At 63.5% G+C, this 54,236-nt stretch carries 66 protein-coding genes and 1 tRNA gene (1 of these 67 running past the window's edge); 21 read left to right on the forward strand and 46 right to left on the reverse strand.

The features are described from left to right. Positions 1–30 precede the first annotated feature (30 nt). From ET21_RS0103675 to ET21_RS28010, 34 genes are all read right to left on the reverse strand, one after another. Entirely contained in the window at positions 31–1,197 is a 1,167-nt protein-coding gene (locus tag ET21_RS0103675; protein WP_030538628.1) for a hypothetical protein, read from the reverse strand. Beyond that, positions 1,197–1,595 carry a hypothetical protein gene (locus ET21_RS0103680; protein ID WP_030538629.1) on the reverse strand — a complete coding sequence of 133 codons (399 nt, stop codon included), beginning with the start codon at positions 1,593–1,595 and terminating at the stop codon, positions 1,197–1,199. Before ET21_RS0103680 ends, ET21_RS0103675 begins: the two co-directional genes overlap by 1 nt. Further along, positions 1,592–2,146, reverse strand: coding sequence for a hypothetical protein (locus ET21_RS0103685; RefSeq protein WP_030538630.1), 555 nt, complete (start codon positions 2,144–2,146; stop codon positions 1,592–1,594). The genes ET21_RS0103680 and ET21_RS0103685 overlap by 4 nt, the downstream gene beginning before the upstream one ends. After that, on the reverse strand, positions 2,146–2,751 hold the full coding sequence (locus ET21_RS0103690; RefSeq protein ID WP_030538631.1) for a hypothetical protein: 606 nt from the start codon (positions 2,749–2,751) through the stop codon (positions 2,146–2,148). Before ET21_RS0103690 ends, ET21_RS0103685 begins: the two co-directional genes overlap by 1 nt. Before the next feature lie 11 nt (positions 2,752–2,762). Next, the gene (locus ET21_RS0103695) at positions 2,763–3,278 is read right to left on the reverse strand and encodes a hypothetical protein (RefSeq protein ID WP_156029008.1); all 516 of its coding nucleotides are present in this window, start codon (positions 3,276–3,278) and stop codon (positions 2,763–2,765) included. Then, the gene (locus ET21_RS0103705; protein ID WP_030538633.1) at positions 3,275–5,911 is read right to left on the reverse strand and encodes a hypothetical protein; all 2,637 of its coding nucleotides are present in this window, start codon (positions 5,909–5,911) and stop codon (positions 3,275–3,277) included. The genes ET21_RS0103695 and ET21_RS0103705 overlap by 4 nt, the downstream gene beginning before the upstream one ends. Positions 5,912–5,993: 82 nt before the next feature. Then, the gene (locus tag ET21_RS28290; protein ID WP_051767982.1) at positions 5,994–6,740 is read right to left on the reverse strand and encodes a Rha family transcriptional regulator; all 747 of its coding nucleotides are present in this window, start codon (positions 6,738–6,740) and stop codon (positions 5,994–5,996) included. Further along, a complete protein-coding gene (locus ET21_RS0103715) occupies positions 6,737–7,231 on the reverse strand; it encodes a hypothetical protein (protein ID WP_156029009.1) in 495 nt (164 codons plus the stop codon). Before ET21_RS0103715 ends, ET21_RS28290 begins: the two co-directional genes overlap by 4 nt. A gap of 262 nt (positions 7,232–7,493) precedes the next feature. Beyond that, positions 7,494–7,844 carry a hypothetical protein gene (locus ET21_RS0103720; protein ID WP_030538636.1) on the reverse strand — a complete coding sequence of 117 codons (351 nt, stop codon included), beginning with the start codon at positions 7,842–7,844 and terminating at the stop codon, positions 7,494–7,496. Positions 7,845–7,990: 146 nt separating this feature from the next. Then, positions 7,991–8,407 (reverse strand): GTA-gp10 family protein, encoded by a 417-nt coding sequence (locus tag ET21_RS0103725; protein WP_030538637.1) that lies wholly within the window; start codon positions 8,405–8,407, stop codon positions 7,991–7,993. Then, entirely contained in the window at positions 8,404–8,835 is a 432-nt protein-coding gene (locus tag ET21_RS0103730) for a phage tail tube protein (RefSeq protein ID WP_030538638.1), read from the reverse strand. Before ET21_RS0103730 ends, ET21_RS0103725 begins: the two co-directional genes overlap by 4 nt. Before the next feature lie 39 nt (positions 8,836–8,874). After that, the gene (locus tag ET21_RS0103735; RefSeq protein ID WP_030538639.1) at positions 8,875–9,264 is read right to left on the reverse strand and encodes a DUF3168 domain-containing protein; all 390 of its coding nucleotides are present in this window, start codon (positions 9,262–9,264) and stop codon (positions 8,875–8,877) included. Further along, positions 9,264–9,725, reverse strand: a complete 462-nt coding sequence (locus ET21_RS0103740; protein WP_030538640.1) for an HK97 gp10 family phage protein — start codon at positions 9,723–9,725, stop codon at positions 9,264–9,266. Before ET21_RS0103740 ends, ET21_RS0103735 begins: the two co-directional genes overlap by 1 nt. Continuing rightward, positions 9,725–10,096 (reverse strand): phage head closure protein, encoded by a 372-nt coding sequence (locus ET21_RS26400; RefSeq protein WP_051767984.1) that lies wholly within the window; start codon positions 10,094–10,096, stop codon positions 9,725–9,727. Before ET21_RS26400 ends, ET21_RS0103740 begins: the two co-directional genes overlap by 1 nt. Continuing rightward, positions 10,096–10,665 (reverse strand): head-tail connector protein, encoded by a 570-nt coding sequence (locus ET21_RS0103750; protein ID WP_030538642.1) that lies wholly within the window; start codon positions 10,663–10,665, stop codon positions 10,096–10,098. Before ET21_RS0103750 ends, ET21_RS26400 begins: the two co-directional genes overlap by 1 nt. Positions 10,666–10,680: 15 nt before the next feature. After that, positions 10,681–10,995, reverse strand: coding sequence for a hypothetical protein (locus ET21_RS0103755; RefSeq protein WP_030538643.1), 315 nt, complete (start codon positions 10,993–10,995; stop codon positions 10,681–10,683). Between the two features lie 62 nt (positions 10,996–11,057). Next, positions 11,058–12,287, reverse strand: coding sequence for a phage major capsid protein (locus ET21_RS0103760; protein ID WP_030538644.1), 1,230 nt, complete (start codon positions 12,285–12,287; stop codon positions 11,058–11,060). Between the two features lie 66 nt (positions 12,288–12,353). Further along, entirely contained in the window at positions 12,354–13,121 is a 768-nt protein-coding gene (locus tag ET21_RS0103765; RefSeq protein WP_030538645.1) for a head maturation protease, ClpP-related, read from the reverse strand. Further along, positions 13,102–14,385: a phage portal protein gene (locus tag ET21_RS0103770; RefSeq protein WP_051767986.1), complete on the reverse strand. Its 1,284-nt coding sequence runs from the start codon at positions 14,383–14,385 to the stop codon at positions 13,102–13,104. Before ET21_RS0103770 ends, ET21_RS0103765 begins: the two co-directional genes overlap by 20 nt. Continuing rightward, entirely contained in the window at positions 14,382–16,121 is a 1,740-nt protein-coding gene (locus tag ET21_RS25565; RefSeq protein WP_030538647.1) for a terminase large subunit, read from the reverse strand. The genes ET21_RS0103770 and ET21_RS25565 overlap by 4 nt, the downstream gene beginning before the upstream one ends. Before the next feature lies 1 nt (position 16,122). After that, on the reverse strand, positions 16,123–16,770 hold the full coding sequence (locus ET21_RS0103780; protein ID WP_022681165.1) for a P27 family phage terminase small subunit: 648 nt from the start codon (positions 16,768–16,770) through the stop codon (positions 16,123–16,125). Positions 16,771–16,946: 176 nt separating this feature from the next. Continuing rightward, entirely contained in the window at positions 16,947–17,135 is a 189-nt protein-coding gene (locus ET21_RS28295; protein WP_051767988.1) for a hypothetical protein, read from the reverse strand. 401 nt (positions 17,136–17,536) lie between these two features. Further along, positions 17,537–18,004 carry a hypothetical protein gene (locus ET21_RS0103790; RefSeq protein ID WP_030538650.1) on the reverse strand — a complete coding sequence of 156 codons (468 nt, stop codon included), beginning with the start codon at positions 18,002–18,004 and terminating at the stop codon, positions 17,537–17,539. A 256-nt stretch (positions 18,005–18,260) separates the two neighbouring features. Then, the gene (gene dnaG / locus ET21_RS26410) at positions 18,261–21,497 is read right to left on the reverse strand and encodes a DNA primase (protein WP_051767989.1); all 3,237 of its coding nucleotides are present in this window, start codon (positions 21,495–21,497) and stop codon (positions 18,261–18,263) included. A 77-nt stretch (positions 21,498–21,574) separates the two neighbouring features. Next, complete coding sequence (locus tag ET21_RS0103800) at positions 21,575–22,051, reverse strand: hypothetical protein (RefSeq protein WP_030538652.1); 477 nt, start codon at positions 22,049–22,051, stop codon at positions 21,575–21,577. After that, a complete protein-coding gene (locus tag ET21_RS26415) occupies positions 22,051–22,704 on the reverse strand; it encodes a hypothetical protein (protein ID WP_051767991.1) in 654 nt (217 codons plus the stop codon). Before ET21_RS26415 ends, ET21_RS0103800 begins: the two co-directional genes overlap by 1 nt. Then, positions 22,701–22,940 carry a hypothetical protein gene (locus ET21_RS0103810; protein ID WP_030538654.1) on the reverse strand — a complete coding sequence of 80 codons (240 nt, stop codon included), beginning with the start codon at positions 22,938–22,940 and terminating at the stop codon, positions 22,701–22,703. The genes ET21_RS26415 and ET21_RS0103810 overlap by 4 nt, the downstream gene beginning before the upstream one ends. Before the next feature lie 3 nt (positions 22,941–22,943). Next, positions 22,944–24,074: a DNA polymerase III subunit beta gene (gene dnaN, locus ET21_RS0103815; protein WP_030538655.1), complete on the reverse strand. Its 1,131-nt coding sequence runs from the start codon at positions 24,072–24,074 to the stop codon at positions 22,944–22,946. Next, positions 24,071–25,834 (reverse strand): ParB/RepB/Spo0J family partition protein, encoded by a 1,764-nt coding sequence (locus ET21_RS26420; RefSeq protein WP_030538656.1) that lies wholly within the window; start codon positions 25,832–25,834, stop codon positions 24,071–24,073. The genes dnaN and ET21_RS26420 overlap by 4 nt, the downstream gene beginning before the upstream one ends. A gap of 36 nt (positions 25,835–25,870) precedes the next feature. Beyond that, positions 25,871–26,131: a hypothetical protein gene (locus tag ET21_RS0103825; protein WP_030538657.1), complete on the reverse strand. Its 261-nt coding sequence runs from the start codon at positions 26,129–26,131 to the stop codon at positions 25,871–25,873. Continuing rightward, the gene (locus tag ET21_RS0103830) at positions 26,128–26,499 is read right to left on the reverse strand and encodes a hypothetical protein (protein ID WP_030538658.1); all 372 of its coding nucleotides are present in this window, start codon (positions 26,497–26,499) and stop codon (positions 26,128–26,130) included. The genes ET21_RS0103825 and ET21_RS0103830 overlap by 4 nt, the downstream gene beginning before the upstream one ends. After that, a complete protein-coding gene (locus tag ET21_RS0103835) occupies positions 26,496–27,032 on the reverse strand; it encodes a hypothetical protein (RefSeq protein WP_030538659.1) in 537 nt (178 codons plus the stop codon). The genes ET21_RS0103830 and ET21_RS0103835 overlap by 4 nt, the downstream gene beginning before the upstream one ends. Before the next feature lie 2 nt (positions 27,033–27,034). Continuing rightward, positions 27,035–27,529 carry a phage regulatory CII family protein gene (locus tag ET21_RS0103840; RefSeq protein ID WP_022681177.1) on the reverse strand — a complete coding sequence of 165 codons (495 nt, stop codon included), beginning with the start codon at positions 27,527–27,529 and terminating at the stop codon, positions 27,035–27,037. A gap of 3 nt (positions 27,530–27,532) precedes the next feature. Further along, on the reverse strand, positions 27,533–27,811 hold the full coding sequence (locus tag ET21_RS28010; protein WP_030538660.1) for a transcriptional regulator: 279 nt from the start codon (positions 27,809–27,811) through the stop codon (positions 27,533–27,535). On the opposite strand from ET21_RS28010, the gene ET21_RS0103850 reads away from it, so the two are divergent. Further along, a complete protein-coding gene (locus ET21_RS0103850) occupies positions 27,800–28,510 on the forward strand; it encodes a LexA family transcriptional regulator (protein WP_162180684.1) in 711 nt (236 codons plus the stop codon). The genes ET21_RS28010 and ET21_RS0103850 overlap by 12 nt on opposite strands. Here ET21_RS0103850 and ET21_RS0103855 read toward each other — a convergent pair. Continuing rightward, entirely contained in the window at positions 28,507–28,731 is a 225-nt protein-coding gene (locus tag ET21_RS0103855) for a hypothetical protein (protein ID WP_030538662.1), read from the reverse strand. The genes ET21_RS0103850 and ET21_RS0103855 overlap by 4 nt on opposite strands. A 155-nt stretch (positions 28,732–28,886) precedes the next feature. Here ET21_RS0103855 and ET21_RS0103860 point away from each other — a divergent pair, with 155 nt between their 5' ends. The 7 genes from ET21_RS0103860 to ET21_RS26955 are packed head-to-tail and all read left to right on the forward strand — an operon-like array spanning position 28,887 to position 33,644. Next, positions 28,887–29,336 carry a hypothetical protein gene (locus ET21_RS0103860; protein ID WP_030538663.1) on the forward strand — a complete coding sequence of 150 codons (450 nt, stop codon included), beginning with the start codon at positions 28,887–28,889 and terminating at the stop codon, positions 29,334–29,336. Then, positions 29,333–29,503, forward strand: coding sequence for a hypothetical protein (locus tag ET21_RS28140; RefSeq protein ID WP_193378959.1), 171 nt, complete (start codon positions 29,333–29,335; stop codon positions 29,501–29,503). Before ET21_RS0103860 ends, ET21_RS28140 begins: the two co-directional genes overlap by 4 nt. Beyond that, positions 29,500–30,126 (forward strand): hypothetical protein, encoded by a 627-nt coding sequence (locus tag ET21_RS0103870; RefSeq protein ID WP_051767995.1) that lies wholly within the window; start codon positions 29,500–29,502, stop codon positions 30,124–30,126. The genes ET21_RS28140 and ET21_RS0103870 overlap by 4 nt, the downstream gene beginning before the upstream one ends. Further along, complete coding sequence (locus tag ET21_RS0103875) at positions 30,119–31,306, forward strand: phage Gp37/Gp68 family protein (protein WP_037470215.1); 1,188 nt, start codon at positions 30,119–30,121, stop codon at positions 31,304–31,306. Before ET21_RS0103870 ends, ET21_RS0103875 begins: the two co-directional genes overlap by 8 nt. Further along, complete coding sequence (locus ET21_RS0103880; protein WP_030538666.1) at positions 31,303–31,716, forward strand: hypothetical protein; 414 nt, start codon at positions 31,303–31,305, stop codon at positions 31,714–31,716. The genes ET21_RS0103875 and ET21_RS0103880 overlap by 4 nt, the downstream gene beginning before the upstream one ends. Further along, a complete protein-coding gene (locus tag ET21_RS0103885; protein ID WP_030538667.1) occupies positions 31,713–31,916 on the forward strand; it encodes a hypothetical protein in 204 nt (67 codons plus the stop codon). Before ET21_RS0103880 ends, ET21_RS0103885 begins: the two co-directional genes overlap by 4 nt. Before the next feature lie 48 nt (positions 31,917–31,964). Continuing rightward, a complete protein-coding gene (locus ET21_RS26955) occupies positions 31,965–33,644 on the forward strand; it encodes a recombinase family protein (RefSeq protein WP_237751485.1) in 1,680 nt (559 codons plus the stop codon). Here ET21_RS26955 and ET21_RS0103905 read toward each other — a convergent pair. Then, positions 33,610–33,683: transfer RNA gene (locus tag ET21_RS0103905), tRNA-Gly, on the reverse strand. The genes ET21_RS26955 and ET21_RS0103905 overlap by 35 nt on opposite strands. Before the next feature lie 206 nt (positions 33,684–33,889). Here ET21_RS0103905 and ET21_RS0103910 point away from each other — a divergent pair. Beyond that, on the forward strand, positions 33,890–35,860 hold the full coding sequence (locus ET21_RS0103910) for a PAS domain-containing sensor histidine kinase (RefSeq protein ID WP_037470217.1): 1,971 nt from the start codon (positions 33,890–33,892) through the stop codon (positions 35,858–35,860). Between the two features lie 186 nt (positions 35,861–36,046). Beyond that, entirely contained in the window at positions 36,047–36,976 is a 930-nt protein-coding gene (locus tag ET21_RS0103915) for an alpha/beta fold hydrolase (protein WP_051585648.1), read from the forward strand. 8 nt (positions 36,977–36,984) lie between these two features. Here the strand turns inward: ET21_RS0103915 and ET21_RS0103920 are convergent, their stop codons facing one another. Further along, positions 36,985–37,329: a DUF2794 domain-containing protein gene (locus tag ET21_RS0103920; protein ID WP_030538673.1), complete on the reverse strand. Its 345-nt coding sequence runs from the start codon at positions 37,327–37,329 to the stop codon at positions 36,985–36,987. Next, the gene (gene epsC / locus ET21_RS0103925; RefSeq protein WP_030538674.1) at positions 37,329–38,048 is read right to left on the reverse strand and encodes a serine O-acetyltransferase EpsC; all 720 of its coding nucleotides are present in this window, start codon (positions 38,046–38,048) and stop codon (positions 37,329–37,331) included. Before epsC ends, ET21_RS0103920 begins: the two co-directional genes overlap by 1 nt. A gap of 157 nt (positions 38,049–38,205) precedes the next feature. Here epsC and ET21_RS0103930 point away from each other — a divergent pair, with 157 nt between their 5' ends. After that, positions 38,206–38,979 (forward strand): sulfite exporter TauE/SafE family protein, encoded by a 774-nt coding sequence (locus ET21_RS0103930; protein ID WP_030538675.1) that lies wholly within the window; start codon positions 38,206–38,208, stop codon positions 38,977–38,979. 39 nt (positions 38,980–39,018) lie between these two features. Next, entirely contained in the window at positions 39,019–39,948 is a 930-nt protein-coding gene (locus ET21_RS0103935; RefSeq protein ID WP_021237903.1) for a LysR substrate-binding domain-containing protein, read from the forward strand. A gap of 3 nt (positions 39,949–39,951) precedes the next feature. Here ET21_RS0103935 and ET21_RS0103940 read toward each other — a convergent pair whose 3' ends face one another. From ET21_RS0103940 to pgsA, 3 genes are read right to left on the reverse strand one after another with little or no spacing between them, the layout of a single operon-like run. Next, the gene (locus tag ET21_RS0103940) at positions 39,952–40,395 is read right to left on the reverse strand and encodes a molybdenum cofactor biosynthesis protein MoaE (RefSeq protein WP_030538676.1); all 444 of its coding nucleotides are present in this window, start codon (positions 40,393–40,395) and stop codon (positions 39,952–39,954) included. Further along, on the reverse strand, positions 40,392–40,652 hold the full coding sequence (moaD, locus tag ET21_RS0103945; RefSeq protein WP_030538677.1) for a molybdopterin converting factor subunit 1: 261 nt from the start codon (positions 40,650–40,652) through the stop codon (positions 40,392–40,394). The genes ET21_RS0103940 and moaD overlap by 4 nt, the downstream gene beginning before the upstream one ends. A 3-nt stretch (positions 40,653–40,655) precedes the next feature. Then, entirely contained in the window at positions 40,656–41,219 is a 564-nt protein-coding gene (gene pgsA, locus ET21_RS0103950; RefSeq protein WP_030538678.1) for a CDP-diacylglycerol--glycerol-3-phosphate 3-phosphatidyltransferase, read from the reverse strand. Between the two features lie 145 nt (positions 41,220–41,364). Here pgsA and ET21_RS0103955 point away from each other — a divergent pair, with 145 nt between their 5' ends. Further along, complete coding sequence (locus tag ET21_RS0103955; RefSeq protein ID WP_021237899.1) at positions 41,365–42,660, forward strand: MFS transporter; 1,296 nt, start codon at positions 41,365–41,367, stop codon at positions 42,658–42,660. 13 nt (positions 42,661–42,673) lie between these two features. Here ET21_RS0103955 and ET21_RS0103960 read toward each other — a convergent pair whose 3' ends face one another. Beyond that, on the reverse strand, positions 42,674–42,868 hold the full coding sequence (locus ET21_RS0103960; protein ID WP_021237898.1) for a hypothetical protein: 195 nt from the start codon (positions 42,866–42,868) through the stop codon (positions 42,674–42,676). A gap of 107 nt (positions 42,869–42,975) precedes the next feature. Here ET21_RS0103960 and ET21_RS0103965 point away from each other — a divergent pair, with 107 nt between their 5' ends. From ET21_RS0103965 to dxs, 6 genes are all read left to right on the forward strand, one after another. Further along, positions 42,976–45,054 (forward strand): transglycosylase domain-containing protein, encoded by a 2,079-nt coding sequence (locus ET21_RS0103965; protein WP_030538679.1) that lies wholly within the window; start codon positions 42,976–42,978, stop codon positions 45,052–45,054. 65 nt (positions 45,055–45,119) lie between these two features. Then, positions 45,120–45,542, forward strand: a complete 423-nt coding sequence (locus ET21_RS0103970) for an iron-sulfur cluster assembly scaffold protein (RefSeq protein ID WP_030538680.1) — start codon at positions 45,120–45,122, stop codon at positions 45,540–45,542. A 14-nt stretch (positions 45,543–45,556) separates the two neighbouring features. Further along, entirely contained in the window at positions 45,557–47,362 is a 1,806-nt protein-coding gene (locus ET21_RS0103975; RefSeq protein WP_030538681.1) for a monovalent cation:proton antiporter-2 (CPA2) family protein, read from the forward strand. Further along, positions 47,359–47,685, forward strand: coding sequence for a DUF423 domain-containing protein (locus tag ET21_RS0103980; protein ID WP_030538682.1), 327 nt, complete (start codon positions 47,359–47,361; stop codon positions 47,683–47,685). Before ET21_RS0103975 ends, ET21_RS0103980 begins: the two co-directional genes overlap by 4 nt. Before the next feature lie 45 nt (positions 47,686–47,730). Next, the gene (locus ET21_RS0103985; RefSeq protein ID WP_021237893.1) at positions 47,731–48,198 is read left to right on the forward strand and encodes a Fur family transcriptional regulator; all 468 of its coding nucleotides are present in this window, start codon (positions 47,731–47,733) and stop codon (positions 48,196–48,198) included. Positions 48,199–48,255: 57 nt separating this feature from the next. Continuing rightward, the gene (gene dxs, locus ET21_RS0103990) at positions 48,256–50,181 is read left to right on the forward strand and encodes a 1-deoxy-D-xylulose-5-phosphate synthase (protein ID WP_030538683.1); all 1,926 of its coding nucleotides are present in this window, start codon (positions 48,256–48,258) and stop codon (positions 50,179–50,181) included. On the opposite strand, the gene ET21_RS0103995 is transcribed toward dxs, so the two are convergent. Further along, on the reverse strand, positions 50,142–50,738 hold the full coding sequence (locus tag ET21_RS0103995; protein ID WP_051767997.1) for an AAA family ATPase: 597 nt from the start codon (positions 50,736–50,738) through the stop codon (positions 50,142–50,144). The two genes, dxs and ET21_RS0103995, sit on opposite strands and share 40 nt — an antisense overlap. Positions 50,739–50,804: 66 nt before the next feature. Here ET21_RS0103995 and ET21_RS0104000 point away from each other — a divergent pair, with 66 nt between their 5' ends. Together ET21_RS0104000 and ET21_RS0104005 are read left to right on the forward strand one after the other, a co-directional pair. Then, positions 50,805–51,260 (forward strand): SRPBCC family protein, encoded by a 456-nt coding sequence (locus ET21_RS0104000; protein ID WP_030538685.1) that lies wholly within the window; start codon positions 50,805–50,807, stop codon positions 51,258–51,260. After that, positions 51,247–51,573 carry a metalloregulator ArsR/SmtB family transcription factor gene (locus tag ET21_RS0104005; RefSeq protein ID WP_030538686.1) on the forward strand — a complete coding sequence of 109 codons (327 nt, stop codon included), beginning with the start codon at positions 51,247–51,249 and terminating at the stop codon, positions 51,571–51,573. The genes ET21_RS0104000 and ET21_RS0104005 overlap by 14 nt, the downstream gene beginning before the upstream one ends. A 35-nt stretch (positions 51,574–51,608) precedes the next feature. Here ET21_RS0104005 and ET21_RS0104010 read toward each other — a convergent pair whose 3' ends face one another. The 3 genes from ET21_RS0104010 to ileS all read right to left on the reverse strand — a co-directional run. Next, positions 51,609–52,016, reverse strand: a complete 408-nt coding sequence (locus ET21_RS0104010; protein WP_021237888.1) for a DUF3035 domain-containing protein — start codon at positions 52,014–52,016, stop codon at positions 51,609–51,611. Further along, positions 52,016–52,528, reverse strand: a complete 513-nt coding sequence (gene lspA / locus ET21_RS0104015) for a signal peptidase II (RefSeq protein WP_021237887.1) — start codon at positions 52,526–52,528, stop codon at positions 52,016–52,018. The genes ET21_RS0104010 and lspA overlap by 1 nt, the downstream gene beginning before the upstream one ends. Positions 52,529–52,742: 214 nt before the next feature. Then, positions 52,743–54,236: the 3' portion of an isoleucine--tRNA ligase gene (gene ileS / locus ET21_RS0104020; RefSeq protein ID WP_030538687.1), read on the reverse strand. The gene runs 1,458 nt beyond the window's last position; 1,494 of the gene's 2,952 nt are visible here — the last part of the coding sequence; its start codon lies beyond the right edge, outside the window; it ends in the stop codon at positions 52,743–52,745.

Here is a 54,236-nt window from a genome sequence, read left to right on the forward strand (position 1 = left end):
ACTCTTACATAAGTGTGAGGAACTGTCCGGTCATTTTGGGGGCTGCTTCATCGGGACCATCGTGTTGATGCGGTCGCGATAGGTGCGCATGCCAGGAATGACACGCTCTCCATCGGCAAAGTCATCCGTTGAGATCGTATCAAGCGCGACCTTGGGCGATTGGAACCGAACAGATAACAACCCACCAGAAATGACGGGCATGCCGCCGCCCGCTGCGCAAATGCGCTTCAGATTGTCCCACAGGCTAATTCCAGGGCCGTCGAACAACGTGCCGTCGCTTTTCCAGCCATTTGCTTCACAGACGTTAGCAAAGGCGACCCACTGCGGCCAATCAAAGGCTTCCTTTGGAAAGCCGCAACCAACAACCTTGATTGTCTGATTGCCATCAGCATCGATGGCATAGCGCCCGCGTGCATAGGTGATGGCGTTGAGCGCGGCGTTGCGATCGAACTCAAAGGTATCCTCGTCATCGAAGCGGTGAGCACCCTCTCCGCCAGGATAGGTACTGTCATTGCGGGGGTCATAGACTCGTGCCCAATTGCCGACGACGCCGAAGGCCGGGATGCCGTTCGCCCAGACCTTATTGTCCTTGTCGAACCGGAAGCTGAGGATGGACGCCGCCATGCCCGACAACTTGTGCTCATCGGTCCAGTCGGGCACCGCGCCCCAATGCCCAGCAAGGGCCACCGGCTCCGGCCGCGCGCCCAGCTGGTGGCGAACGTAAAGCCAATCATTATAGTACCCGAGCGCCGTGATCCCGCTGAAGGGAACCGCTTGCCAGTCCATCAGGAAGCTTTCGATGCCCTCGATCGGCCCACCGCCACTCCACACGTAGACCTTGGCAAGAAAGGGGTTCTTCGTCTTTCCGACCTTGCCACCATAGCCAACGTCGTGAAGCTGGCTGCCGGCATAGAAGCTGCGCCCTACGCCATAGGGAATAGCGGCGTTGGCGCTGATCGTGACCTGATTGACGTTGCCGATCATGCCCGGCTTTTTCATCAGCATCTGAGCGCCGAGGGATGCCGCCACCGACACGACCGTCGCCACCGTCGCAACGGAACTGACCGTTGCAGCCAATGAGGCAGCTTGAACAGTATTGCCGAGCAGCATCGAAGCGCCGCCGACCGCGCCGAAACCGGTGGCGGCCAAGGCGACGACCCCAGCGATCATCGCGACTTTTTGAAGCGCCTTTGCCATCAGACCCTCCAGGCCGCCTTGATTTCAAGCGGAACCATGTTGACCATCTGATCGCTACCTTCATGCCAACCGATGACCTTGTGGCCTACGCAGATCACAGCTGCATCCATGCCGTTGTCGCCTTCGAGGAGAGCGATATCTCCCGGCAGCATGCGAGCGTACGGAATACGCGGAAGCAAACCGTCAAATATCGCCTCCATGCCGCCTGCCTGGTTCAGGGCGCGAACAGCACCAGCGAGCGAGCGATAGCTCGGCAGCGGTGGCGGCCTGTGCCCCATCTGGAGAAGATGGAAGCGCGACATCCGGACGCAATCCGCGCAGGCAAAGTCCAGCTTTCGCCCGCGATACTTCGCCAGCGTTTTTTCGAGGGCGGCTTGCCGCCTGAGCATGTCGTTCATGTGTTCGGTGTCGCTGCGCCCCACGCGGTCGATCGAGGCATGCCAGTGGCGTTCGCCATGCCTTTCTCTCCCGGGTAGCAAGCCTGATGAAAACGATCGTTCAGCGCGTTGCCGCGCATGACCATAAAAAGGCGCTTTGCTGCGCTCTCAAACTCGATATCGACGGATCTCTCACCTCTGCCGACCTTCAAGGTCACGGTGTCGATCGCGAGATCCGCGGTCAGTTCCGGCGTGCCTACAACATGACCGGTCAACGGATCATATTCACCCAGCCAGAAGCGCATTCGCGCGCCCTGGAAAGAAGGCTGGGTCAGCGCGGCGGCGGCTGACGTGCTGGGAGGAAGGAAAGTAAGCTTCCCTCCGGGCGCTTCGTCGCCGGTCTTTTCCTCGAACGACTCGGCACCGGCGACCGTCCCAAAGATCTCATCAACGCTGTCGAACTTCTCGCTGCCCCAATAGACGAAGCCCCCATCACACAGACGAACCACATGATCCGGCAGATCGATCTTCATCAGCGCAACAACACTGATCACTCTTCCAAGGAAAGCCATCAGCGCGCCTCCTGAATCTCGAACTGAATGCCTTCCGTGAAGCCGGAGATCGCTTGCTCCCAGCTGATTTCGCTACCAACGATGAACCCCTCTATCATTGGCTTCACGACGTGAAGGACCGCGCCATCGGGCGGTTCAACGCGGAGCATCTGCGAAAGCGTGATGGTGGCCTTTCCGTCAGCAGCCACAAAAGCGGTAGCGGCCACGAAGTCGAAATAATGCTGCCCATCGACTTCCAGGCTGACGGGCTGCCCTTCCCTGAAGGCATAATTCGGGGCCCCCCCTCGAATGGCCAGCAGTCGGCCCGCCTGTCCCGCACCGTCAACTACCACCGGAGACCCGCCCACCAGCGGAGTTCCTGGATCAAAGCCGTCAAGGGGCCAGGCCATTCGAGCCCCCTCGCTTTTCCCTCTGATCAGTCGGTTGACGAAGATCCGCGCCTGCGAACCGCGCATCGGCGGCATAGTGACCGTGACAGCATAACGATTGCCTAGCCTGTTAAGGCGTTGGACTGGGCCGCCGCCTGCGGGCGTAAGAAAGCCGCCAAAGTCCATCAGGCGCGGCACATCGACCCGCGACGCAGGTTTTTCAGGGATAATGATCATGCTGCGAAATCCTAGCGGGGTAGAAGCCCCATCAGCGCCGCGCCGCCACCAAGGGCGAAGAGAGTGACCGACATGCCAGCCACCAGCAGTCCGATCCGATAGTGACGGTCGCCGGCAATGTTGGACCGGCGTTCGTCCGTGCGATCGATCTGCGTCTCATCCATCGCGATGGCGCGATTGAACCGGTCAGCTTCATGAACGGCCTGGTGGTAGAAGTGGTGTTGAGACAGGAACGCCATCAGGTAGACCCCCAGCGTCAGCGAAAGCCCCAGCACAAAGCAGGCGAAAGCGCCCCACACATAGCCGATGCCCAGCGATAATGGCGCTTCGGCCTTTCCCAGCAAATTGCCGATGAAGGTGAACAATCCGATGATTGCGCCGCCATGCGCGATCAGCAGGGCGTTGAGGAATTTCTCGGCAAGGGAAGCCTGGAAGCGAACGCGATCGGCCGCATCAGAAATCGCGGCAAGCCGGCTTGCTTCCCAGTTGGTGCGCTGGCGCTGCTTCCGATCGTTCATGTCGCTCATGGTATCGTCCTACTCTGCCGGCGCGCGATGGCAATCTGGGCACCTGTCGATCCCCGTCCCGCCGCTGCGTCCGACAGCGGTGCGGCAACGGCAGCGGCGCGGCCATCGACGGTCGCGTCGAAATAGGGCGAAGGAGCCACAACCAGCTTCACGACCTGAGCCCCACCGCCACGCGCAGCCGCCAGCATGCCCGAAGATACCGCTGGACCCTTGAAACTGCCGCTGCGGATCGCCTCTAGCTGACCGCGCCCAATTCGGCGAACCGCATCGGCGTCGAACACAAATTCCTGCCCGTGGACGACACCCGCCACATGATTGACGGGCATATTGCCAGTGTAGCCGCCCGATGCGAAACCCATCGGCAAGCTCGGGAGCGCAAATTGCGAAACCGAAGACGTCATGCTCACCGCCGCGCCACCGCCGCCAAAGCCGAACAACCCTCCTAGCGCTCTTGTCAGGTTAGCGACGATCGTCTGTTGAATGGCGATCCTGATCAGGTCGGCGACGATGCTGCGGGCGACGTTGGCGAACACTTCGCCTAGATCGCCGGCATTCATGATAGCATCAACCAGTCCGTTGTTGAGGTCGTCGAGGGCGCTCACTTCTATGCTTTCGAGCGCATCGCCCAGGTTTGCGCCAGTTTGTGCGATGCTCCGCTGATACTGCTCCATAGGGCTGGCATAGCGAAGGTTGAGCGATGCCTGCTCAGCGGCCTGCTTCGCATCCAGCTGCACCAGCGCGGCCTGCGCAATCTTCTTTTGCGCGGCCGTTGCGGTTTGGCTCGCCAGCACCGCCTCCTGCTCTGCACGCTCCTGGCTCTGCTTCAGCATCAGGATGCGTCGCTGGATGGCGAGCTCCTCCTTGCGGCCCATGGCAAGATCCAGCTGCGACTCCAGCACATCCTGCATCGCCCTGTTGGCGGCGGTCTCCAGCTCGAACCGTTCCCGGGCGCGATCGTCAGCCGCCTTTCGCTCGGCATTGATCTTTTCCTGCGCGACCACGGCGGCCTGTGCGGCAACCAGTTCGCTCCGCTGGGCGGAGGAGAGGTTTTCGTCTAGGTCGAGCCGGCGCTTGTAGCTTTCCAGCTGGGCGTCGAGCGCGGCCAGTTCCGCCTTCAGCCGATCGTCGATCTCGCCGCTATAATCGGCCTGGGCGCGCAGACCGGCGACCGCGAAATTATCCTTGTCGTCCTCATAGCGCGCATCCGATCGCGCAGCGCGGCGCGCCGCCGCCCGCTCCGAGCGATCTCCCTTATTACGGGTCTCCAGCACCTTCAGCGAGGCATCGCGCGTCTGGGTGTTGCGATTTACGGCAGCCTCATACGCCGACTTGTTTCCCGTGCGCTTGAACTCGCGCCATGCAGCCTCGTTAGAATCGGCCAGCGTCTGCTCGACCGCTGCGCGCGGATCGTTGCGAGCGGCAACATCCCTCTGGATCAACTGCGCATGGCCGGTCAGCAAAGCCTTGCTCGATTCCAGCACGCGCTTGTGCTGCTCGTCGAACGACTTTTGAAGGGCATCCACTTGCGCCTTCAAGGCCGCGTCTTTCGGGCTGAGCACCGTGGTCGCGACCTCGTCGCCGCTACGCAGGGCAGCGCGCAACCGAGTGTCGGCCTCCAGTTTGATCTTTGCCTTCTCCAGTTCGGCAAGCGCAGCCTTGCGAGCGTCTAGCGCCAGCTGACGATAGGCTCGCGACTGATTGATTGTATCGATGATTCCCTGTCGCGTGGCGTCGGACGCCGATCGCTGCGCACTATTGAGCCGATCGACGGCATCCCGAAGATCGTCGGCAGCTTCCTTGTGTCCCTTCTTGGCCTGCGACGCTTTGTCATCTGCGAGAGCGAGCGAGCCGAGGATGGTGATTGCGCCGAGCATCACCGCCCCCCATGGGCCAGCCAAGAAGCCGATCAGCCCGGTCGCTTGACCCTTGATGAGGCCGATTGCCTGGACCACTTGGGGAGCCTGCGCAGCGAAAATCTGCATCGGCGCTGCGCCCATGCCAAATTGCGTCGCCACGTCACTGATCTGGAACGACAACTGCTGAAAACCAGCTTTTTGCTCGCCCGCGCTGGCTGTGGCCCGCTTGCCTGCTGCCTGAAACTGCCCCGTCGCCGCAGCGGCGACATTGGCCTCGATCTGAATTTTTTCCAGCGCGCCCGCCTGCTCCGCAAGTTGCCGCGCCTGCAGTTCGGCCTGGGCAGCAGCAGCGCGCGCAGCACGGACCTGCAGATCGGTGGCGCGCGACAGTTCATTTTCCCCGAGCGCAGCGCGCTCGGCTGCGTCGGCGATCAGACGCAGGGCGGACGCCTGCTGCTGCGCCGCCGCAGCTGCTGCCTTCGCATCGCCAACGCCGAGGTCAAGCCCGCCACCTTTCAGGCGTGGAGCCTCGATCGCCTGCGCCGCCATCTTCTGGATGTCCGTGAAATTCTTCCGGAAATCCTCCTTGATGGCGCGGAGCGAGTTGGAGAGGCCAGCGCCCTTCAGCTGGGAAAATCGCTGCTCCACCTTGTCGAGTTCGCGCTCGACGACCTTCTCGAAGTCACCGACGACATTCTCGGCCGACGCCATATTCTTGCGCAGCAGTTCGGTCGATGCGTCGATCCGCAGCAACAGGTCTTTGACATCAGTGGCCAATGCTCACTCCACGACGAAAGGGCCACCGGGGAACCCGGCAGCCTGAAATGATCTTGATCGACGGAACCCGCCCTGCGGCGGATCAATCCCTCAGCTTCAACCCGATTCGGTAGGAGCCGTTCGACATGCGCGACCGATGACCGGCGCGGCGCAGCGCCCAGCCAAAGGCCGATATGTTCATATCCTCTTCGCCCTGCTCGACGCACCAGCGCCGGAAATCATGGAACAGCGCTTGCGTCCTGATCTTGTGTCCTGGCGCTCGCTCCGTCCGCTCATTCAGCCAGGCGACGATCGAGCGCGGCACATTATCGACCTCCTCCGCCTCTTCGTCTGGCTCCACCGGGGGCAGTCCGATGCTGTTCCACATGCGCCGGATCGCCGGCCGACCGTAGGCAAGGCGGATTTCACGTGCCAGCGACAGCTTGCGCTCCAGATCGTCGCCCCGAACATGCTCCAGCAGCGGCGACTCGTCGGGCAGCAGATCGTCGGTGGCATCGTCATTGACCGCCGACCGCAGCGCCGCCTCCATGCGATCAAACGCGTCGATATAGGCGATCTTCCATTCCAATGCGCGAGCGCCGGTGAAACCCATCGCCAGAAGCGTGAACCCCTTGCGATCCATTTCATAGTGGTGCCGCTGCCGTGTCGCACCTTTGCCCGCTTCGTAACTTTCGATCTGTAGCCCAAAATTGGGCTGTAGATCGGGACGCTCCTTGACCAGCAGCGCGATCGAACGGAGCACATGCGAATGACGCTTCTCGAATGACTGCGCCACATCGAGGCTGCTAGCCAGCACCGCTTCGCCGCGCACCTGCACCAGCGCGATCATGCGAGATGCGCCTTCATCATGAGGCGTTCAACATCCCACATCACCGCCTCGAACACGGTGGTGCCATCCTTTTCATTCCGCAGAAATTCGTCAGGCCGGTCCTTTATCGCCTCCATCTTGGCGTAGAGCGCGGGCAGCGTCGTGATCCGCGCCGTCAGCATCGCATATTCGGCCGCGTCGTGCATCGCGCCCCACCGATCCATGAGCGCGTCGGGCATGTCGCGATCCTGATAGTGGGCGCAGTCTGCTTTCCAATCTTCGTAAATGTCCAGCCATTGCTGGCGAGCGGCCCAGAAGATCGCATCAACCCTGCGGGATACTAGAACAGGGTCTTCCCGTGGCGCAGCGCCCGCCGCCGCAGGGACAGCAGCCGCCACGGGCGTGAGCAGCATGCCCGCCAGAAGGCCACGGCGAGAGGGGGAAATCTCGCCCATATTTCCCGATGTAACGTAACGATCGCCCGTGCTAGGGGCAGCAACAGCCTGAGACATGGGTCACTCCGTGTCGATGGTTAGGAGCGGCGCGAGGGTTCCAGCCTTGCGTCGCTCTGCCTATCGTGTAATCACGGTTTCAATGTCCGGTCAAGAAACTTTGTCATCACAGAAACGTCGTGGCCCCGCACCCACCGGTAAAGGCACCCCTGTCGGAGTGCGCCTACAGCCCGATGACCTTTCTGAGTTGGATGCCTGGATTGCCATGCAGCCTGACCAGCCATCCCGGCCAGAGGCCATTCGCCGCCTCATGAAAGCTAGTCTAACGCGGCTGCTTGGCTCGCGAGAGTAAGTCCGCGATCTGCATCATACAGCGTTTATTATAGGCAACCATGAAATCAATTCTCAGGGGCATGAACTTTTCGACGTCCTTCCCCTGATACAGAGCCATAACATCTTCATACGGTGACAGCTTCGTGTTGAACCCTGCTTGGTATGCTTCGCGCGCCTCAATGTGGCACAGGGTGGCGAACTCCAGCGGGATGTTCAACGCTACCGCAAACTCCCTGACCTTCACCCCTTCATCTACGGCGGCCTTCACGACAGGATTAGATGATGCGGCCGCCGCCGCCGTAGAGAAACTCAGAGCTAACGCCGCGACTATAGGCCTCATGACAAGACTCCCCTTTCGGGCTCACCTATCACGATCTTCCACGCAATTCATAGACTTCCATCCCTCCATGGCAGCCCAGAATTCGTGCGGCGTGCTCGCCCACCATTCGTGGGGCCGCCATTGGAGGGCAGCGGCCGCAAGGCCCATCAGCCGACGGCGGGGGCTGGTTCCGTCGTCTTCTTCGTCGCCGTCGGCTTCAGTTCCCCCGCTGCGGTGTATCCGCCTGTGGTCGCCATCGCCAGCATGCCGGCGATGGTGGAAAGCGACATGGAGAAGCCGCCCTCGGCCTCGATCATCAGTTCGGCGATGCGGGTCGGGTTGGATCCGGCGTAGCCCTTGTTTTCGGTGGAGCGGCCCCATGCGCGAACGCACTCGCACGCGATGATGGCCGTGTCGCCCGCGCTGAGCGTCCCGGCAAGAGCGGCCTGGGCGAGTTCCATGAGGCCCTTGCCCGTGGCCCGCTCAAAGGCATGGATGGCCTCATAGCTGGGCCGCAGGCCCACGGGCTCGCCGTCCAGGGTGAGCGTGAGCTCACCCCGTTCATTGTTCGCCTCCCGGCTCATTGCAGCGCATCCGTGGTGGGCGCGGCGGCCAGCGTCAGCTGGAAGTCGCACTTCACGACATCATTCTTGCCCATGTCGGTGTTGAAGTTGCCGACATACATGGATGCTTCAAACACCACATCGCCGGTTGCGCCTGCCGATCCGCCCTTGCGGATCTGGAACTCGATCGGCGAAGTTCCGGCAGCCAGCGTTTCGAGCCTGGTGAAGCCATTGGCGTCGGGCAGGTTCGGGTAGATCTCACTGTCTATCGTCAGCGCCTTCAGCCCGGGAGCCTGCGTTCCATAGGGGAAGTCGTCCTTCGTCGAGGTGTCGATCAGGTTCGACGTGCGGTTGATCTTGAGCGAGGTGCCGCCCTTGATCTCATTATAGGTGCCCGCCGTGGCGCTTTCGATCCACAGCCGGTAGTCATTGCCCAATTTCTTGGTCACCGTTCACTCCTTCAGGTTAGCCCCTGCGGGGGCATGCGATCAGGCGCGAAGCGCCAGGATCTGAAACCGGCTTTCGCCGACATAGCCATCACCCTCGGCCGTCAGCACCGCCGTGGCGGCGATGAACGCGAAGGACAGGGTCCAGCCATCATGCTCGGCCTGCGCGCCATCCAGCGCCGCCTCGGCTTTGCCCTTGATCTGCAGCAGCGACTTGCGCTCTTCCGCTTCCGTGACGGTCATCACCGACAGCGTGGCGCGGCGATCGGGATCATCCTTCCCGCCGATCGGCACCGTTTCGATATCGCCGATGATGACCACCGGCGGTGGCGTGTTCTCCGGCACATGCTGGTAAACCGGCGCGCCGAGGTCCGCGACGGCCGACAGCAGATCGAACGCGGCCTTCTCGATCGCGTCTTCAGCACTGGTCATCATTCACCCCCTGCGACGCGGCGGAGGATCCGGTCCCACACGCCCTTCAGCCGACTGTTGAGCACCGCCCGCGCGTCCGAATAGCGACCCGTGACGAAGCGCTTCGCGCCGATCGCGCGCACCCGCATGGTGTAGCGGCTCGTGCCGCCCCCCGGGCTGCGGCGATTGGCGGTCACGGTCTGGCCCTTGCGGCCCAGGTCGAGGATGCGCGCATAGAAGAGCTTGCGCTTTTCCGCCTTCGTGCCTGTGATGCCGATCGACACCGACAGGGAATTGCGGCGGAGCCGGCGCTTGACCCCCGCCTGCAGCGCACCCGTCCGACGCGGCGCGCGAGCGACCATCTGGCGTTCGATCTCTCGGCTGCCATCATCCAGCACGGTTGCGATCTCATCCCGGGCAGCATCGGGCAGAGAACGGAACAGGCGGCGGATCGACGCGCCGCCCTGGACACGACGCGCCATCAGCCGAGGCCCGCCTGCCACTCGCAGTCGAGCTCGAGCCGATCGCGGCGACCGTAGGGATCGTCGATCCGTCGGATATTCCACGGGCCGCCGATAACCTCATAGGCATCGCCGACCTTCTTCACTTCCACGAGCCGATGCTTCGCCGTCACGTCGGAACGATGCCGGATCACGAAGCGGGTCACGCTGACCGCGCGCTGGATGCTGTCGCGCGTGATCTCATCCCCGCGCAGCGGCACCTTCTTCGCCCAGATCACGGCCACCGGCGACCAGGCCGTCGTCCATCCGCCTTGCCCGTTGGAAACGCGGCCTTCGATCTCGATCCGGATGCGGGTGCGAAGATCTCCGGCGCGAAGCGGTTGGAACGCCATTATAGCACCGGCATCCGATAGCCGTTGCACAGCAGGCCAAACGCGCTGGGCATGCCGCCGCTCGCCTCGCCCTCCATGGCAACGTCGCGCATGGCGTAGAGATGGCCGAGCGCCAGCTTCGCGGCCGCGATCAGGGCCCGAGGGCAAGCATCGGCAGGATAGCCCGCATCAAACGTGACCGAGACCGGGCCGCCTTCCGGCCAGCTGCTGCCCGGCGCGGGCGTGAGCGCGCCGTCAACCGAGAGCCGCCAGCTGCCATCAGGTAGATCGACGGAAGCCCCATCGCTCCCGATGTAGCTGACGGCGGTGACGGTGACCGTCGGCACGGGCCCGACGCCCAGATGCATGCCCCGGCCGAAAGCCGGGAACGTCGCGACGATGCCGGTCACCACGCCGAGGCGAACGCTGCAGAACTTCTCGACCAGCTGCAGGGCAGCGTCGCGAAGCACTTCAATGAGATCATCCTCCTCGGCATCATCCACGCGCAGATGCAGCTTGGCCACATCCAGGCTCAACAGGGCCTCCCCATAGCCGTCGGGCATGGCCGTGGGGGTCAGGGTGAACAACATCGCGGCGCGCGCCCCTTACTTGGCTTCGGCCTTGGCGAAGGCGATTGCCTCCTTGTCCGCGTCCGCCCAGCCTTCCTTGACGGCGCGCTTTGCTTCCGCCGGGAGAAGGCGGGCAACGCTGTCGGCCTTATGCTCGCCGCGATCGACCAGCACGCGCACCTCGACCTTGCTGGCCTCGATCGCCTCAGCGAGTTCCTGCTCGCCATCAGCCAGCGCCTGCGCGGCCTTTGCCAATTCGGCCTTCAACGCTTCATTTTCAGGGTCACCGGCAAGCACTTCACGCGCAGCAGTGACGGCGGCCTGCAGGGCCGCGATATTCGGTTTCGACATGGAAGATCCCCAAACCAGAGAAAGGACGAATGGGCCCGGCGATTAGACCGGGCCCCGCGTCATCAGGTCGCGCTGTTGCGGTAGCGCTTCACCGCCCCGCCAACGTCCATCAGATTGCCGCCCGAACGCAGCCACGCAAGGAAGCCGACCTGGCCCTTCTTGGCGTAGGCGCTGTCGGTGAAGCGCTGCAGCACGATCGCCATCACGTCGCGGATGACATATTTGCTGAAGTCGCCGAAGCCGATGGAATAGGCGTTGGCGGCCATGGTGGCGACATGCTGGTTCACCTGGATCGGATAGCCGAGCAGCGTATCGAGCTTGCCGTTGTTCGCGGGATCGTAACCCGGGATGAAGATCGGACGGTTCTGGGTATCCTTGATCTTCTTGACCACCTTCACGCTGTCGTCGTGCATCATGAAGCGGCAGTTGCCGTTTTCGCGATACGCGGGATCAACGCTGTGCTCCAGATCGACCAGGTCGTCGAAGATCACCGTGCCGGTCTGGCCTGTGGTGCCAGTCTTGCCGGTGCCGGCAGCAACCATCACGCCATTGGGCTGATTGGTGCCGGTACCGATCGTGTTGTGCTTGTTCGTGATGCGGCCGAGGCGAGTAACAAGGCGGCCCCGCACGAACGCTTCCACGTCCACGCTGCTGTCCTGCAAAAGCTCGATCGGCACGGTGACCACCTTCGAGCTATACTTATAGACCGGCAAATCCTTGGTGCCGAACGTGACGTCGGCATCGCTGGCAGACGCATTCTGATCGACGATCTCGCCCTCTTCGGCCGTGCCGTCGCTGGTCGGGAACGACATGGGATTGCCGCCAGCGGTCTGGATGACGGTCGCCATGCCCGGTGCGCGCATGCCGCCGAACGCCTTCAGCGCGTCCAGGACGTTCTGCGCGACATCGGTCTGGACGGTATAGCCACCTTCGCTACCGGTGGTCGTCGACATGGTGTTCTGCACCGCCGCCAGATGCGCCTGCCATTCTTCGGTGGACAGGGCATTGTCGCCGCCGCGCAGCCACTTGGCGAACAGGCGGCTCGCCTCGCTGTTCTGGTCGCGACCGATACGCTCAGCCGTATCGATCACGGTGTTGGTGAGTGCGGTTTCGGCGGCCAGCTTGTTCATGCGCTGGTGGCGCTCGATGCTCGCGTCGATCGACTCGATCTCGGCGATGCCGGCATCATAGGCGGCCTGGTTATCGGCGGTCCATTCGCCGGGCTTTTTCACCAGTTCCTGCAGCGACTGTGCCTTTGCCGCGCGCTGCTCGCGGAGAGCCTGAATGCTCATGTACGCTTCTCCATCATGAAAAAAGGCCGCGAAAGCGGCCCGGGTGGTCTCCCTCGCGCGGCGCGCTCAGGCAGATTGGGTCAGCAGATCGACGGCGAGCCGCCGTTGGCGTGCTGCGATCTCGTCGGCATCGCTGGGCACGGGCGCGGGCGCGGGCTCGGGAACCGGCTCGGGCGCAGGCGCCGGGATCTTGTTCACTGGCGGATGGTCGAAGGCCGACAGGTTCCAGCCACGCTTGCCCGCATTCGCCGCCTTACCGCCCTGTTCGGGCAGCACTTCATCTATCAGGCCGAGCGCGAGGGCCTCGTCGCCGGTGAACCAGCTTTCCTTGTCCATCAGAGCGATCCAGTCGGTTTCGCCGCCCGCCTTGGCGGCGTAGCTGGCTGCGATGCTGGCATCGATCTTGTCGAGCAGATCGGCTTCGGCGCGAAAATCCGCGCTGTTGCCGATCATCAGTGTCCAGGCACGATGGATCATCATGAACGCGCCAGGGGCCGCGACGACATGGTCGCCGCTGATCGCGATGTAGCTGGCGGCACTGGCGGCCAGGCCGTCGATATGACAGGTGACCTTGCCGTCATATTCGCGGATAGCCTGGGCGATCGCGCGGCCGCCGAACACATCGCCACCCGGGCTGTCGATCCGCACCGATACATCGCCGTCCATCGCCATCAGCTGGCGGGTGAAGCCTTCGGCGCTCACGCCGCCCCACCATTGGGCGTCTGCCTCCGAGCCGGCGATATAGTCATAGAGGTAGATGGTGTTGCCTTCGGCCTTGATCCCCGCGCCGATCTGGGCGTTGCGGGAATAGAGGTTAAGCAGCCGGTTGCGCATTGGCGTTGTCCTCGAAGCTGTTGCCGCCGGGAGTGCGGCCATAGTTGATCAGACGCCGCACTTCGTCGCGCGTCAGGATCGGCTTTTCTCCCGCGCGGCCGAGCGCCGAACGGAAGGTCTCGAACAGGGTTTTCAGGTCCGCGCGTTCCAGCTCGAACGTGTCGAACTCGGCGAGCCGCGATGCTGTGCGGAAGAACTTGCGGTTGATCTCATTCTGGAAGGCGTTGAGGTGGCGGCGCAGAACGTAGCGCACGAAGGCGGTGCCCATCTCCGCCACGCCAGAGCCCCAGCTGGTCGTCTTCTCATTGTGGCCGATCATGAAGGGCGGCACGTTGTAGATGCGCGCGATCTCCTCGATCTGCAGCTGCCGCGTCACGGCGAGCTCCGCGTCCTTGTTCGGGAGCGTGATCGTCTTGATGTCGAGGCCGCCAGTCAGCAGCATCGGCTTGCTGCCCTGCCCATTGCGCAGGGCGTGACGCTCCTCGACCTGGTTGCGCAGATCCTCGATCTTTTCCTTGTCGAACTTCGCTTCCACCGGGGCGACCAGCGCATAATCGGGACGCGCCTGGTTGGCGAAAAACTGCCCGGCATAATTCTGGGCAGCCAGCGCGACGCCGCCGACATTCTGCAGGGCGTGGCGCAGCGGCGAGAATGACCGCGTGCCGTTGAAGCCGAGGCCGGGCACATGCAGCATGTCGTCCTGGTCGATAACTCGGATTGTCTGGTCGGCGAGATCCGGCTCGGGATAGACGACATAGGCAAGGCGGCTGCCGTCCTTCCACGGCACCGGCTCCACCCGACGTGGGTGCAGCGGCACCAGGCCGGAGACCTTGGGGCCCTTGCGCAGGATTTCGGCATAGGCATCGCCCTCGAACAGGCGCGACAGCACCAACCACTCCCAACCGGCAGACGCCACCCAGCGCGGGCAGAACTCTTCGTTCAGCACCCACCATAGGTCATCGCTCTCGCGGATGGTGCGCTCGCCGTCGCTCGCCCGATTGTAGAGGTTCATCGGCAGCGTCGAAATCGCGCCGGCAATCAGCGACACGCATGACCAGATTGCGCTGATCGTCAGGGCGCTGCGATCGGTAACGACAGGCAGGCCAGCAACAGCGGGCGTGCCGGTAAACCATTCAAAGGCTTCCGTGCCGCGCCGGATCGTCGGCAGCGGTACCTCGGCGGCATTGCTGATCGGCGCGCCGGAATCCGCCTGTGCGGCGTCCGTCCCGATCAGCCAGCGGCCGACCTTTTCGCGAAGGCTCATAGGTTGTGGATCTCCGGTTCCGGTGCGTCGTCCTCGGGGGCCATCGCCACCGCTTTCGCCATCACCGCCGCGACGATGCCGTCGATCTTGTCCTTCGACCGCTTCTTCGCAGGCATGTAGTTCAGGTTCTCATCGAACCGGACCATCGTGTTCCGCGCCATGTAACGCAGCAGGGGATGCCCCCCATGGTCCAGCGTTCCGGCATAGACATGCCGCTCGAATTCCTTGGTCGGCTCGCCGAGCGAATGGATGCCCTGGCGAACCTGAAGGAGCAGATCGGTATCGATCCCCTCCTTCTGCATGTCGGTGACCAGCTTGACACCGCCCCACGGGTCATAGCCGATGCGCTGCACGTCGAACGCGCCCATGCCAGCTTCCACCGCGCGCAGGACATAGTCCTGATCGACGATATCACCCGGGGTCACCTCCAACGCGCCGGCCTCTTTCCAGCGGTCGAACGGCACCTTCGTTTCCTTAACGCGCTGGGCGAGCGAAGCCTCGGGCACCCAGAAGCGGCAGAGCAGATGCCAGAGCGGGTCGCCCGCGATCGGCGGGAACAGCCACACCAGCGCGGTGATGTCGCGCACCGACGACAAGTCCCATGCGCCGAAGCAGCGGCGGCCCGCCATGCGCTCGGCCATCGTCATCCAGCCATTGGAGCCGACCTGGCACTTGTCCCACTTCGACATGTTGAGCCAGAGGGCCTGGTCATCGACCCACTGGTTCAAATGATAGCAGCGAAAATGCGCTTCCTTGACCGGGTTTCCCTTCGCAAGACGCGCTTCACCGCGCAGGAACTGCAATGTCGGCGAAAGCCCGAGCGAGGGGTTGGCCGAGCGCCAGACCGCCTCATCTTCCCAATCCGCGTCATCCGGCGCGGCAAAGATGACGACCAGCGTGGAGGGGTCGTCGATCGTGCCGTCGAGGATCTGCTCGCTTTCCTCCCAGATCTCGACGCCGGTCTGGTTCGTCTTCAGGCCAGCGGTGGAGGCAAACAGCGCGATTGGCTGCAGGCGCGCACCTTGGCCCTGCCGCAGATCGTTCTCGATCTTGCGGCTCTTCCACTCGTGCATTTCGTCGCCGAGCGTCACGCTGGGCGACTTGCCGTGCTTCCCCTGATCGCTGCCGGTCAGCACCACAAACGACGACGACAGCGGCTTCAGCCACATGTGGCTGCTCTGGACCTGAATGTCCCGCGCCAGCACTTCGCTGTGCGCCACCATCGCCTTCATCTTGGCAAATGGTATTTCCGCCTGATCTTCGTCGCGGGCGAAGGCATAACCTTGCCCGCCCTGCAGGCCCTCGACTGCCCAGAACATGAGGGCGAGCGCAGCCAGGAACTCTGACTTGCCATTCTTGCGCGGGATCCAGAGCCGCAGGATCTGGAAGATGCGCACATGCTCTTCCACTTCTGCGCCGGTCATCGGATCGATGATCTGGATCGGATGCTTCCACCCGAACAGCAGGCGGACGATGATCTCCTGCCAAAGGTTCAGCCGGAACGGCACGCCGGCGAAGCGGTCGTCCGTCAGCCGGAAAATCTGCGGCCAGAGCGTGACGACATGCTCAGCCTTGGCATGGTCGAACCATGCGCCGGGCTGCGCCGCAGCCTTGTTCCACGCGCCGATCGCCCACGCATAAGCGGGGTCATTCTCCACCGACGCCAACCAGGGCGGCAGCGGATCGCCTACCCGCCACCAGGGCGACAGCGTTGCCGCTGCCGTCTGGTCGGCCATATCAGTTCGGCCGCTGTCCCGGAGGCGGTGAGTCCATGCCGCCTAGCATGCCGACGCGAGGGCCGACATCAGCGGCAGGCTCGCGCGCCTCTTCTTCCGGCTCGCCCTTCCGCTGCGCGGGCACTGCCAGCGCGCCGCCGAACAGACCCGGGTTGGTCGCCGCCGCGCCCGCCTGATTCTTGAACAGGTCATATTCGTCATGCGGCGTAAGGCCGAACTGCTTTGACAGCGCCATGACGTTGTCGAAGCATTCCTGCCGACGACGCACGGCGGGATGGTCGCGGATCATGAAACCGCCCGCGACCGTCTTCACCCGCTGCGTCATGCCTTCCTGCTTCAGCTGATCGTTCAGCGAAACCCAGTCGGCATAATAGACGCAGAACATGGCGAAGATCATGCGGTGCTGCTCGGGCAGGCGATGCGTGCGCGCCAGGCGCGGTGCCATCTCCCGCCAGACCGCGACCGCGCCCGCATAGAGCGGGCCCTGGTCGATCATCGCGGGCGGCTGCAGCACGTCGCCCGATGTGGACGCCATCAGCAGCTGCGCAACGCGCTCGGCTTCCTCCTCACGCTTGCGCGTTGCGGACTTGCGCCGGTTGGGAAAGCCCTTCGCTTCCTGATCGGGGTCTGGCCTACGTCCACGCGCCATACAAAATCACTCCTCGGCCGACCGTCGCGCGGCCCACCTCCTTCGCCAAATCGCGCCCGAATTCAGCGCCTTAAAAAAATATCTGGCGCGGAATTTCGCGCCGATTTTTCCGTGTCTGGACCGCCGGTCATGGGGCCGGGGTCGCTGAACTTTGGGCACCCCCCTCCCTTGGAGGGTCAGGTCAGGGGCTCGCGGCCGAGGCGGCGGGCCAGCGCGTCGATCGCGGCCTTGCCCGCAGCCTCGACGGCCTGCTTCATCCCCGAATGGCATGAGGCGCAGCTGGCGACCCACCACTCGACCCGCCAGAACACACCGTCATAGGTGCGATGCGGGTAGAGGTGGTCAACCAGCGTGGACGGTTCCACCCGATCCTCTAGCGAGCAATACTCGCAGAGAGGATGCCCTCGCCGGAACGTCGCTGCCGCCTTCGACCATCGGCTTGTATAGCCGCGTGAGGCCGCCGAGCCGCGCCTGTCGTCCTGCTCCTTCCGAGCCTGCGCCTGCGATCGCGCACCCGCTGGTCGTAACCGCTTCGGCATGGTCGGCATGGCGTCACCCAAAATGAAGCGGGGCCAGTGTCGCCACCAGCCCCGCTTCAGTCATCCAAGGAGAGGAATGCTTGGCTCCCCCCAATCCACACGACTGGACCAAGCATATATCTGAAATAGGGTCATTCACTGCGGAAACGGACACCCTTTATTTACTCCGGAAAAAATTCCGGGGGTTGACACATTCCGCAACCGGAAATGCGTCACTTCGGCGCGCATCAGAGCAAATCGTGCGACGAACCGTTGCGGTTGAGGCGCACCGCAATGCCGGTGATGGCACGCGAATAGCGCTTCCGCAGCGCCTCCGCGCCCGCCATCGCGCCTTCCGATTCGGCAACGTCACGCCAATCAAAGCCGACCTTGCGGTTGCGCATGCGCAGCACCGTGGCGACCAGCGACCGATCGCGCGGCACCACGCCATCGATCCACGCCCCGTTACCGGTGAGCAGCCGCTCGACCAGATCGACCTGGGCAGAGCGCAGGCCGGGCCGACCCGGGCGGGTCTCCATCCAGTCGCCCTTGCGCACGTCACGAATGACGGCGGGCATGGACGACCGCGAGCAGGAGCGCAGCCATGCGGCCTCACCGTCAGGCATCCGCATCAGATAGCCCCAAGCCTCCACCATGCGCTCCTGCACCGCCTCAAACGTCCAATATTGCGAACCTTCCACTGCCGGAACCGTCATGCTCTCACCCTTCCACTACTCAACTCTATGAAAAGCCTATCTAAATTCTTGTATTTGGAAGCTTTGGAAGGGTTGGAATGATTATTGTATATTTTCATCACGCATGCGCCCGCGCACACGCGCATATGTGACGAAAACATGAGGCCAAACCTTCCAACCCTTCCAAAGGCGCAGAAATCCGCGCTTTCTTCCTTCCAGTGATGCTTCCGCCACCCTTCCAACCCGGAAGCATTCGAACCTGTCGCGCCGCCGCCGCTCAGAAGTCGGGCACGAAGTCGTCGTCGTAAGGGGGAGGCGCGGGCGGCATGTCGGGCGACGCATCGGCCGAGCTCGGCGCTGCATCGGGCAGCATCGGCGCATCCTCGCGTGCCCGGCCATGCTCATCGACGAAGTCCGACGCCTCGCGCACCAGGCGAATGCCCAGCCACTGGATGCCGTCGCTGGGCTTCTTGACGAAGCCCTTGTCCAGCATCGCCTTCGTGAAGCCCTTATTCGACCAGTCGCGCTCGCCAGCGACCTTGCACCAGGCCAGGAATACCTCGTGCAGCTTCGACGACTGGATGCGGCCTTTCGGATCCTTCTCGACGCAAAGGTTCAGGAATCGACCCAGCGGATCGCTGGCCTCCCGATATTCGGCCGTAGCGTCCTTCACCGCCTGCGGTTCGACCAGCCCGTTATCAAGCCAGTCTAGCAGGCCGAGCACGATATGGTTGAGCACGCCGGCAGCCTCGGCCCGCAGTTTCGCGGGCAGCTGCTCGTCGCGATCGCCATCGGCGACATGCGCGTTCCACGGCACCAGCTTCATGCGTCGCCAGATGCCTTCGTCCGTGCCGGGAATGTCCGGCTTGTAATTGCCGCCGATCGTCAGCTTGAACAGCGGCATTAGGTCGAAGAAGCCGCGATGCAGCGCACGCACCGCCATCGGCTCGCCACCCGTGGCCGCCTTGATCAGCGCCTCATTGAGCTTCGCACCGCGCTCAGGTTCCGACGCGCGCAACATGCGCACGCCGCCCAGGCGCGCAAGATCCGGCGATGCCTGCTCGCCGCGCTTCTTGATGCCCTGGTCGAGGAAGGTCTCGATCCCGATCGTGCCGCTATAGTCGCCAATGACATGCGCCCACAGGTCGATCGTGGTCGATTTGCCGTTCGCGCCGAGCCCATACCAGAAATGCAGCTTCTGCTCCGATATGTCGCCGCTGGCGCTATATCCGGCCCACTGGTGGAGATAGCGACGCATGCCGGCGTCGGGCTGGGCCCATGCCAGGAAGTCGTCATAGATCGGGCTCGCTGCGGCCGCGTCATAAGTGACGGGAGCCAGCTTGGTGTTCAGATCCTCGCGGCGGTGCGGCTCGAGCGTGACGGTCGAACCGTTCTCCTTGTCCCGACGGAAGCGCAGCGTGCCGTTCAGCACGTTGATGGCGAGCGGATCTCGATCGAAGTCCTCGATCGGCGCGGTCACCCACCGCTTGGCGAGGCCGGCGATGCATCCGATCCGACCCGACCCTTCCGAGGCGCGCCCCCATTTGGCGATGAGCTCGGACAGCAGCACCGGGCCGCCCTTCATGTCCGTCACGCGGTTCATCGCACCGACGCGCTCACCGCTGTCCCGATAGAGCCGCCACTGCACCACTAGCATCAGGGTCGGCTTTTCGTCCTCTGGCAGCGGTTCGTCAGGCTCGACAAAGCCGGTGGCGGACACGAAATCCGCCTCCCGCTGGATCGATCGCACCGTGTCGAACACCGCCGCCTGCACTTCAGCCGGCAGTGTATCCTTGTCCTGGTCCAGCACCTTCCAGCGCCGACCGTCCCAGCCCAGCCAGCCCTTGGCCGTCGTGAAGCGGAAGCTGCCGCCATAGCGGGCGTTGAACCGCTCGGCATTGCCGAGATCCGTGCGCTGGAATCCGGCGCACCGCATGTCGAGCAGCATGGGCGCGATATCGAAACCCTTGGCGACACCGGCGGCGAAGCTGCGCTCGATATCGTCGGCGGAGACACCCTCGACGCCTTCCGCCACTTCGTCGATCGCGTCATCGGCCATGTCCTGGTCGATCAGGCCCGCACCGACGCGGCGACCCATGCCCCAGGCGAACAGCGTGACGCCATCCTTCGTCCGCTCGGCCGAGGCGATCGCACCGGGCAGCCGCTTCACCGCAACCGCCTTCAGCCGGTCCCGCACTTCCTCCGTCTGGTCGGAGAATTTCGCCTCCATGGTTCCACCCGGAAGCTTTTGATCCTCGACCACCCACCGGGGGGCCGGGGGGAACTCGGCGTTGAACAGGCTGCGCCAATAGGACTGGTACTGGAGCCGGGTCTCTTCGTGGCCGACGCTCGCCGCCAGGTCGGCCAGTTGCTGCCAGATCGCGGCTCTCCCTTCCGGCGTTTCGCGATCGCCGGCTGCCAGCACGGCCGTCCAGACATAGCTGGAGAGCGACAGCGCCCGATCGACCAGATCATCGACAGCCTCACGGCCGCATTCGCGCACCAGGCTGTCAGGATCATATCCGTCCGGAAGGGTGGCGATCTTCAGCGACCGACCCGGGCCGACCATGGGCAGGGCGCGGATGCAGGCACGCGAAGCCGCCTTGCGGCCCGCCTCATCGCCATCCATCAGCAGCACCGGGCATTCCGTCACGCGCCATGCGCGCTCCAGCTGCTCGGGCGTGATGGCCGTGCCCATCGGCGCGACCGCTTCGCCGATCCCGGCCTGGTCGAGCGCGATCGCATCGAAATAGCCCTCGACCACCAGCAGGCGGCGAGCGATCCGCGCCGCCGGTGCCGCGCGGTGAAGGTTGAACAGCACGCGGCCCTTGTCGAAATGCTCCGACTGGTCGCTGTTCAGATATTTGGGCTGGGCTTCGCCAAAGGCACGCCCGCCGAAGCCGATCGGCCGACCGCGGGCGTCGTGAATCGGAACGATGATGCGGTGGCGGAAGCGATCGCGACGGCCATTGTCGGTTTCGACGACCAGGCCGGCCGCCATCAGCTGGTCGGCCGCGATGCCGATCGCCGAGACGCCGCCGCGCACGGGAGCGAAGCCGAGCCCGAACCGCTCGATCGACGCCGGCGTGACACCGCGCGCGGCCAGCGCTTCCATCGCCATGCCGGTCGGCTCCAGCTGGCGCGCATACCATGCCGCCGCTTCGCCCAGGACTTCGCCGACATGCTCGGCCCGACGCGCGCGCTCCGCCTGCTCTGGCGTGCGCGCCGGCATCTCCATCCCGGCCGCTTCCGCCAGCTGCTTCACCGCGTCGATGAAGTCCATGCCCTCATGATCGGTAAGCCAGCGCAGCGCGTCGCCGTGCGCGCCGCAACCAAAGCAGTGATAGAACTCCTTGTCGTCATTGACGGTGAAGCTGGGCGTCTTCTCGCTATGGAAGGGGCAGCAGCCCTTATGCTCCTTGCCCTTTTTCTCCAGCTTCACCTTCTGCCCGATCAGGGCGGACAGCGGCGTGCGGGCGCGGAGTTGGTCCAGAAATGAAGTTGGCAGAGACACAGAAACCCACCCCGAAAAATCAGGTCAAACATTCACATCGATGTCGCGGAAGTTGCGGCCGTCAGGACGGCGGCGCGCTACTCGCCGTCATGTTCGATCGTCATGGCCGTCGGATCGTCACGATCGCCGGCGAGATACATCCAATAATGCGCCTCGACCGCTTCGATGATCGGCGCCGGCGCAAGATGGAAGGCGAGCGCGGCCGCGCCGACCGTCTGCCCCTCCCAGCCTTGGTCCTGAAGGCCGCTCCAGACCTGCAGCGCCGTTCCCAGCGTGCCGATCGCGTGCAGTTCGATGCCCATGCAGTCGCGCGCGAGCTCGATCGGAAGGTTGAAGACGTTCGCGACCATCTCGGCCGTGGGCTCGACCGGCTGCGTCAGGGACCAGCGCGCGACGGCCTGGCCGACCAGCCACCGGCCCGGCATGCCAGAACCATCACTGTCGCCGCCCTCCGCATCCTGGTCGGCATTGTCCTCATCCAGTTCGGTGACGTTCCAGCTGTCGGTTTCCCGGCCCCAGCGCGTCACCCACGGTTCCTTCACCACCGTCGCCATCATTCCTCCCCCAACAGGTCCGGAGCGCGAAACGGCGTCAGGACATCATAAACACAAAGATTTTCGATCGCGGCCGCGTCCCAGACGCACCAGATCACTTCCATCGTCGGATTGCCCTTGCCGAGGAAATCCGGCCGCCAGTTCAGCGCGTAGATCCGCGCAGGCGTCCGCTGCCGCCACAGGCCCGTGCGGACTTCGGCATGCCAGAATGACGACTTGAGCAGCATCGCCACATAGGTGCAGCCCAGGTCGTTCAGCAGATGCCGGATCATCTCGGCCGCGAGCGCGAAGGGCGGGTTCGTGACGACGACGGGCGATAGCGCCTGCCGGCAGAGCAGAAGATCTTGCGCACCAACGTCATGCGCAGGATCCGGGACCAGGTCGGTGGCTATGGTCGTGAAACCAGCGGCCGCGAGCTCGCCCGCGATCGCGCCACCACGGCCGCAGGGCTCCCAAACCGGATTACCCAGCATGCCGCTGTAATCCTCCAGCGCCCCGCGCTCTGCCGCGATGAACGCGCGCGTCACCGTGGCCGGCGTCGGATAATAATCGTTCCCCTGGCGCGCGACCTTCTCGCCGCCGCCCGTCATCATGCGGCCGAGGCCCTTCGGCGCGGGGGCGGCAATGGGCTGCTCGGGGAAAAGGCTGCTCATAACTGGCTTGCCCCTGACTGAGCCGCAAGCGCGCGGATGCGGTCGAACACACTTAGGTAGATCTTCCGATCGGAAGACCATCGCGGCGCGCCAGCATCGTCCAGGCACTTACCGATAGCGCCGATCAAGTTGTTGCCGATCAGCACTTCATAGGTCGCGATCTGGTTCTGCAGACGCTCGATCTCCATCTGCAGCGCAGTGCGCTCGAGCATATTGCTATCGATCGGCTCGGACACTCGTCAGACCCTCAGCGGCATAAGGACATAAAGGCGGGCAGCATCGTCGCTGGTCTGCCAGAGCGACGCGGTCGCAGGATCCGCCAGCTTCACCCGGGCCCGTTCATTCCCGGAATCGGTGCCCTTCAAGTGCCGCAGCACGTCGAGCAGATAGCTACCGTTGAAGCCGATGCGCAGCGGCTCGCCCTCATATTCGCAGGGCACTTCCTCGCTGGCCGTGCCATTTTCAGGGCTGGTGACCTCCAGCGTGACGGCCTGGGCGGCGAAGTTGAAGGCGATCGCCTTCGTTTTGTCGCTGCTGATCGTCAGCACCCGCTCCACCGCTTCGGCGAGCACGGCAGGCTCAAACCAGCAATCCAGCCGGTTGGCCGCAGGAATGACGCGGGTGTAATCCGGGAACGTGCCGTCGATCAGCTTGCCGGTCAGCACCGTCTTGCCGACCTCGAACCGGAACTTCGTAGTGCTCACCGACACTCCGACCATGCCGCCTTCTTCGTCGAGCAGCTGGGCCAGCGCGCCGATCGCCTTGCGCGGGATGATGATGCCCGGCATTTCCTCCGCGCCCTCCGCGACATTGCAGTGGAAGCGCGCCAGCCGGTGTCCGTCGGTCGCGGCCGCGAACTGGCACTCCGAGCCCGAGGGCACATGGACGTAGATGCCGCCCAGATAATAGCGGGTCTCTTCCGTCGATATGGCGAAGCGCACGCTCTCGATCATCTGCACCAGCTGCGTTCCGTCCTGCTCCCACTCCGCGTCCCAATCGCGGGCAGCAAGCACAGGGAAATCATCGGTCGGCAGCGTGGGCAGCTTGAACCGCGCCCGCCCGCACTTGATCGTGATGCCGGTGTTGCCGTCGGCCTCGATCTTCGCGACGCCCTCCGCTGGCAGCTTGCCCGCGATAGATGCCAATGTTGATGCATCGACGCAGAAGTTCATGGCGGTGTTCGCGCCGGCATCCTCCAGATCGACCGTCTTCTCGACCATGATTTCCAGGTCGGTACCGGTCAGGAACATCTGCCCCGGCGTCGATCGCACCAGCACCGTCGCGCAGATCGGCACGGTCGTCCGCTTCTCGACCACCGCATTGACCGCCTTCAGCGCGGCCCGCAGCACTTTCACATTCACGTTGATCATGCAGCCTGCTCCTCGGGCTCTGCGACATTGTCGCCATGCGGATCTTCCGCCCACGCCTCGATCGACAGCCAGGTCAGGCCGATGGTGTCGGCATGCTCCAGAAGCTCTTCCAGATCGTCATAGAAGGAGCATTCATCTGCTTCAGGCGTATCTTCCTGCTCATCGGCATAGGCCCCGCTCTCCCAGCGGAAGTGCGTGATCCCATCAACCTGGATGACGATCGGTGCGGGATCCATGCCCAGGACTTCGGCGCGCCGCGCGTCGAGCGCCTCTGCAGCTTCCGCCTTCGCCTTTTCTTCGGCCTCACGGCGGGCAACCTTTTCCGCCTCCTGCCGATCAAATTCGACCTCGGCCGCTTCCAGCTGCGCATCAATCTCTGCTGGTGTCACCAACACATCGACCATGATGGGATAGCATTCGCCGACGCCTTCGCGGTGCTCCTTGCGCCACAGATCGGGACGCTGCGTCCGCCAGAACTGCCGCCCTTCAACCTTATCTGCCCGCACCTTCACCGCCGCGAGCAGCGCCGCGACCGACCGAACATTCGCGGCGCGCTGACGTGCAGCGATCTGATCCGGCGTTTCTTGCGGCCGATCGCTGCCCAAAGGCGGAAGCAGTTCGGCGTGCCGATCGGCGGGAACATAGAATTGCTCCTCCATCGCCAGCACGCCCTCACTGTTGACGCTGGCGATCCGCACCATGTCGAGCCGCAGCTGAGCCGCTTTCTCCCGCAGTTGGGCATAGGTCGGCTCCGATCGGTAGCCCTTGTCCACCAGCTTGTAGCCTTTGGGCGCTTTCGGCGCGGCGCTGCGGCGGATGCCGCCAGGGATCAGGACGTCAACGGTGCCGGGGTAGACATCCTTCGCTTCTGAGAGCAGGCGGATCTGCTGAAATGCCGCCCGATCCTTCGCGATCGAGAGGATGATGCTGGCATCCGTGATTTTCCGGCCGCCCCAGCGATCGGCCTCGCCGAACAGGTCGTCCTCATACCCGCCGCCCTTCTTCTCATAATCCTTGGCACCGACGAAAAGGAACAGGGCGTCCTTCGTGGTCATTTGGGCATTATGGTAGGCGAGCCCGATCGAGTGCGGATCATGCGGCTTCCAGTTGCTCTTCGCCTGCGCGTTGAACACCTTCAGCTGCAGCTTTTGATCCTGCGACTGCGCATAGGCCATGGCCGCGTCGATCGTCAGCTTGCCCTCGCGCATGGCGTCGAGGATCTCGGGCGCGAGGCCGCCCAGCCGCAGCCGCTGCTTAACATATCGCTCCGAGAAGCCGAACCGCTTGGCGATATCGGCGGGCGACATGGTGCCCGGGCGCATCAGCTCCACGAACGCGGCGAATTCATCCGCCGGGTTCATGTCCCGCCGCGCCAGATTTTCCGACAGCGACAGTTCGATCGCTTCGGCCTGGTCGCGGATCAGCACCGAAACCTCATAGCTGTCGTCGATCGAACCGCGCTCGCGCAGCAGCTGCAGCGCTTGCAGGCGTCGGCCACCGCCGATGATGTAGATCGCGGCCGCGTCGATATCGGTGTCGCCGGCATAGCCGATCAGCGACTGGAGCAACCCGTGGGCGGCAATGTCGTCGGCCAGGCTCTCCACATCGGCCGCCTTGTCCGTATGGCGCACATTCTCCGGCGCGCGGACAAGACGGCCGAGCGGCACCGGCTGAATGGCCATGGGCGCGACCCGAAGGCCCTCCGGTGCTGTCGTTTCTTCCGGCGCTGCCTGCGCCGTCGCTTTCTTCGGTCTGGCCATGGAACGTCCTTCTCTCTTGGGCTTGCCGGTTGCGGCTTATGGGTTGTGGGAGGGGGAACCGGCGGAGGCGGTGCGCTGTGCAGGCGCGCCCGTCTCCGCCATGCCGCCGCCCGAAAGGGGCCTGCTGACGGCGGCAATCTGCTCATGGGTGTCGCGGTCGATCTCGTCGGCCCAATGCTCGGCCGTGTCGAAGTCGAGCCCGAAGATCTCGGCAAGATCGGCCAGCATGCAGCGGCCGACCTGGTGGTAACGGGCCTCGAAATGGCGGCGGGTGATGGTCATATCGACGAAGGTCACAGGCCCGCCTCCACCGTCAGCTGCTCGGCAAGGCCGCGCACCGCCAGCGCCGCCGCGATCGCAGCCACCAGCTGCTCCGCTTCCCGCTCGCTGATCTCAGCCATGCCGTCCGCCGTCGCCAGCAGCACTTGCTTCGCCGCCGGGCGATAGAGCGCCATGATACCGTTCGGGAAACGCCACCGCGCACGCCGGGGAAGGCCCTGCTGCGCCCGATACTGCTCCATCATGCCGCCATCGACGCACGCGCCGCAGAAGTAAGCGGGTTCAAATCCGGGTATGCGCATCGCGTCCCAGCGGTCAGGCAGGGCAGCTTCCGCGACGCCCTGCTGCATTTCGGCGCAGCCCATGCATGAGATCAGATCGCTCATAGCGCCCCCCGCACGGTCGATTTGCCGCTGGCGACGAAGGTCACGACGCGCCGCTCGCGCGTGCCGAAGTTCGTGACGGTCAAGATCTTCTGCTCGACCAGCTGGTTGAAGAGATACCGGGCCGCTTCCGCATTTTTCAGGCCCATTTCCCGCGCGATCTCAGCATTGGTGCGCGCGGGGAGGCCGAGGCGCAGGCAGCGCTCCATGATGGCGAGCACCCGGCCTGCCGGCGTTTCGTGCGCGGCGTGCAGATGGCGAACCTTCTGCCGGGGCTGCCGGTCGGGATAGCGGCGCACGACGAAATATTCCCATTCGCCGTTGACCTTGCGCTGGTGCGTGCGGACCTCGCCTTCCTGCGCCAGTTCACGGGCGCGGATAACGACATCGCGGCGCTGGTCCAGGACCGCGCCGCGCGCATAGACGAAGTCGGCACCTTCAGGCGCGCCCGCTACCCATTCCTCCAGTTCCCGCACGGACGTGGAGAGGCAGAGCGGCCCGATCGAGAAGCGCAAGTCGCGTGCATTCGTGGCCATCGTCAGCGCCCCCCGTCCAAAGCCAGCATGCGCTGATCCAGCGCGGCCAACGTTTCCTGCATTGTCTGGATGTCGGCGCGGATGGCGTCCCGCTCGCGCGGCGAGACCGCCTCGCCCTGGTCGCCCTGGGCGCTGATCGCCGTCCGGATGCTGTCCGAAAGGTCGCCGAGCTCGCCCGCCAGTTCGACCACCGACAGCGTCAGCCCGTTGGCATCGTCCTGCGGCTCGGGCATCGGCACGAACACGCCGCCCAGCTGGCGGCAGTAGGCGCGCAGGATGAAGGGCTGTCCCTCCACGCGCGTTCCCAGAAGATCGATGGTGATGGCGTCCCGGATCGTGATGCTGTCGGGCTCATTGACCGAACTGCACCGCGACAACTGGCTCTTTTTGATGGAGGTTTCGTCGGCGCAGCGTTCCAGCCCGCCAGCCGCTTCGATGGCGCGTTTGGTCGCCAGCGCAAGCGCCTTCTCCCCCGTAGCAATATCCCCCCGTGGCATTTTCTAGACTGTCTCCTCTGCAAGAGGGGAAGTTGCGGGAGAATTTCCCGGTGACGGTGCAACGCTGCTGCTCGTATCGGGGGCGACATGACCGACCCCGTAGAAATCGTTGGGCATCACCTCGCTGCGCGTCTTATCGACGATGCGCAGCATCATCGTGCGGTCGGGAATTTGTTGTCCCTTGGCATATCGCTCAACCGTGCGCGGGTATTTCGTCCCGATCAAAGCGGCGAAGGCGGTAAAGGTAAGTCCTTCACGAGAGAGGTAATCTTGCAGCGTCATGCCATCGCTTTAGCTACATTGGCTAATTCGCGTCAAGCCAAATTAGCTATATCCAGCCAAGACGGATTTAGCCGGGTCGGCTATTCCGGGGACATGGCCGAAAACCAGAACATGATCCGCGAAATTCGGAAGCGCAGGGGGCTCACACTAGAGCAGCTGGGGGCGCTCACGACGAATCCGCGTACGGGTAAGCCGACCGATTTGGCGACCATTCAGAAAATAGAGACTGGCAAACGAAAGCTGGACGGCGACTGGCGCGCTGCAATCGCCGAGGCGCTGGGGGTCGAGCCCGACGATTTGGTCGGCGCGACGGTCCCGCGCCGTCCTGTGCGAAGGGTGCCACTGTTGGGTAAGATCGCTGCGGGCAATTGGCGCGAGGCGATGGAAGATCCGCTGGACCTTATTCCAACGACGAAGGGCGGTCCCAACACGTTCGCCCTCGTGCCTGATGGGGACAGCATGGACAAACTGGTTCCGCACGGCGGCATCATCTTCTGCGATCCGGATGATAAAGCGCTGATTGCCGACAGCTATTATGCAATGATGCGGCCAGGCGGGGAGATGACGTTTAAACAGTATCTCGACAGCCCGCCCAGGCTCGCTCCTTGCTCCACAAACCCGGAGCACAAGGAAATGCTCCTGGGCGAAGAACCCTTGACCGTCATCGGACGGATAATCGGATATAACGCGGACCTTTAGGGCCAGATCGGAGCAATCCAGGTCAGAGGCTCAAGGAACACCCGCCCATACTGCACATCGACATGCGCTTCACGCGCTTCCACCGCATCCTGCACGGCTTCCGCGCGGGTTTGACGTAGCGGCCCCTTCACCTGCGTATCGACCATGAAGACATAACCGATCGGCTTGCTCTTACCCACAGCCGCGTCGATCGACCGCTGCACCTTACCAGAATAACCCACCCACGACTCCTTTCTGCTGGTGAGAACATAAATCGAACAAACATTGCCAAAGAGTCAACGGGCTTGAGCCGGATTAGCTATACCGGCTAAATTTGCCGTTGACATGATTTAGCCAAGATAGCTAATTGAGCCAATCACCAAGACGGGAGGCTCATGTGCTTCAATCTGAAAACCAATTTCCATATCCCGGCAGCGTCGCGCTCTTTCTCGGCCTGCGCTGGCGGGTACTCAGCCATGCGGCAGACGGCACGGCGCACATCGCGCGAGAGGGCGTGGCAGCCAGCCTTAGCCGCCGCGCCGACATCAACGAGCTTGTCGATCCGAAGATCGCAGACGAGAACGCGAAGCTCGCGCTCACCGACGCCAGCGAGGCAGGCAAGCGCATCGGCCTCTACATCGCCCGCCACCTTCGCAATGCGAATGAAGTCGGGCTGCTACACCTGTCGCGCGACCTTGCAGCCGCCGCGCACGAAGGCCGCATTCCAGCACCGCGCGACAACGTCCAGATCTCGCAGCTGCTCCGCCGCTTGGGCTGGCGCAAGGCTGGTCACACCGGCGAGGGCTATGATCGCACGCCGCTCTATGTGCGCGGAGCCGTGCAGTGAGCGCCTTCAGCCAGGTCGCCGCGGTCGTCTTCGGCAGCAGCTTTGCGCTCGCTGGTTGGACGATCGTCAGCATGCTCGCCGCCTACCGCCACAAGATGGGCGCAGCCCTTCTGTTCGAGCCGATCCCACGCGACCGGCGGATCATCACGATCAGGAGGCGCGCGTGACAATCCGCAGCCAATCCGCTTTGCCCGCAGGCGTACGCCGCGTGCTGGGCCCCACTATTTTGATGGGGGATGGCGCATATTTCGACTACGAAGCCCCTGAGCAGAGCCCGATCACGATTGACGACGTCGCCTTTGGGCTTGCCTACACTGCCCGGTTTCGCGGGCAGACCCGGGCGCTTCGCATGAACGGCAAGCGGTGCTTTTACTCAGTTGCAGAGCACTGCGTCCGAATGGTGCACGCCGTCCTGGCTGAGGGACTTAAAGAGCTCGCCTTGCCAGCCCTGATGCATGAGTTAGGCGAGGTGCCTCTCGGCGACATGCCGAGCCCCGCGAAGTGGATGCTGCCGGAATTCAAAGCGTTGGAGAAGCGCCTGGAAGCGGCGCTGTGGATGCAGTTCGATCTTCCGCCGCTCAGCGAGACCGACGCGAAGATGCTTAAGGCGTTCGATTTGCGGATGCTCGCCACGGAGAAGCGCGATCTCATGACCGGCGCAATTCCCGGTGACAAGTGGGAAATGCTCGACGGATGCGTGCCGTTCGACGGCATGGTCATCACACCATACGCTCACCCCGACTTAGCCGCGAACGCCTTTCTCCGCCTCTGGGAGCACCTTCATGGCTGACGGCACCAAGATCGAGTGGACCGACGCGACGGTGAACGCGATCAACGGCTGCAGCGTCGTCTCGCCGGGCTGCACCAACTGCTATGCCATGCGCCTCGCCGGCACGCGCCTGAAGCACCACCCCTCGCGGGCCGGTTTGACGATCGACAGCAAGGCTGGCCCAGTCTGGAATGGCGAGGTCCGGTTAAACGAGGAGCAGCTGCTGCAGCCGCTCCGCTGGACCAAGCCGCGCCAGATTTTTTGGAACGCGCATGGCGATATGTTCCACCCGTCCGTCCCAGACGAATGGATCGACCGCTGCTTCGCCGTGATGGCCATGACCCCGCAGCACATCCACCAAGTGCTGACGAAGCGCCCTGATCGGATGCGCGCTCATCTAAACGATCGCGGCGTCGTCCGTCGAATTTGCGAGGCCGCCTATAAGATCCACATGGCCCGCCGCTGCTTTGATGACGGCCCGGAATTTTCACGGGGAAATTCGCGCCGTTTCAATGCCAAGATGAAGCAGTGGTGGAACCACATCGGCGCGCTCACCGCGTGGACGGTTCGCGGCGGCGCTGCTGCGGTCCAGTTCGAGCGGCAGGAGCCCCAGGCCGATTACCCATCGCGCCTCCTGTGGCCGCTGCCAAATGTTTGGCTTGGCGCATCGGTCGAAGATCAGCCGCGCGCAGACCAGCGAATTCCAGACCTAATCTCCACGCCTGCCGCAGTCCGCTGGTTATCGATCGAGCCGCTGCTCGGCCCGATCGACCTGAGGTCGATCAAAGCCCCGCGCGAGCCAGATGAGCCTGATCTCGACACAGATTGGCGCTTCGATGCCTTGGAGGTTGGCGACTACTACTGGTTCGAGGCGCATGGATACAGCGAAGGCGGCGATGGTCCCTATCGCGAGCATCGCATCGATTGGGTCGTCGTGGGCGGCGAAAGCGGGCCCGGCGCGCGACCCATGGCGGCCGATTGGGCAACAGCGCTCCGCGATCAGTGCGCGCAGGCGACATTGCATGGAGATCCAGCGCCGGTTCCATTCTTCTTCAAACAATGGGGCGCTTACCTGCCTTGCGGACAGATGGCCGCCGATGGGAAGGTCTGGAGGAATGGCAGTGGCCATTCCCTCCTGACCACCAAAAGCTTCGCAGGCCGCTTGCTTGATGGCGTCCAGCACGACGGGATGCCGACGTGAGCGCCTATCTCGGCCGCGATCCTCTGCCTCCCGCCGCGTTGGTCGCCGCCGCGACCACCGAGCGAGAGCGACGTCGCGCGGTGACCCAAGCTGCCGTCCGGGAAGGCAAGGTGAGCGCCGAGAAGGCACAGAGCGATGACGTCATCTGGTCGAACATCGTCCACTTCATGCGCGTCCTGGGCGGCGATCGCCGTGATCCTTGTCGGTGGCATCCCGAAGACCAGGCGCTCATGGCGCGCAATGTTCGGGCGACCATGGACCGGATGATAATTGCTCATGACGCCGGGAAAGCGGGCATGACGCGCGATAGGATCGAGACGATGCGCCATGTCTGGTACGCGCTCGAATTTACGCTGCTCTATACCAAGGTCCATCCGGTCCCGCTCGAGCGGGGGAAGGCAGCAGCATGACGCAGCCCAACCTTCGCTCTATCTGCCAGGATGCCTGCGCCGAGTTCGGCGACCCGCCTTGCTACGAGGTGCACGACGATCTTCGCGCGGAGGGCAAGCAATTAAACGCATGGTCACCGTGCGCCGAGTGCCTCGCGGCCGCAGGGATCGAAATACCCGAGTCATTGGACCCGAATGCCGTCATCAGGAGGCTCCTGTGAACGCGCCGCTCGATCCCGACGTGGTCGAATTTGTGAAAGCCCTCGCGCGTGCTACATCCGCACGCGATTTTGCCGCCGCTCGAAAAGGTCGAAAGCCATACCACCATGCGGACCCTGATCTACGCCCGATATTCCAGCCAGCTGCAAAATAGCCGCTCGATCGAAGATCAGATTGCCGTCTGCCGCGAGCGCGCCGAGCGCGAAGGCTGGCAAATCATCGACATATTCACTGATTACGCGATCAGCGGCGCAGCTGGCATCGAAGAAGGCCAGCGCCCGGGACTCAACGCCATGCTTGCCCGCGTCGAATCGGGCGGCATTGACCAGGTGCTGGCGGAGGCCACCGACCGCATTGCCCGGCACCAGGGCGACGCCTTCGCCATCCGCGAGCGATTAAACTATGCAGGCGCCCGTCTGTTCACCCTGTCCGACGGCGAAGTCGATGACATCACGGGGACGATCAAGGGCCTGATGGATGCCCGCTTCCGCAAGGAGCTAGGCGCGAAGATCAAGCGCGGCCAGCGCGGGACCGTATCACAGGGCCGCGTGCCAGCCGGGCTCGCCTATGGCTACCGCACCGCCAACCAGGTCGATAGCCGGGGCAACCTCCTGCGCGGCCTGCGCGTCATTGATGAAGAGCAGGCCGCGATCGTGCGCCGGATCTTCCGCGAAGTCGCCACCGGCCGCAGTACCCGCGCGATTGCCGCCAGCTTGAATGCCGAAGGCGTACCCGGGCCGCGCGGTGGCGAATGGCGCGGCAGCACGATCCACGGCGATCGCCAACGGATGAACGGGCTGATCCAGAACCAGATATATATTGGCAAGATCGTGCACAACCGGACCAGCAAGGTCACGGACCCGCGCACTCGCAAGACGCTGATCAAGCCCAATCCGGAATCCGAGTGGATGAGCGAAGACGCGCCAGATCTGCGCATCATCGACGACGAACTGTGGAACGCGGCCCAGGCCGCCCGCGCAAAGACCGAAGGCGTCACCTTCCGCAAGGCGAAGCGGCCCAAACGCCTGCTGTCAGGCATCGGCCGGTGCGGCTGCTGTGGCGGACCTTGGAACGTAATCGGTGATGGCGTCTGGGCTTGTGGCTCGCGCCGCGATGGCGGGAACTGCACCAACAACCGCACGATCCGGAACCACCTTTACGAACAGCGGGTGCTGGCGGCGCTCCAGGAAGGCCTGCTGGATCCGCGCTATGTCGCCATCTTCGTGAAGGAATATCACGAGGATCTTGCCCGCCGCACGGCCGAGATCAAGGCGGAGCGATCCGTCCTGGAGCGCAAGCTGCGCAATGCCACCGACAAGGTGAAGCGCCTCGCGGCCGCGCTGGCAGAAGGTGCGGGCGAGTTCATGGAAGTGCGCGAGATCATGACCAAGGCGGCAAAAGAGCGAGCCGACGCGGAAGAGCAGCTGGCCAATCTCGAAGCCTTGCCCGTCATCGCGCTGCACCCGAAGATCGCGGACGACTATCGCGAGCAGATCCGCGCCCTCAGCGACGCGCTGGCAGGCAACGCGGAGGCGCAGCTGGAGGCAATCCCCCGCCTACGCGCGCTTATCGATACGGTGACCATCACTCCCGCCAAAACGCCGCGAGGCGTGGAGATTGAGGTGTCCGCACGCCTGCGCGCCATCATCGGCCTGGCCAGCGGCAGGCCCTTGGATGACGAACTTATGTTTCAGGTGGAGCGGGTGAAGGGAATCGAACCCTCGTCGTAAGCTTGGGAAGCTTCTGCTCTACCATTGAGCTACACCCGCGCGCGGCACCCGATTAACGGCTGCGTCGGCCCGCGTCAACGGCCGGACCGCGGTTCATATCCGGGACGAAAATGAGCTTAAAAAATAACATCCTCTTTGCAATAGGCTAAGTGGGAAGCAATTGTGATAGGCTTGTTAAACGGAACGAACCCGCATGCGGGGTGTTTGTATTTTCAAGAAGATATAAGTTTTTACCGGGGGCTATCATGATCACGGCGGCGCCGGAGGAGTCTGGAAACCGCTTTGAACTGCTCGTGCAAAGCGTTACCGACTATGCGATCTACATGCTGTCGCCAAATGGCATCATCGTCAGTTGGAATGCGGGCGCGCGCAGATTCAAGGGCTATGATCCCGACGAGATCATCGGCCAGCATTTTTCCCGTTTCTACACGCCTGAGGATCAGGCGGCGGGCATCCCCGCCCGTGCGCTGGAAACTGCCGAGCATGAAGGCCGTTTCGAAGCCGAGGGCTGGCGCGTCCGCAAGGACGGCACTCGTTTCTGGGCCAGTGTCGTCATCGACCCCATCCGCAATGCGAGCGGAGTGCTGATCGGTTTCGCCAAGGTTACCCGCGACCTGACAGAACGCCGCATGGCCGAGGAAGCGCTGCGGGTGAGCGAGGAACGTTTCCGGCTGCTGGTACAGAGCGTGACGGATTATGCCATCTACATGCTCGACCCGGTCGGCACGGTCACCAGCTGGAATGCGGGCGCACAGCGGTTCAAGGGCTATACCGCCGACGAGATAATGGGCGAGAATTTCTCCCGCTTCTATTCGGACGAGGACCGGTTGGCGGGCGTGCCGGTGCGTGCGCTGGAGACCGCCGCGCGCGAGGGCCGGTTCGAAGCGGAAGGATGGCGCATCCGCAAGGATGGGTCGCGTTTCTGGGCCAGCGTCGTCATCGACCCCATCCGCAACATGATGGGCGACCTGGTCGGCTTCGCGAAAGTGACCCGCGACCTCACCGAACGGCGGGAGGCGCAACTGGCGCTGGAAGAGGCGCGCGAAGCCATATTCCAATCGCAGAAGATGGACGCCATCGGCAAGCTGACGGGTGGCGTCGCCCATGATTTCAACAACCTGTTGGCGGTCATCGTCGGCAGCCTGGACCTTGCGAAACAGCGGCTGGCAACCGGCGGCGACGTGTCGCGCTATATCCAGAATGCGATGACGGCGGCCGAACGGGGCGCGACGCTGACGCAGCGGATGCTGGCCTTCGCCCGTAAGCAGGAATTGCGGCTGGGAAGGGTGGATTGCGTCGCGCTGGTGCGGAACATGGCCGCCCTTCTGGAAACGACGCTGGGCAGCACGGTAACGATAGAGACGCGCTTCCCTCTTTCGCTGAGTTGCGCCCATGCGGACCCGGCGCAACTGGAACTGGCGCTGGTCAATCTGGCGGTCAATGCGCGGGACGCCATGCCGGATGGCGGACGGCTGATCATCGAAGGGGTCGAGTTGGACGTGCTTGCTCAACAGCGGCCCGACCTGGCGTCCGGCCGCTATGTGCGGTTGTCCGTCATCGACGAAGGGGACGGCATGGACGAAGCGACGCTCAGCCGCGCCCGCGAACCCTTTTTCACCACCAAGGGCGTGGGCAAGGGCACCGGCCTTGGCCTGTCCATGGTGCATGGCTTTGCCGAGCAGTGTGGCGGGTCGCTGATCATATCGAGCGAGCCGGGCCAGGGCACCACCGTGTCCATGTGGCTGCCTGTCGCGCCTGCGGAAAGCGATCTGGCGGAGGATATCCCTGCTCCCGTCGAATATCTTTATCCGTCCGACGATCAGCCGCTCGTCATATTGGCAGTCGATGATGATGATCTGGTCCTTACCAATACGGCTGGCATGTTGGAGGAACTGGGCCATACCGTATTCCAGGCGGGATCGGCGGCCGACGCCCTGCGCATGCTGGAACAGGGGCATATCGATCTGGTCATCACCGATTATGCGATGCCGCATATGACGGGCGCGCAACTTGCCGATGCCTTGAGCGAAACACGCCCGGAGCTGCCGGTCGTCATCATCACCGGCTTTGCAGAATTGCCGCAGCACGCGACGAAGCGGCTGAGGCTGGACAAGCCGTTCAAGCAGGCCGACCTGGCACGGATCGTGTCGGTCGCGCGGCAAGGCGTCTCCGCCGATCGTTCTTCCGGGGTGTCGGGTTTGCCCACCGGATTGTGATCAGGCGGGCCATTTTCTCCCATTTTGGCACGATTGACCCGGCGAAGCGCCGTTATCGCCTCTCCGCCTTGTGCGAAAACTGCTAATATTCAGTGGTGCACCGGCCAAGGCGCTTGCCAGCTTTGCGGAGTTCGCCGAAGGAAGATGAACATCAAACCTGCCTTCGCCTCCAGCATATGGGACCGCATGACTCCTTCGGCCACGATTTGCCCAAGCTCTCATTTCTATACCTCCCTGCGGACGCGGCTGCATTATGTGGATTGGGGAAACCGTTCCGCACCAGCGCTGATCCTGGTGCATGGGGCGCTGGACCATGCACGCAGTTGGGATTGGACGGCGCGTGCGCTGGCACAGGATTATCATGTCATCGCCCCCGACCTGCGTGGCCATGGCGACAGCGCATGGTCGGCACAGGGCTCCTATGCGATGGCGGACTTCGTCTATGACCTCGCGCAACTGATTGATCAGTTGGGCCGGGACAAGGTGACGCTTGTCGGCCATTCCCTAGGGGGATCGCTGGTCCTGCGCTATGCGGGGCTGTTCCCGGATCGGGTGGAGCGGCTTGTCGCGATCGAGGGATTGGGTCTTTCACCCGCACGGCTGGAGGAAATGAACGCGCTTTCCATGCCTGACCGATGGAAGGAATGGATCGAGGACCGGCGCGCGAGCGCCCGCCGCGCCGCCCGCCATTATCCCACGATCGAAGCTGCCGTCGGTCGCATGCGGGAACGCAACGATCATCTGTCGGCCGAACAGGCGCTGCATCTAACGGCGCATGGGGTGAACCGGAACGAAGACGGCAGCTATGGCTGGAAGTTCGACCCCTATCTGCGCACCCTGCCGCCGGAAACGGCCGCGGAGGCAGACCTGCCGCAATTCTGGGCGCGCATCGCCTGCCCCGTCCTCCTCTGCCTGGGTCTGGATAGCTGGGCATCGAACCCGGTGAAGGACGGCCGGATCAGTCACTTCAAGGATGCAAGGCTGGTTGAGTTCGCCGATGCCGGTCACTGGCTGCACCATGACCAGTTCGACCGGTTCATGTCCGAACTGCGCGGTTTCCTTGATGGAGAGGAAGCGCCTCCCGCAGCGCTGTCGGGGCCATCGAACAGCGCCTAAACAGGCCGTCAGTCGCCCACGATCTTGAGCAGGCGGCGTTCGACGGGCGCGAGCACGCCTTGAAGTTCCCCGCCGCGCTTCACGATATTCCCGGCCTCCCCGATCAAGGCCCACATTCCCTGACGATTGCGGAGCGCCGGACGTTTTTCGATCCGGTATTCAGGACGTTCGGCTGACCGGCGGAAAGCAGAGAAGATGGCGGCGTCGCGGCCAAGGTCGATGGCATAATCCCGCCAATGTCCAGCGGACACCATGCGGCCATAAAGGTCCATGATCCGCATCAATTCCAGCCGGTCGAAACCGATCTGCCCAGACGGTGCGCCGTGAACGGGAAACGGCGTCACATTACTCATCAGGCGCGGCCACGCTCCTGAAACAGCGGGACGTCTTCGCCGGGCGCGACAGAGCGGGCGTCCCGCTCCTGCATCAATTCAGCGAGCCGCTTCTGCAACTGCTGTACTTCGCATTGCAATAGTTCAAGCTTCTGCTTTTCAGGATCGTAGCAATCCGAACAGGGCGTGCCATAGGGCAGGAATTCCCGCTGATAGGCCGTGACATCGACCAGCATCTGCCGCGCCGGGATGCCCACCATCGTCGCGCCTTCCGGGACTTCGCGCGTAACGACGGCGTTCGCTCCGATACGCGCGCGGGGTCCGACATGGATGGGGCCGAGCACCTGCGCGCCCGACCCGACGATGACTCCGTCGCTCAGGGTCGGGTGGCGCTTGCCCGCGATGCCATTGGCCGGGTCGGTCCCGCCCAGCGTCACATTCTGGTAAAGCGTGACGTCATCGCCGATCTCGGCAGTTTCGCCAATCACCGTAAAGCCGTGGTCGATGAAGAACCGCTTGCCGATCTTCGCACCAGGGTGAATGTCATTGCCCGTCAAAAAGCGGGACAGATGGTTGATCGCCCGCGCGAGGAAATACAGCCGGGCATTGTAAAGGCGGTGCGCCACCCGATGGAAGGCGAGCGACCACACGCCTGGATAGAGCATGATTTCTGCACGGGAGCGCGGCGCCGGGTCGCGAGATTTGACCGAGTCGAGATAAGCGATAAGATTGCGCAGCATGAAGCGCCCCTGAAAAGCTGACACGCCGTACATAGGCCCAAAGGGACAATTTTTCCAGATGGCCGCTATTTAGACTTGCATCAACAAAACAGAATGTGTCTTGGACCTCGATGATTTACCTATCATTGCGGTAGACAAACATGCCAAAGGCTCGTGGATGACAGATACCTTGATTGCCCATTTTGGGGAGATGTTGCCCTTCATCCTCATCGGCTTTGGTGCGCAGATGATCGACGGGGCTTTAGGCATGGCCTATGGCGTTATCTCCAGTACGCTGCTCCTCGCCCTGGGGGTCCCGCCCAGCCGCGCTTCAGCCAGCGTGCATGCGGCGGAAACCTTTACTACCGGCGTGTCGGCCATCAGCCATATAGCGCATCGCAATGTGGATTGGCGGCTGTTCGCGCGGCTGATCATACCAGGCGTGATCGGCGGCGTCGCGGGCGCTTATGTGCTGTCCAACATTGACGGTTCGGTGATCAAGCCGTTCGTCCAGATCTATCTGGCCGCGATCGGCATCTATCTTGTCTGGAGGGGCTTTCATTTCCCGCCGCATGCGCGCGATCCCAAATGGGTCGCGCCGCTTGGGTTGGTGGGGGGCTTCATGGATGCAAGCGGCGGCGGCGGCTGGGGACCGATCGTCACGTCCAACCTGCTGATCCAGGGCACCAGCCCCCGCCACACGATCGGCACCGTGAACACGGTCGAATTCGTGCTGACCCTGTCGATCAGCATTACCTTCCTGCTGCATCTGGGCTGGCAGGCGTTCACCACTTATACCACGGGCCTGCTGATCGGCGGCGTCATCGCCGCGCCGTTCGGCGCGATGCTCGCCCGCCATGTCGCACCGCGCGTGCTGTTCGTTGGCGTTGGCACCATCCTGATGCTGACGTCATTGTTTGGCGTGGCCAAATGGCTTGGATATATCGGCTGAGCCTATTATATTCCGCTTTCTCATTGAGGAAGGCGATCAATGTCCAGCTACATGCCCACGCTCAAGCAGTTGCAATATCTCGTTGCGCTAAAAGAGCATGGGCATTTCGGCAAGGCTGCGGAAAGCTGCTACGTCACGCAATCAACGCTGTCGGCGGGCATTCGCGAACTGGAGTCGCTGATCGGCGTGACCCTGGTGGAACGCACCCGGCGAGTCGTCCGCTTCACCGCTCTGGGTGACCGCATCGTTGAAAAGGCGCACCGGGTCCTGCGGGAGGCGGAGGAACTGGCCGCCATCGCGGAAGCCTCAGGAAAGCCCCTGACCGGCGAACTGCGCATGAGCGTGATCCCGACGATCGCGCCTTTCCTGCTGCCCCGCCTGCTGCCCCGGCTGCGGGCGGAGCGGCCTGAATTGAAGCTCTATTTGCGGGAGGAGACATCGCAGGCGGCGATCGAATCGCTGCGCCACGGCAATGTCGACTGCGTGCTGCTCGCCCTTCCCTTCCCGACCGGAGAACTGGACAGCGAGTTGCTGTTCCAGGACAGGCTCTATGTCGCCTTCCCGCATGACGATCCGCGCGATCCGCCCGAATGGATCGCGCCGGAGATGATCGACGAGACCAAGCTGCTGCTGCTGGAAGACGGGCATTGCCTGAAGGATCATGCGCTGGCGGCATGCAACCGGCCTGAGATCCGGGCGAGCGCCACGATGATGGGCACATCGCTGCACACGCTGGTGCAAATGGTGGACAATGGCCTGGGGATGACGATCATGCCGGAAATGGCCATCAACGGCGGTATATTGGAGCATACGCAGATTACTGCCCGGCCGCTCCGGTCCGATCGCTCCCATCGCGACATCGCGCTGGTCTGGCGCAAGAACAGCCCGCGGGAAAAGGAATTCCGGTTGCTGGCGGAACTGCTGCGGGAAGCAGCCGAACTGCCGCCGCTCAATGCGCAGGCGGCGTAAGCATCACTCCAACCAGCCGCGCGCCTTGGCGTCATCTTCCACACGCGCCTCAACCCAGCGCGCGCTGCCGTCGCTGAAATGCTCCTTCTTCCAGAAGGGCGCGTGGGATTTCAGCCAGTCGATCAGGAAGGCGCAGCTTTCCAGCGCCGCTGTCCGGTGCCGGGACGCTGTGCCGACGAAAACGATGCGCTCCCCCGGCTCCAGCCGTCCATAGCGATGGATCACCCGCACGCCGAGCAGCGGCCAACGCGCCATGGCGTCCTCCACGATCCTGCCGACTTGCGCCATTGTCATGGCGGGATAGTGGTGAAGCTCCAGGGCGGTAAGCCCCTCCCCGCCCCGCACGATCCCGGTGAAGCTGGCGACTCCGCCACCCCCGCAGGCTTCCAGCGCGGCCAATTCAGCCGCGATATCGAAATCCTCCGCCTGGATGGAGACCCGGCTCATCCCCCCGTTACCGGCGGGAAGATCGCCAGCTCCTTCGCCTCACCGATTATGGTGTCGAGCGGCACAAACTTCTGGTCGAGCGCGGCGCGCAGCTTTTCGGGATCGCCAAGCGCCTGCGCATAGCCGTCCCCACGCGTCGCCAGCCTGGCGATCAGTTCTGCTATGGAGGTGCCGGTTTCCGGCCGCTCGACCTTTTCCTCATCCCGGCCGATGGCTTCACGCACCCATGCGAAGTAGAGAATGGTGAGCGCGGCCATCGATCAATCCATATGCTTGATGCCGACGCGCAGATAATCCCAGCCGGTCACCAGCGTCAGTATGGCCGCCGCCCAAAGGGTGGCGATGCCGATGATCTGGACGATGGGGAATTGCGGCAGCGCCCCCGCCAGGATCAGGGCGCCTAGCGCGATAAGCTGGAACGCCGTCTTCCATTTGGCGAGGCGGGACACGGGAACCGATACCTGCAAGCCCGCCAGGAATTCGCGAAGGCCCGACACCGCGATCTCGCGCAACAGGATGATCATCGCGGCGGCGATGTGGATGCCCGCAATGTCCCGCGTCGCCGACAGCATCAGAATGACCGCGCCGACCATGATCTTGTCGGCAATGGGATCAAGGAAGACGCCCAGCTTGGACACGGTCCCCTGCGCGCGGGCCAGATAGCCGTCGAAATAATCGGTGATGCCCATCAGGCAGTAGAGCGCGAAGGCGAACGCATAGCCGGTGGTCCAGCGCGCGCCCAGCTCGGCGGGCCATAGCAGCGCCACCAGCAGGGGAACCGTCAGGATGCGCGAAAGCGTCAGCAGATTGGGCAGCGTCAGCATGCCCGGCGAACTGCCACAGTCCGCGCCCGCGCACAAGCAGACCTGACATAGGCTGCCTGCAAACGCGTATCAGGGGTTGGACAGACCCGGCGGCAACGGCTAGACCGCGCCTCGCTCGTCCACAGCGAAGAAGACCCCCTCGCATATGCAAGCCTCGCTCAGGCTCCTCAAGAAGCGACGTTTTCTGCCGCTTTTCGTCACCCAGCTCCTCGGCGCATTCAACGACAATCTGTTCAAGAACGCGATGGTGCTGTTCGTCGTCTACAGCGTCTACAATGACGAACGGTCGGAAACCTGGTTCAGCGCGCTGGCGACGGGCGTGTTCATCCTGCCCTTCTTCCTTCTGTCGGCGCTGTCGGGCCAATTGGCCGACCAGCGCGACAAGGCGACCATCATCCGATACGTGAAGGCTGCGGAAATCGCGATCATGCTGGTAGGCGCGACGGGCCTTGCCCTGATCTGGAGCGGGATTGCCGTCCATGTCGTCGCGATACCGCTGCTGCTGGCGGCCCTGTTCGCCATGGGCGTCCATTCGACCTTCTTCGGCCCGATCAAATACGCCATCCTTCCCCAGCATCTGCGGGACGAAGAGGTTCTGGGCGGCACGGGGCTGGTGGAAGCAGGCACCTATATCGCCATTCTGGCCGGCACCATCATCGCGGGCATCATCCCCGTGGAGGCAGCGGCGGCGGGAATCGTGATCACTGCGGCGGTCGGTTATTTGGCTGGCCGCGAAGTCCCCGCCGCGCCTTCGCTGCTGGAGCGGCAGCCGATCGATTTCCATATCATCCGCTCATCGGTGGCGCTGGTGCGCGGCACCATGCATATCCGCCGCCTGTTCCTGGCGATCATGGCGATCAGCTTCTTCTGGGCCGTCGGATCGGTGCTGTTCATCCAGTTCCCGCCGCTGGTCAAAAATGTCCTGTCCGCCGACAAACCGGTGGCCAGCCTGTTCCTGGCGATATTCTCCATCGGCATTGCGATCGGATCGGTCGCCATCAACCGGCTGCTCAAGGGGCATGTGTCCGCGCGCTATGCGCCCGCGTCGGTCATCGGCATGAGCCTGTGCATCGTCGCTTTCCACTTCGTTTGCGATCTGTGGACGCCCGCACCGGATGGAGAGATGCTTTCGCTGGGCGGCTTCCTGGCGCATCCACTGGCGATCGCCCTTTCGGCTTGCCTGCTGGGCGTGGCGACCTTTGGCGGCATGTTCGTCGTGCCGCTCTATGCCTTCCTGACCACGACCGTGGAAAAGTGCGAGGCGGCGCGCACCGTCGCCGCTAATAATATCGTGAATTCAGGTGCGATGGTGACCGGGTCGCTGATCGCCATCGGCCTCAGCCTCGCCGGTATCTCCGTTGTGAATCAGCTGCTGCTGGTGGCGGCGCTCTGCCTGCCCTGCGCCTGGCTCGCCTGGCGGCTTCACAAAGCCTGCGACTGATGGCGAGCCAGCCTCAGAAAATGAAACTGTAGAAAGCCGTGAAAAAGGCGCAGAAACTCAGCAGGAACAGCTTCCAGTCCCCATCATCGGACGTGGCAACGGCATCCTTGCGCTTCATGTCGGCAGGCTCCAGCACATGGCGCGGCAGTTGGGCGCGGAAGGGATGCCGGGCGGACTCTGTTGTCAAAATGAGGGCGCGCTTTCGCATAGGCCGAATTAACGCTTTCTTTACCTTTTCGGCCATGCACAATCGTGGTTAACGAAATATTGTGCCGCATCAGCACACTCTTGACTGTATCATCCTAACAATACAGCATGGCCGGACCGATGAGAGACCCCCTGCCCGCTCCCCAATCCGACTCCGATGCTGCGCGCGAATTCGGGGCGGGGCCGCCCAGCGCCTTCGCCCCGCCCACGCCCTGGCGCAGGCGGCTGCACATAGCGGGATGGATCGCCGCGGCGCTGCTGGCGCTGCTCATGGTGATGATCGCATGGCTGGCGGTCACCGCTCCCCTGTCCCGTTCGCTCAAGCCCATTGCGCCGCCGAGCATAAGCCTGATGTCCTCGGACGGGCATCTGATCGCGCGCCGTGGCGCGATCATCGACCGCCCGGTGACCATGACCGGCCTGCCCAAGCATGTGCCCCAAGCCTTCATGGCCATCGAGGACCGCCGCTTCTATAGCCATTGGGGCATCGATCCGCGCGGCATCGCGCGGGCCGCCTGGCATAATCTCTGGTCGGATGGAGCCTCCCAGGGGGGCAGCACCATTACCCAGCAATTGGCGAAAGGCGTGTTCCTTTCGAGCGACCGCACCTTCGGCCGCAAGGCGCGGGAGGCGCTGATCGCCTTCTGGCTGGAGGCATGGCTGACGAAGGACCAGATATTCGAACGCTATCTGTCCAACGTCTATTTCGGCGATAATGTCTACGGCCTAAGGGCCGCATCGCTGCATTATTTCAACCGCCAGCCCGAACGACTCACGATTTCTCAGGCGGCGATGCTGGCGGGACTGTTGAAAGCGCCTTCCCGGCTTGCGCCGACCAGCAATCTGCCGGGCGCGCGGGCCCGCGCCGCGCTGGTGACCCAGGCGATGGTGGAAGCGGGCTATATCACCAAGGCGGAACGCAATGCCTTGCGCCCGGCCCGGCTGGATGTGCGGGAAACGGCCGAGCCCACCAGCGGCACCTATTTCGCTGATTGGGTGCTTCCTGAAGCGAGGGACCGGGCGGGTGCCGTTTATGGCGAGCAGACGATCGCGACAACGCTCGACTGGCGGGTACAGCGGCTGGCCGAAGCGGCAATCCGGCGCGCCCCGCTGGGCGGCGCGGAAGGGGCGCTGGTCGCGATGAAGCCCGACGGCAGCGTGGTCGCGATGGTCGGCGGCAAGAATTACCGGAAAAGCAGCTTCAACCGCGCCGTGCAGGCGAAGCGCCAGCCCGGATCGACCTTCAAGCTGTTCGTCTATCTTGCCGCCTTCCGCGCGGGCATGACGCCGGAGGACATGATCGATGATACGCCGATTACCACCGGCAGCTACCGCCCGGCCAATCATGGCGGCAAATATCGCGGCAAGATCACCTTGCGCCAGGCCTTCGCGGCATCGAGCAATGTCGCGGCAGTGCGCCTGACCCAGAAGGTCGGCGTGGACAATGTCATCAAGGTCGCGCGCGATCTGGGCATTACCGCTCCGCTGACCGAGGATCTCAGCCTTGCGCTCGGCACATCGGAAATCCCGCTGGTGGAACTGGCGGAAGCCTATGCGGCGGTCGCGGCCGGGGCCTATCCCGTGCTGGCCCACGGCCTGCCACCTGAGGAACAGGGCTGGTTAGACCGGCTGATGGGCCGCCAGCGCCGGTTTAGCGACGATCAGCTCGAAATGATCCGCGACCTCCTGTCTTCCGCCGCCAATCGCGGCACGGGCAGCGCAGCGGCGCTCCGCACCCGCACCTTCGGCAAGACGGGCACGACACAGGACAGCCGCGACGCCATTTTCGTGGGCTATGCAGGCGGCCTCGTCACCGCTGTCTGGATCGGCAATGACGACAATAGCCCCTTGCCCGGCGGCGCTGCGGGCGGCGGCATCCCGGCGCGCATCTGGCGCGACTTCATGGGCCGCGCGATCAACGAACCGGCAGAGGTCCCGGAGGAGGAGCAGGATAGCGATCTGGTCAACGCCATCGCCAATGTCACGGCCGAAGCGGGCTTGGGCAATATGAGCCTTGGCATCGATCAGGATGGCGTTTCGGTGAATATCGGGCCCAACCAGCTTCGCCTGCCGATCGGCCAGCCGCCCCCTGGTGAGCCCGCCGCTCCCGTGCCTGTTCCGGCGCAGGGCACGCCGCCGCCGCGTATCGCGCCTCCTCCGCCCGTGGAAGAGAATGCCGCGCCGTAGATTATCTATGGTAGCGGTCAGAAGCAGCCTTCCTCAAGCATCCAAGCTGCCCTACATGGATCGGGATGAACGCCCCCCTTTATAACAAGGATATCTTACGGCTGGCCGCCACCATTCCGCACCATCAGCGGCTCGCCGGCCCGCAGGCGAGCGTGGAAAAGCGGTCACCGACCTGCGGGTCGCGGGTGACGGCCGATGTGCGAATGGAAAATGGCAGGCTCGCGGAGATGGGGCTGGACGTGAAGGCCTGCGCATTGGGGCAGGCGTCCGCCGCGTTGATGGCTGCGCAGGCGATCGGCCTGTCTGCCGATGAACTGGCGGAGGCGCGCGACAAGCTGACCGATTATCTGGCTGGCCGCAGCGAGGATCTGGACTTTTGGCCCGGCCTTGCCGTTCTGGCGCCCGCGCGCGGCTATCCGGCACGGCATGCGTCGATTCGCCTGGGGTTTGAGGCGATTGCAGAAGCAGCGCGCATGGCGGACGCCTGATGCCCGGCACGAACATGGCCGCTGCTCATCCTCCGGTTTCGGCAACCGACATGCTGCTGTCCGAAGGCGTGATCCTGCTGGGCGCGGCGGTGCTGTTCGTCATGCTGTTCAGGCGCTTTGGCCTGGGCGCGGTGCTGGGCTATCTCGTGGCGGGCGCGCTGGTCGGGCCGCATGGCCTTGGCCTTGTCGGCGGCGCGGAGTCGAAGCTCGCCATCGCCGAGATCGGCATCGTGCTGCTGCTGTTTCTGGTCGGGCTTGAACTTCATCCGGCACGGCTGTGGCGGCTCAAGCGCGATATCTTCGCCCTTGGTCTCGCGCAGGTCGTCCTGTGCGGCCTCGCCCTAACGGCGATCATATTCTACACGACCGGCTTCACCTGGGGCGCGGCGATCGCGCTGGGCCTGCCGCTGGCGCTGTCATCCACCGCGCAGGTATTACCCAGCCTCAAGAGCAGCGGCCGCATCAATTCACCCTTTGGGGAGAAAGTCTTTTCGATCCTCCTGTTTCAGGACCTGTCGATCGTCCCGCTGATCACCATCGTCGCCGCGCTGTCGCGCAATCCGGCCGATGCCTCCGGGCCGCCGGGGTGGGTATTGGCCGCGTCCACCATTGCGGCCATCGCCGGACTGGTGCTGGCGGGGCGGTTCATCCTGCGCCCCCTGCTGCGCCTGGTGGGCAGGCTGGGCGAGCGCGAGCTGTTCGTGGCGGTGGGGCTGTTCACCGTCCTTGCCGCCGCCGCGCTGATGCACGCGCTGCACCTGTCGACGGCGTTAGGGGCTTTCGTCGCAGGCGTGATGCTGGCCGATTCGCCCTACAGGCATGAAATTGAAGCGGACGTCGAACCTTTCCGCTCCATCCTGCTGGGCCTCTTCTTCCTGGCTGTCGGAATGGTGCTCGATCTTCAGGCCGTAGCCGCCAATCCCTTCTTCGTCATCGACATGGCGATGACGCTGGTTATCACCAAGACGCTGCTGATCACTGGCCTTGCCCGCCTGTTCGGCATGGAGTGGAGCCCCGCCATCGGCGCTGGCCTGCTGCTTTCCCAGGGCGGCGAGTTCGGCTTCGTCCTGTTCGCGCAGGCCCAGAATGCATTGTTGATCGCGCCGCAGGGAGCGAGCCTGTTCAGCGCGATCGTGACAGTTTCCATGGCGACCACGCCCTTTCTCATGCTGTTCGCCCGCAGGCTGGAATTTGCCCGGCCCAAGGATGTTTCAGGCCTGGCGGGGCCGGAGGAAGCAAAGCGCGGGACCGCGATCATCGTTGGCTTCGGCCGCTTTGGGCAGACCGTTGCGCAGATGCTGATGGGCCATGGCTTCAGCGTGGTTCTGATCGACAAGAAGCCTTCGCAGATCGAGGTTTCCAGCCGCTTCGACATGAAGGTCTATTATGGAGACGGCACGCGCATGGACCTGTTGCGCAGGGCTGGCGCGGAAGATGCGCGGTTGATTGCCTTCTGCATCGACGATCCGTCACTCGACAAGCGGACGCTCGAACCCATTGCCGAGGCTTTTCCGCAAGCCGCGTTGCTAGTGCGCGCCTTCGACCGGCGACAGTTGCTCGAATTGCGCAAGATGGACCTGGCGGGCGTCGTGCGAGAGGTGTTCGAATCGGCCATCTGCATGGGTGTGCAGGCGATGGAGGCGCTGGGTGTCCCGCAGGGCGAGATTGAGGAGGTCGAGCGCCAATATCGCCAGAATGACGAGCAAAGGCTGACGGTGCAGACCGAACAGGGCAGTCTGCTCGCGGCCAAGGAGCTGATGTTCCGGCCTGGACGGCGGATGCGGCTGCTGACGCGTGGGGAAGGAGAGGAAAGGGCATGATCGGTATATTGGCGGCCTTGTCAGCGGCGCTCGCGATCGGCGCGGGCGCATTCGGCGCGCATGGCGCTTCCAGCCAGCAAGCGGCGGAATGGCTGCGCACGGGCGGGCTGTATCAATTGATCCACGCCGTCGCTGCGATCAGCATCATGAACATGGCGCGGGGACCCGCCATCATGCTGCTGACCGGCGCGGCCATCTTCGCTCTGACGCTTTATATCATGGCGATGGGCGGGCCGCGCTGGCTTGGCGCGGTCACGCCGATTGGCGGAACGCTGATGATAGCAGGCTGGATCTGGACGGCATGGATCTATTGGCGAGCCTGACAGGCCATGCTTGCCCCCGGACGCCCCCACGCCTAGATTAGGACCATGGCCGAGCATCACCACCACCATCATGAGCCGACCGGAGCAAGCCTGGCCGATGCGGCCCGCGTGACGCTGGAAGCGCGCAACGAACAGTGGACGCCGATGCGCGCCGCCATATTCGATGCGCTGGCGGCGGAAGAAAAGCCCGCCTCCGCCTATGATATCGCCGACAATGTTTCCAAGGCGCGGGGCAAGCGCGTCGCGCCCAACAGCGTGTACCGCATCCTGGACCTGTTCGTGGCGAACAATATCGCCATGCGCGTCGAAAGCGCCAATGCCTATATCGCCAACGCCCACCCCGGCTGCCATCATGACTGCATCTTCCTCGTTTGCCGCAGCTGCAAGGAAGCCACCCATGTCGACGACGACAAGGTGACAAGGGACGTGCGGCTGGTGGCGGAACATGAAGGCTTCCTCCCGGAACGCCCCGTGATCGAGATACTGGGCACCTGCGCCAAATGCGCTGCCTGAACGGACCGTTGCGCCGGCACCGTTAAGAGCCTAGCGCGCTTGGAGTATATGTCTTTCATGAATGATCGCCCCGCCACGCCGCTTCTGGACCAGGTGAACTGGCCCGCTGAACTGCGCGAGTTGAAACCAGAGCAGTTGCATCAGCTGGCGGATGAATTGCGGCAGGAAGTAATCTCCGCCGTTGGGGTGACTGGCGGCCATCTGGGATCGGGCCTGGGCGTCGTGGAGCTGACGACGGCCATTCATTACGTGTTCGACACCCCCAATGACAAGCTGGTCTGGGACGTGGGCCATCAATGCTATCCCCACAAAGTGCTGACCGGCCGCCGCGACCGCATCCGCACACTGCGGCAGGGAGGCGGCCTTTCAGGCTTCACGAAGCGCGCGGAAAGCGAATATGATCCGTTCGGCGCGGCGCACAGTTCCACCTCCATCAGCGCGGCGCTGGGCTTTGCGATCGCCAGCAAGCTCGCAGGGAAGCCGGGCAAGGGCATAGCGGTGATCGGCGACGGCGCCATGTCGGCGGGCATGGCCTATGAAGCGATGAACAATGCGCGCGACGCCGGAAATCGCCTGGTCGTGATCCTGAACGACAATGATATGTCGATTGCCCCGCCGGTCGGCGGCCTCTCCGCCTATCTTGCGCGGCTTGTTTCCAGCCGGGAGTTTCTGGGGCTCCGCGGTCTTGCCAAGCGGTTGGCCCGGCACTTGCCCCGTCCGCTTCACAATGCGGCGCGCAAGACGGATGAATATGCGCGCGGCATGGCGATGGGCGGCACGCTGTTCGAGGAACTGGGCTTCTACTATGTGGGCCCGATCGACGGCCATAATCTCGACCAGTTGATCCCCGTTCTGGAAAATGTCCGCGACGCCGCCGAAGGTCCTTGCCTCGTCCATGTCGTGACCCAGAAGGGCAAGGGCTATGCCCCGGCGGAAGCGGCAGCGGACAAATATCACGGCGTCCAGAAATTCGATGTGATCACCGGAACACAGGCCAAAGCGCCCCCTGGTCCGCCCAGCTATACTAGCGTGTTCGCCAAGGCGCTGGTCGCCGAGGCGGAGCGCGATCCAACCATTTGCGCCATCACCGCCGCCATGCCGTCAGGCACTGGCCTGGACAAGTTCGAGCAAGCCTTCCCCGACCGCTTTTTCGACGTCGGCATTGCGGAACAACACGCGGTGACCTTCGCCGCTGGGCTATCGGCGCAGGGCATGCGCCCCTTCTGCGCGATTTATTCGACTTTCCTGCAACGCGCCTATGATCAGGTCGTGCATGATGTCGCCATCCAGAACCTGCCGGTGCGCTTTGCGATTGATCGGGCCGGGCTGGTCGGCGCGGACGGCTCGACTCATGCGGGTAGTTTCGACATCACCTATCTCGCCACCCTGCCCAACATGGTCGTGATGGCGGCAGCGGACGAGGCGGAACTGATCCACATGGTCCACACATGCGCGTTGCACGACAGCGGTCCGATCGCGCTGCGCTACCCGCGCGGAAATGGCGTCGGCCTGCCCCTGCCGGAAACGCCCCAGCGGCTGGAGATCGGCAAGGGCCGGATCGTGCGCGAAGGGCGTCAGGTCGCGATCCTGTCGCTGGGCACGCGTCTGGAGGAAGCCATGAAGGCCGCCGAAGCGCTGGAGGCAAAAGGGCTTTCCACGACGGTCGCAGATCTTCGCTTCGTCAAGCCGCTGGATGAAGCGCTCATCCGCCGCCTGCTGACCACCCATGAGGTTGCCGTCACGATCGAGGAAGGCGCGATCGGCGGTTTGGGCGCGCATGTGCTCACCCTGGCAAGCGACCTTGGCCTCATCGACAATGGGCTGAAGCTGCGCACCATGCGCCTGCCCGATATCTTCCAGGATCAGGACAAGCCGGAAAAGCAATATGCGGATGCACGCCTGGATTCAACCGCGATCGTCGAAACGGTTCTGACGGCCCTGCGTCACAACAGCGCTGCAATCGGAGGCGAAGCGCGCGCCTGATTTGCTGTCTCAGTGGCTGTATCGCCGATGCGCGACTTCACGAAAGCGACCCTCTCTTCGACCGATCCCAGGGGAAGCGGCAGGAGATCATAGCCGAGAGAGCGATAGACCTCACGCATGACAGCGCAGGTCGCGGCAGCTTCGCCGGGTGATTGATGGCGTTCCTGATCCTGCCGGTAAATAGCGGGCCAATGAGGCGCGAGGAAGACCAGCCGGTCATAGCGGCATAGATCGGCAGCGCGGCGCAGATGATCAGGGACCGATATGCCGCAGAGCGTGAGATAGCCGATCACGTCTGGAATGCCGCGATCGAACATGATGGAGCCCTGTCGATCCTGTGCTTCCCTGTACGAACGCAGGTCCCATGCCAGCATCATTTCGGCGAACGCCTTCTGATTGCGCCAGGGCAGAGCGGGACCATCGATCGCCATTTGGTCCTGAATGATAGCGCGTCCAGCCTCCGGCATATGGCCGATGCCGTGACCGGCAAGGGCCCGGATCAAACTGCTTTTACCTGAACCGGGTCCCCCCGTGATCACATGGAATTTGCCGGACATGGCTTTCCTGCTCCTTATTGCATTTCAACTGTTGAAGGGACAATATGCAACCTGGAGATTGCATATATGCCTGACTCAATCATCAAGACAATCGAGATCGCTGCCCCGGTCGAAAAGATATGGGACGCGCTGATCGACCATCGAAAATTCGGTAGCTGGTTCCAGGTCGCACTCGACCAGCCCTTCAAGGTGGGCGAAGCCTCTACCGGACACATGACCTATCCCGGTTATGAGGACTATCGCTGGGAAGCGCGGATTGTGGCGATCGAACCTATGCGGCGCTTTGTCTTTGAATGGCCTGCGACGGGTGGCGACAAGGCGTTGATGGATAGCGGTGTCGCCATTGCCGAATGGACGCTGGTTGAATTTCTGCTGGAGCCCCATGGGAATGGAACGCGGCTGACGGTAACGGAAAGCGGTTTCGACAAGGTGCCGGAGGCGCGGCGGGGTAATGTCATGCGCGATAATGAGGGCGGATGGGCCGAGCAGGTGCGCAATATTCGCGACTATGCAGAGCAGTGATTCGCCTGCCCGTCTGTTTGCTGCCCTGGGTGATCCGACGCGGCTGGGATTGATCGCGCGGCTGGCGGATGGAAAGGCGCGGTCCATTGCGCAGATGGGCGAGCCTTTGCCGATCAGCCGTCAGGCGCTTGCCAAGCATCTGGACGTTCTGCTGGGTGCGGGGCTGGTTCGCCGGACGCGGGTTGGGCGGGAGGCGCGCTTTGTCATGGAGCCTGAGGCGATCCACGCGGCGCGCGACTGGCTGGATGCCGTCAGCGCGCAATGGGATGGTACGCTGGGCCGCCTCAAGGCCTTTGTGGAAGAAGGCGGCTAAGTCCCTGACGCAGCGCGCCAGGGACCGCTTCTAAATCAAGGTTGGGTGGTTGCGCGCGCATCCTGGCCGTCGCCTTCGGGCGCGGCGATGATGTCGCGGGTGGTTGCGCCCTTGTCCACGACTTCGGTGGCCGGATCGCCCACCGAGGAGCGGATGCCAGCGGCGGCATTGGCCCGTCCCGCCTCATTAAGAGCGGCAGCTTCGGTCGCGCTGCGCGGCGCGGGGCCGCCGAACATGGCCTCCATAGCGGCGCGGCTGGAATCCACGGCCGCAGCCGATGGCGTGCCGGGCGCGGGCGGGACGAGTGCGTAATCGGGGGGGATCACCAGCGGAGCCTGACGCGAAACCGCGAATTCATCCGGGCGATCGCGGTTGAAGAGACCGGAAGAGCCGCAGGCGGACAAGGTGGAAACCAGGCCGGCAGCAAGGATCAGTTTACGCATCAGTTCAGTGACTCCGTCTTTGCGCCCTTCTCGCGCAGCAGCAGCGCCCGCGCAAGCAGGATCAGCACGCCGATGGTGATGGCGGCGTCCGCCAGGTTGAAGATGAGGAACGGCCGCCATTCGCCGAAATGCAGATCGGCATAATCGACCACATAGCCCAGCCGCACGCGGTCGACGATGTTGCCGATCGCGCCGCCCAGCACCAGCCCCAGCGCCGCGACATCCTGCCGCGCCTTTTCCCGCCACATCCACACGCCGACGAAGGTGGCGATGAGCATGGTCATGCCCACCAGAATCCAGCGCATCATGTCCGTGTCGGCGTGGAAGAAGCCCATCGACACGCCGCGATTTTCCAGCCAGCGCAGGCGGAATATCGGCAGGATCTCAATTCCTTCGTCCATCCGGCTCTTGAGCGCGAGCGGATAGGTGACGGTGTATTTGATGAGTTGGTCGAGTGCGAGCGTGACGATCGCGACGGTCAGCCCCAGCGGACGGTGATTGACGGCCGCCATCAGCGGTCCACCCGCCAGGAGTTGGGTGACATAGGTGACACGAGAGAACCCCAAAAAAGCGCCATTTTTTTCCTATTTCACTTCCTACAGGCAACAGGGCGCAGCCTATAGCCGATGCAGGCGCCTGTAGGACAGGAAAGTTTTTCGTCTGCGGCGTTCGCCAGCCTGAGCCTTTGGACCGGGCTCCTGCCTTCGCAGGAGCACAGTATCCAATCTAGCTGCCCAGCACCTCGTCGCAGCGGTTGCAGAGGGTGCCGTCTTCCTCGACTTCGGGCAGCAGGCGCCAGCAGCGGCCGCATTTGTGCCAGTCGCTGGGCTTGACGATGATGCCGTCCCCCTGCCCCATTTCGACGCGGGCGACGATCGCGATCTCGGCGAAATCGACGTCGCCGACCGGGACGAGCTGGCCCATGGTCACGTCCGCTTCGAGGCTGGAGCGGACGATCTTTTCACGGCGGAGGGGTTCGATCGCTTCATTGACCTGATCGCGCTGGTTGCGGATTTCGGCCCATTTGTCGTCCAGTCCATCATCCAGCCAGGCGGCATCGATTTCCGGCCATTCCAGAAAATGCACGCTTTCCTGAGGGTCTGGATAACGGCTTTGCCATACTTCCTCGGCAGTGAAGGGGATGATCGGCGCGGCGTAGCGGACGAGCGCGTGGAAAAGCCTGTCCAGCACGGTGCGATAGGCGCGGCGCTTGGGATCAGACTTCGCATCGCAATAGAGGCAATCCTTGCGGATATCGAAGAAGAAGGCCGACAGGTCGCTATTGGCGAAATCGAACAGCGCGCGGGTATAGCGGCTGAACTCAAGCCAATTTTCGCTGCCCGCCTTTTTATCGACCACGGCCTTGAGGTCCGCATCCAGCCTGGCGAGCCGGTGGAGCATGTAGCGCTCCAGTTCCGGCATCTCCTCAACCGGCAGCTTCTCTTCATCAGAAAAGTCGGAAAGAGCGCCAAGCAAGTAGCGGAAAGTGTTGCGAAGTTTGCGGTAAGCGTCGGAGGAACCGGCAAGCACTTCCTTGCCGATGCGGACGTCATCGAAATAGTCGGTGCTGGCGACCCAGACGCGCAGGATGTCGGACCCGCTTTCAGCGATCACCTTGAGCGGATCGACCACATTGCCAAGGCTTTTCGACATTTTGCGGCCCTGCCCGTCGAGCGCGAAACCGTGGGTGAGCACCGCGTCATAGGGCGCGCGGCCGCGCGTGCCGCTGGATTCGAGCAGAGAGGACTGGAACCAGCCGCGATGCTGGTCGGACCCTTCGAGATAGAGGTCGGCGCGCACGCCCTCACCATAGCGGCCTTCGACCACGAAACTGTGGGTGGAGCCGCTGTCGAACCAGACGTCGAGAATGTCGTTCACGACTTCATAGTCGGCGAGGTCGTAATCGGGGCCGAGCAGCGCCTGATGGTCAGCGCCGAACCATGCGTCAGCGCCGCCCTGCTGGAAGGCTTCGACGATGCGTTGATTGACTGCCTTATCAACGAGATATTCGCCGCTCTTGCGATGGACATAGAGGGCGATGGGGACGCCCCAGGCGCGCTGGCGGGAGATCACCCAGTCGGGGCGGCCTTCCACCATCGAGCGGATGCGGTTGATCGAGCGTTCGGGGACCCAGCGGGTATTCTCGATCGCGTCGAGGGCGGTGCCGCGCAGGGTCGCGCCATTGCCCTGACGCGCGAGGATGGCTTCTTCCTCGGCGCA

The sequence above is a fragment of the Sphingobium sp. DC-2 genome (genome assembly GCF_000722555.1).
In the GTDB taxonomy this organism is placed as follows: Bacteria; Pseudomonadota; Alphaproteobacteria; order Sphingomonadales; family Sphingomonadaceae; genus Sphingobium; species Sphingobium quisquiliarum.

Excerpts from the sequence above, each read along its gene's own strand:
- ET21_RS0103735 (WP_030538639.1), bottom strand. The coding sequence starts at position 9,264 with ATGACCAGTGCTGAAGACGCGATCGAGAAGGCCGCGTTCGATCTGCTG.
- lspA (WP_021237887.1), bottom strand. The coding sequence starts at position 52,528 with ATGGCGGCCGTCAATCACCGTCCGCTGGGGCTGACCGTCGCGATCGTC.
- ET21_RS0104010 (WP_021237888.1), bottom strand. The coding sequence starts at position 52,016 with ATGCGTAAACTGATCCTTGCTGCCGGCCTGGTTTCCACCTTGTCCGCC.
- ET21_RS0103740 (WP_030538640.1), bottom strand. The coding sequence starts at position 9,725 with ATGGCGCGTCGTGTCCAGGGCGGCGCGTCGATCCGCCGCCTGTTCCGT.
- ET21_RS26400 (WP_051767984.1), bottom strand. The coding sequence starts at position 10,096 with ATGGCGTTCCAACCGCTTCGCGCCGGAGATCTTCGCACCCGCATCCGG.
- ET21_RS0103715 (WP_156029009.1), bottom strand. The coding sequence starts at position 7,231 with ATGTCTCAGGCTGTTGCTGCCCCTAGCACGGGCGATCGTTACGTTACA.
- ET21_RS0103995 (WP_051767997.1), bottom strand. The coding sequence starts at position 50,738 with ATGTCCGGCAAATTCCATGTGATCACGGGGGGACCCGGTTCAGGTAAA.
- ET21_RS0103790 (WP_030538650.1), bottom strand. The coding sequence starts at position 18,004 with ATGACGGTTCCGGCAGTGGAAGGTTCGCAATATTGGACGTTTGAGGCG.
- ET21_RS0103680 (WP_030538629.1), bottom strand. The coding sequence starts at position 1,595 with ATGAACGACATGCTCAGGCGGCAAGCCGCCCTCGAAAAAACGCTGGCG.
- ET21_RS0103720 (WP_030538636.1), bottom strand. The coding sequence starts at position 7,844 with ATGAGGCCTATAGTCGCGGCGTTAGCTCTGAGTTTCTCTACGGCGGCG.
- ET21_RS0103935 (WP_021237903.1), top strand. The coding sequence starts at position 39,019 with ATGTCCAGCTACATGCCCACGCTCAAGCAGTTGCAATATCTCGTTGCG.
- ET21_RS0103765 (WP_030538645.1), bottom strand. The coding sequence starts at position 13,121 with ATGCGCAACCGGCTGCTTAACCTCTATTCCCGCAACGCCCAGATCGGC.
- ET21_RS0103675 (WP_030538628.1), bottom strand. The coding sequence starts at position 1,197 with ATGGCAAAGGCGCTTCAAAAAGTCGCGATGATCGCTGGGGTCGTCGCC.
- ET21_RS0103840 (WP_022681177.1), bottom strand. The coding sequence starts at position 27,529 with ATGCCACGGGGGGATATTGCTACGGGGGAGAAGGCGCTTGCGCTGGCG.
- ET21_RS0103780 (WP_022681165.1), bottom strand. The coding sequence starts at position 16,770 with ATGGCGCGTGGACGTAGGCCAGACCCCGATCAGGAAGCGAAGGGCTTT.
- ET21_RS0103750 (WP_030538642.1), bottom strand. The coding sequence starts at position 10,665 with ATGTTGTTCACCCTGACCCCCACGGCCATGCCCGACGGCTATGGGGAG.
- dxs (WP_030538683.1), top strand. The coding sequence starts at position 48,256 with ATGAATGATCGCCCCGCCACGCCGCTTCTGGACCAGGTGAACTGGCCC.
- ET21_RS0103760 (WP_030538644.1), bottom strand. The coding sequence starts at position 12,287 with ATGAGCATTCAGGCTCTCCGCGAGCAGCGCGCGGCAAAGGCACAGTCG.
- ET21_RS0104005 (WP_030538686.1), top strand. The coding sequence starts at position 51,247 with ATGCAGAGCAGTGATTCGCCTGCCCGTCTGTTTGCTGCCCTGGGTGAT.
- ET21_RS26420 (WP_030538656.1), bottom strand. The coding sequence starts at position 25,834 with ATGGCCAGACCGAAGAAAGCGACGGCGCAGGCAGCGCCGGAAGAAACG.
- ET21_RS0103835 (WP_030538659.1), bottom strand. The coding sequence starts at position 27,032 with ATGGCCACGAATGCACGCGACTTGCGCTTCTCGATCGGGCCGCTCTGC.
- ET21_RS0103985 (WP_021237893.1), top strand. The coding sequence starts at position 47,731 with ATGGCCGAGCATCACCACCACCATCATGAGCCGACCGGAGCAAGCCTG.
- ET21_RS0104000 (WP_030538685.1), top strand. The coding sequence starts at position 50,805 with ATGCCTGACTCAATCATCAAGACAATCGAGATCGCTGCCCCGGTCGAA.
- ET21_RS0103920 (WP_030538673.1), bottom strand. The coding sequence starts at position 37,329 with ATGAGTAATGTGACGCCGTTTCCCGTTCACGGCGCACCGTCTGGGCAG.
- ET21_RS0103965 (WP_030538679.1), top strand. The coding sequence starts at position 42,976 with ATGGCCGGACCGATGAGAGACCCCCTGCCCGCTCCCCAATCCGACTCC.
- ET21_RS0103800 (WP_030538652.1), bottom strand. The coding sequence starts at position 22,051 with ATGGCGACGGTGGTGAAGGAACCGTGGGTGACGCGCTGGGGCCGGGAA.
- ET21_RS0103915 (WP_051585648.1), top strand. The coding sequence starts at position 36,047 with ATGACTCCTTCGGCCACGATTTGCCCAAGCTCTCATTTCTATACCTCC.
- ET21_RS0103940 (WP_030538676.1), bottom strand. The coding sequence starts at position 40,395 with ATGAGCCGGGTCTCCATCCAGGCGGAGGATTTCGATATCGCGGCTGAA.
- ET21_RS0103975 (WP_030538681.1), top strand. The coding sequence starts at position 45,557 with ATGGCCGCTGCTCATCCTCCGGTTTCGGCAACCGACATGCTGCTGTCC.
- ET21_RS0103770 (WP_051767986.1), bottom strand. The coding sequence starts at position 14,385 with ATGAGCCTTCGCGAAAAGGTCGGCCGCTGGCTGATCGGGACGGACGCC.
- moaD (WP_030538677.1), bottom strand. The coding sequence starts at position 40,652 with ATGGCCGCGCTCACCATTCTCTACTTCGCATGGGTGCGTGAAGCCATC.
- ET21_RS28290 (WP_051767982.1), bottom strand. The coding sequence starts at position 6,740 with ATGATCGCGCTGGTGCAGGTGCGCGGCGAAGCGGTGCTGGCTAGCAGC.
- ET21_RS0103970 (WP_030538680.1), top strand. The coding sequence starts at position 45,120 with ATGAACGCCCCCCTTTATAACAAGGATATCTTACGGCTGGCCGCCACC.
- ET21_RS0103695 (WP_156029008.1), bottom strand. The coding sequence starts at position 3,278 with ATGAGCGACATGAACGATCGGAAGCAGCGCCAGCGCACCAACTGGGAA.
- ET21_RS28010 (WP_030538660.1), bottom strand. The coding sequence starts at position 27,811 with ATGACGCTGCAAGATTACCTCTCTCGTGAAGGACTTACCTTTACCGCC.
- ET21_RS0103960 (WP_021237898.1), bottom strand. The coding sequence starts at position 42,868 with ATGCGAAAGCGCGCCCTCATTTTGACAACAGAGTCCGCCCGGCATCCC.
- ET21_RS0103955 (WP_021237899.1), top strand. The coding sequence starts at position 41,365 with ATGCAAGCCTCGCTCAGGCTCCTCAAGAAGCGACGTTTTCTGCCGCTT.
- pgsA (WP_030538678.1), bottom strand. The coding sequence starts at position 41,219 with ATGCTGACGCTGCCCAATCTGCTGACGCTTTCGCGCATCCTGACGGTT.
- ET21_RS0103980 (WP_030538682.1), top strand. The coding sequence starts at position 47,359 with ATGATCGGTATATTGGCGGCCTTGTCAGCGGCGCTCGCGATCGGCGCG.
- ET21_RS0103875 (WP_037470215.1), top strand. The coding sequence starts at position 30,119 with ATGGCTGACGGCACCAAGATCGAGTGGACCGACGCGACGGTGAACGCG.
- dnaN (WP_030538655.1), bottom strand. The coding sequence starts at position 24,074 with ATGATCAACGTGAATGTGAAAGTGCTGCGGGCCGCGCTGAAGGCGGTC.
- ET21_RS0103930 (WP_030538675.1), top strand. The coding sequence starts at position 38,206 with ATGACAGATACCTTGATTGCCCATTTTGGGGAGATGTTGCCCTTCATC.
- ET21_RS0103685 (WP_030538630.1), bottom strand. The coding sequence starts at position 2,146 with ATGGCTTTCCTTGGAAGAGTGATCAGTGTTGTTGCGCTGATGAAGATC.
- ET21_RS0103830 (WP_030538658.1), bottom strand. The coding sequence starts at position 26,499 with ATGAGCGATCTGATCTCATGCATGGGCTGCGCCGAAATGCAGCAGGGC.
- ET21_RS0103690 (WP_030538631.1), bottom strand. The coding sequence starts at position 2,751 with ATGATCATTATCCCTGAAAAACCTGCGTCGCGGGTCGATGTGCCGCGC.
- ET21_RS0103885 (WP_030538667.1), top strand. The coding sequence starts at position 31,713 with ATGACGCAGCCCAACCTTCGCTCTATCTGCCAGGATGCCTGCGCCGAG.
- ET21_RS25565 (WP_030538647.1), bottom strand. The coding sequence starts at position 16,121 with ATGGCCGACCAGACGGCAGCGGCAACGCTGTCGCCCTGGTGGCGGGTA.
- epsC (WP_030538674.1), bottom strand. The coding sequence starts at position 38,048 with ATGCTGCGCAATCTTATCGCTTATCTCGACTCGGTCAAATCTCGCGAC.
- ET21_RS0103725 (WP_030538637.1), bottom strand. The coding sequence starts at position 8,407 with ATGAGCCGGGAGGCGAACAATGAACGGGGTGAGCTCACGCTCACCCTG.
- ET21_RS0103910 (WP_037470217.1), top strand. The coding sequence starts at position 33,890 with ATGATCACGGCGGCGCCGGAGGAGTCTGGAAACCGCTTTGAACTGCTC.
- ET21_RS0103755 (WP_030538643.1), bottom strand. The coding sequence starts at position 10,995 with ATGTCGAAACCGAATATCGCGGCCCTGCAGGCCGCCGTCACTGCTGCG.
- ET21_RS26415 (WP_051767991.1), bottom strand. The coding sequence starts at position 22,704 with ATGAGCAGCCTTTTCCCCGAGCAGCCCATTGCCGCCCCCGCGCCGAAG.